This is a genomic window from Streptomyces sp. NPDC042002 (assembly GCF_055588305.1).
Genome location: NZ_JBVJCT010000021.1, coordinates 1 through 57,671 on the forward strand (window position 1 = coordinate 1; position 57,671 = coordinate 57,671).

19 protein-coding genes (1 of these 19 running past the window's edge) are annotated in these 57,671 nt (G+C 73.3%); 7 read left to right on the forward strand and 12 right to left on the reverse strand.

The window, feature by feature from the left end:
• Window positions 1–474 precede the first annotated feature (474 nt).
• The 3 genes from ACZ6KY_RS26930 to ACZ6KY_RS26940 all read right to left on the reverse strand — a co-directional run bounded on the left by ACZ6KY_RS26930 (window position 475) and on the right by ACZ6KY_RS26940 (window position 5,275).
• On the reverse strand, window positions 475–2,214 hold the full coding sequence (locus ACZ6KY_RS26930) for a subtype B tannase (RefSeq protein ID WP_469312863.1): 1,740 nt from the start codon (window positions 2,212–2,214) through the stop codon (window positions 475–477).
• Window positions 2,215–2,666: 452 nt separating this feature from the next.
• Window positions 2,667–3,656, reverse strand: coding sequence for an agmatinase (speB, locus tag ACZ6KY_RS26935; RefSeq protein ID WP_469312864.1), 990 nt, complete (start codon window positions 3,654–3,656; stop codon window positions 2,667–2,669).
• Between the two features lie 26 nt (window positions 3,657–3,682).
• The gene (locus ACZ6KY_RS26940; protein ID WP_469312865.1) at window positions 3,683–5,275 is read right to left on the reverse strand and encodes an acyl-CoA carboxylase subunit beta; all 1,593 of its coding nucleotides are present in this window, start codon (window positions 5,273–5,275) and stop codon (window positions 3,683–3,685) included.
• A 565-nt stretch (window positions 5,276–5,840) separates the two neighbouring features.
• On the opposite strand from ACZ6KY_RS26940, the gene ACZ6KY_RS26945 reads away from it, so the two are divergent.
• The 4 genes from ACZ6KY_RS26945 (at window position 5,841) to ACZ6KY_RS26960 (ending at window position 12,513) form a co-directional block, all read left to right on the forward strand.
• A complete protein-coding gene (locus ACZ6KY_RS26945) occupies window positions 5,841–8,993 on the forward strand; it encodes an AAA family ATPase (protein ID WP_469312866.1) in 3,153 nt (1,050 codons plus the stop codon).
• Window positions 8,974–9,945: a metallophosphoesterase family protein gene (locus ACZ6KY_RS26950; protein WP_469312867.1), complete on the forward strand. Its 972-nt coding sequence runs from the start codon at window positions 8,974–8,976 to the stop codon at window positions 9,943–9,945. The genes ACZ6KY_RS26945 and ACZ6KY_RS26950 overlap by 20 nt, the downstream gene beginning before the upstream one ends.
• Entirely contained in the window at window positions 9,942–10,676 is a 735-nt protein-coding gene (locus tag ACZ6KY_RS26955) for a 4'-phosphopantetheinyl transferase family protein (RefSeq protein ID WP_469312868.1), read from the forward strand. Before ACZ6KY_RS26950 ends, ACZ6KY_RS26955 begins: the two co-directional genes overlap by 4 nt.
• A 175-nt stretch (window positions 10,677–10,851) precedes the next feature.
• A complete protein-coding gene (locus tag ACZ6KY_RS26960) occupies window positions 10,852–12,513 on the forward strand; it encodes a flavin monoamine oxidase family protein (protein ID WP_469312869.1) in 1,662 nt (553 codons plus the stop codon).
• A gap of 97 nt (window positions 12,514–12,610) precedes the next feature.
• Here ACZ6KY_RS26960 and ACZ6KY_RS26965 read toward each other — a convergent pair whose 3' ends face one another.
• The 6 genes from ACZ6KY_RS26965 to rfbD form a co-directional block, all read right to left on the reverse strand.
• Window positions 12,611–14,035 (reverse strand): class I adenylate-forming enzyme family protein, encoded by a 1,425-nt coding sequence (locus ACZ6KY_RS26965; protein ID WP_469312870.1) that lies wholly within the window; start codon window positions 14,033–14,035, stop codon window positions 12,611–12,613.
• 282 nt (window positions 14,036–14,317) lie between these two features.
• Window positions 14,318–14,962: a thioesterase II family protein gene (locus ACZ6KY_RS26970; protein ID WP_469312871.1), complete on the reverse strand. Its 645-nt coding sequence runs from the start codon at window positions 14,960–14,962 to the stop codon at window positions 14,318–14,320.
• On the reverse strand, window positions 14,959–15,945 hold the full coding sequence (gene rfbB, locus ACZ6KY_RS26975) for a dTDP-glucose 4,6-dehydratase (RefSeq protein WP_469312872.1): 987 nt from the start codon (window positions 15,943–15,945) through the stop codon (window positions 14,959–14,961). The genes ACZ6KY_RS26970 and rfbB overlap by 4 nt, the downstream gene beginning before the upstream one ends.
• Complete coding sequence (locus ACZ6KY_RS26980; RefSeq protein WP_469312873.1) at window positions 15,942–17,009, reverse strand: glucose-1-phosphate thymidylyltransferase; 1,068 nt, start codon at window positions 17,007–17,009, stop codon at window positions 15,942–15,944. The genes rfbB and ACZ6KY_RS26980 overlap by 4 nt, the downstream gene beginning before the upstream one ends.
• Entirely contained in the window at window positions 17,006–17,620 is a 615-nt protein-coding gene (gene rfbC, locus ACZ6KY_RS26985) for a dTDP-4-dehydrorhamnose 3,5-epimerase (RefSeq protein ID WP_469312874.1), read from the reverse strand. Before rfbC ends, ACZ6KY_RS26980 begins: the two co-directional genes overlap by 4 nt.
• A complete protein-coding gene (gene rfbD / locus ACZ6KY_RS26990) occupies window positions 17,617–18,549 on the reverse strand; it encodes a dTDP-4-dehydrorhamnose reductase (protein ID WP_469312875.1) in 933 nt (310 codons plus the stop codon). Before rfbD ends, rfbC begins: the two co-directional genes overlap by 4 nt.
• A 381-nt stretch (window positions 18,550–18,930) precedes the next feature.
• Here rfbD and ACZ6KY_RS26995 point away from each other — a divergent pair, with 381 nt between their 5' ends.
• From ACZ6KY_RS26995 to ACZ6KY_RS27005, 3 genes are all read left to right on the forward strand, one after another.
• Complete coding sequence (locus ACZ6KY_RS26995; protein ID WP_469312876.1) at window positions 18,931–19,923, forward strand: ABC transporter ATP-binding protein; 993 nt, start codon at window positions 18,931–18,933, stop codon at window positions 19,921–19,923.
• A complete protein-coding gene (locus ACZ6KY_RS27000) occupies window positions 19,920–20,765 on the forward strand; it encodes an ABC transporter permease (RefSeq protein WP_469312877.1) in 846 nt (281 codons plus the stop codon). The genes ACZ6KY_RS26995 and ACZ6KY_RS27000 overlap by 4 nt, the downstream gene beginning before the upstream one ends.
• A 158-nt stretch (window positions 20,766–20,923) precedes the next feature.
• The gene (locus ACZ6KY_RS27005) at window positions 20,924–21,889 is read left to right on the forward strand and encodes an ACP S-malonyltransferase (RefSeq protein WP_469312878.1); all 966 of its coding nucleotides are present in this window, start codon (window positions 20,924–20,926) and stop codon (window positions 21,887–21,889) included.
• Window positions 21,890–22,092: 203 nt separating this feature from the next.
• Here ACZ6KY_RS27005 and ACZ6KY_RS27010 read toward each other — a convergent pair whose 3' ends face one another.
• The 3 genes from ACZ6KY_RS27010 to ACZ6KY_RS27020 all read right to left on the reverse strand — a co-directional run.
• Window positions 22,093–33,531 (reverse strand): type I polyketide synthase, encoded by an 11,439-nt coding sequence (locus ACZ6KY_RS27010; RefSeq protein ID WP_469312879.1) that lies wholly within the window; start codon window positions 33,529–33,531, stop codon window positions 22,093–22,095.
• A 100-nt stretch (window positions 33,532–33,631) separates the two neighbouring features.
• Window positions 33,632–55,990: an SDR family NAD(P)-dependent oxidoreductase gene (locus ACZ6KY_RS27015; RefSeq protein ID WP_469312880.1), complete on the reverse strand. Its 22,359-nt coding sequence runs from the start codon at window positions 55,988–55,990 to the stop codon at window positions 33,632–33,634.
• A gap of 63 nt (window positions 55,991–56,053) precedes the next feature.
• Window positions 56,054–57,671 carry the final stretch of a type I polyketide synthase gene (locus ACZ6KY_RS27020; RefSeq protein ID WP_469312881.1) on the reverse strand. It continues 7,916 nt past the right edge of the window, so only the last 1,618 of its 9,534 coding nucleotides appear in the window; the start codon falls outside the window, past its right edge — the gene reads right to left on this strand; it ends in the stop codon at window positions 56,054–56,056.

Here is a 57,671-nt window from a genome sequence, read left to right on the forward strand (position 1 = left end):
GGGCGGGAAAAAAAGAAAAGTGCAGCCGAAAGGATCGAGGACGGTTTCGAAACGAGCCACCCAACACCGGCCCCCACACGTGGGGGTACCGCCGGACGGGGTGCCCGCCCCCACCGTGGGGGGCGCGGCCAAGAGGTCCAGATCTGAAATTCGGACACCTGGCCTGTGGGTCAGCCACTGTCGGCGGTGATGGTGACGCGGACGTAGCACCGACTGCTGTGCGTCACGTCCGACGACGGGTGCACGTCGGCGTGGCTGGACTCGCTGGTGGCCTTGCTGGCGGCGAGAATGAGCCACTCAAGTCATTGCAAATTTCTTACTGAAGTCCGCAAATATCGGATGGAACATGGGGTGGCCCCTCGGCGCCTTGCCTGTGCCGAGATTCCCATCCGTGCGCGGCCGGCGGACTCTGAACCGCGGAGCCCGGGGCTCCTGCGCCCCGGCGCCGTGCGTCGGACCGCTGCCGCTGCCGGCCTATCCGTGGTGGCCGGGGGCAAGCGGGTTGCCGGCACCGCGGACTACGTCGGCGATCCAGGCCATGGCCTCGGGCACGTCGTAGTTGCCGGCGTGCGGCTTGTTCCAGGCGAGCTGGTAGTCGACGTTCTTGACCTGTTTGTCCGCTTCGAGGGCGCGGTCGAGGTTGACCGAGACGATGAACGACGTGTCGCGGTCGCGGGTGCCGGTGCGCACGTACCAGTTCGGCGCGGTGTCGGCGCCGGTGCCGACGAAGTCCATCGGATTGATCAGGTGGACCTGGTCGTCGACGGTGGTGCTCCTCCTGCTGGTGTACTGGTCCCAGGTGAGCCCGGTGTCGTCCGTGCCGCTTCCGTCACCGGCGACGTTGTTGTGATTCCAGCTGTACTCGGTGTAGTTCATGTACTTCTGGGTCGGTGGGCCGAAGAGGTTGGTCTCGGTGCCGCTGGTGGTGTTGCCGTTGACGCCCACGGCGTCGAAGGCGGGAGTCGTCTTGAGGACGGCCTGGGTGGCGACGAAGGCGAGGTACTTCGCCATGTCGACGGAGAGCACCTTGTCGGTGGCGTTGTCCGCGTCGATCCAGTCGTTGACGTACGACTTGGTGGTGGGCGGGCCTCCGGGACCACCGGACTGGATCTCGAACGTGCCGCCCAGAGGCGGAATCGTGTTGGCGGGATCCGCCTTCATGTAGGTCTCCGCTGAGCGGATGACCTCTTTCCTGATGGTGTCGAGCATGTTCGCGGCGGTGAGCCGGGAGCCGTCGGGGTTGCGCAGCCCGAGGCGCTGCTCGTACGCGGGAAACCGGGCCGCGATGGCGGCGGCGTCCGCCGGCGAGGGGTTCTCGCCCGTGGTGTCGCGGGTGGCGAGGATGTTGAACAGCCACTCATAGGCGGTGTCGGCGTTGCCGAGGTCGGTGATCGGGCAGTACGCGTTGACGGCGAAGACGTCGTCGCGCAGGGTGCTTTGCCCCTTCGCGTCGATGCCTGCGGCGCCGATCGCGGCAAGGTAGGGGTTGTACTCGGTGCTGTTGCCGGACGCGCCCAGGATCGAGGACAGTGCGCCGCCGCCGCTGGTGCCGTTCACGACGATCCGCTCGGCGCTGCCGGGCATCGTCGCGTCGTTGAGGCGCAGGTAGCGGACGGCAGCCTTGGCGTCGACCACCGCGGCAGGGGCTTTGCCGGGAGAGGTGCCGTCGGCGCCGATCAGTCCGCGGCTGCGGTCGGCGACGTCGGCGAAGACATAGCCGGCCTTCAGCGCGGCGCCGACGTTGGACGTCGCGCTGTCGTAGGCGGTGCCGTCGGTCACGCCGGCCTTGATGTAACTGGCCATCCAGCCGGCGTTGTTCACCGCGAAGTAGATCGGCGCCTGCTGGTCGCCGAAGGCACTTTCGGGGACGAACACGTTCATGCTCTGGTAGCCGCAGGCGGTGTTGGGGATCGTGGTGCTGCCGCCGCCGGGACCGCCGGGCTGCTGCGCCGCCGCGGCCACCGGGTTCGCGACGTAGCAGATCTCCTTGTACCAGCGCACGTTCATCGGCTGGCCGTCGACCGACACGGTGATCGTCGTGTAGGCGGTGGAGTCGAAGGCCAGCGCGACGTCCTGCGGGTCTGCGGCCTGGCCGCTTCCCCGCGAGTGGGCCGCCCCGGTGCCGGCCGCCGCGAAGGAGGCGGGCACCGGGGCGGCCGTGAGCACCAGGGAGCCCGTGATCGCCATGACTCTCAGGAAGTCTCTACGGATCACAGGGTGTCCTTCTCGCTTGCCCGTCGCTCGGGTCAGTCCATCGCGTCCGAAGGACGCAGAGAGCCGCTGCATAGGGGTCTCCCCTCGTTGAGCACCAAGTGCTCCGCCGATGCCTTGGGCCAAGGCCTGATGGACGCTACAAGATTGTTAACAATATACCTAGCGATCTATCAGACACTTTTGCTGACACTTGCCCCTGTGGACTACCGGACAGCTCCCGGTCGGCGGGCCGCGTACGGCGCGACCGCCGCCTGCCCAGCGGGTTCGGCGTTTCGGCCAGGAACTTGACGCAGTGACGGAAGGGGACGGCACCAGCTTGCTGTGAACCGCGGAATGGCAGCTCCCTGCCTGCGTTCTCGCAGGTCAATGACTGTTTCCAGGCTGAACAGGGGCTCTGACTCCGCGGCGCGCCACACACCCAGTGGCCCCGCACAGGGGGGCGCGCGGGGCGACTACTGCCCTGTCCCCCACCGCACCGGGGCCATCTGCTTCGACATGATGCTCACCAGTTCGTACGCCGCGTGGCTGGCGGCGACGGACGTGATGTCGGCGTGGTCGTAGGCGGGGGCGACCTCGACGAGATCGGCGGAGACCAGATTGCAGTCGCTGAGGCCCCGCAGGATCTCCAGCAGTTCACGGGAGGTCAGCCCGCCCGCCTCCAGGGTGCCCGTGCCGGGGGCGTGCGCGGGGTCGAGGACGTCGATGTCGATGGAGATGTAGAGCGGGCGGTTGCCGACGCGCTGACGCAGTTGGTCGACGACCTCGTCGACGCCGCGCCGCATCACGTCGGCGGAGGTGACGATGCCGAAGCCGAGCTTGGCGTCCTCGTCGAGGTCCTGCTTGCCGTAGATGGGGCCCCGGGTGCCGACGTGCGAGAGGGCGGAGGTGTCGACGATGCCCTCCTCGACGGCGCGCCGGAAGGGCGTGCCGTGGGTGAACGCCTGGCCGAAGTAGTCGTCCCAGGTGTCCAGGTGGGCGTCGAAGTGGAGGACGGCGACCGGGCCGTGCTTCTTGGCGACGGCGCGCAGCAGGGGCAGCGCGATGGTGTGGTCACCGCCCAGCGTCATCAACCGGGCGCCGGTGGAGAGGAGTTCGTCGGCGCCGGCCTCGATGGTCTCCACGGCCTCGTCGAGGTTGTAGGGGTTGGCGGTGATGTCGCCGGCGTCCGCGACCTGGCTGTAGTGGTAGGGGTAGACGTCCTGCGCGGGGTTGTACGGGCGCAGTGTGCGGGAGGCCTCGCGGATGGCGTTGCTGCCGAAGCGGGCACCGGGACGGTAGGTGACGCCCCCGTCGAAGGGCACCCCGACGACGGCGACCTCCGCCTTGTCCACCTGGTCGAGCCGGGGCACCCGCCCGAACGTCGCGAGGCCCGCGAAGTGGACGGTGCGGTCCGACTCCACCGGCGGCACCGGCGGGGTCACTCCATTGGGGTGGGCGGTCATGGTGGGATCGGTACCTTTCCGGTGGCTCACTGGGGCGGGTTGCCGTGCTTGCGGGACGGCAGGTCCGCGTGCTTGGTCCGGAGCATCGCGAGGGACTTGATCAGGACCTCGCGGGTCTCGGCGGGGTCGATGACGTCGTCGACCAGGCCGCGCTCCGCCGCGTAGTACGGGTGCATCAGCTCGGCCTTGTACTCCTTGACCATGCGCGCCCGCATGACCTCGGGGTCCTCCGCCTCGGCGATCTGACGGCGGAAGATCACGTTCGCCGCGCCCTCGGCGCCCATCACGGCGATCTCGTTCGTCGGCCAGGCGTAGGTGAGGTCCGCTCCGATGGACTGGCTGTCCATGACGATGTAGGCACCTCCGTACGCCTTGCGCAGGATGAGGGAGATCCGCGGCACCGTCGCGTTGCAGTACGCGTAGAGCAGCTTCGCGCCGTGCCGGATGATCCCGCCGTGCTCCTGGGCGACACCCGGCAAAAAGCCGGGGACGTCGAGGAGCGTCACCAGGGGGATGCTGAAGGCGTCGCACAACTGCACGAAGCGCGCGGCCTTTTCACTGGCTTCGATGTCCAGCACCCCTGCCAGGTACTGGGGTTGGTTGGCGACGATGCCGACGACCATGCCGTCGAGGCGGGCCAGCGCGCAGATGATGTTGCGGGCCCAGCGCTCGTGGATCTCCAGGTAGTCGCCGTCGTCGACGAGCTCCTCGATGACCTTGGTCATGTCGTACGGGCGGTTGCCGTCGGCCGGGACCAGGTCGAGCAGCACCTCGCTGCGCCGGTCGGCCGGGTCCGACGAGGCGGCCCGCGGCGGGTTCTCGCGGTTGTTCTGCGGGAGCATCGACAGGAGGTAGCGCACCTCCGCGATGCAGGTCTCCTCGTCGTCGTAGGCGAAGTGGCAGACGCCGGAGGTCTCCGCGTGGACGTCGGCGCCGCCCAGGCCGTTCTGCGTGATCTCCTCGCCCGTCACCGCCTTCACCACGTCCGGCCCGGTGATGAACATCTGCGAGGTCTCACGGACCATGAACACGAAGTCCGTGAGCGCCGGGCTGTAGGCCGCGCCGCCCGCACACGGGCCCAGCATCACGGAGATCTGCGGGATGACCCCGGAGGCCCTGGTGTTGCGCTGGAAGATGCCGCCGTAACCGGCGAGAGCGCTCACGCCCTCCTGGATACGGGCACCCGCGCCGTCGTTCAGCGACACCAGCGGCGCACCGGCCGCGATGGCCATGTCCATGATCTTGTGGATCTTCGTGGCGTGCGCCTCACCCAGCGCGCCCCCGAAGATCCGGAAGTCATGGGCGTACACGAAGACCGTCCGGCCCTCGACCGTCCCCCAGCCGGTGATCACACCGTCCGTGTACGGCTTCTTCGCCTCCAGACCGAAACCGGTCGCCCGGTGCCGACGCAGCTGCTCGACCTCCTGGAACGAACCCGCGTCCAGCAGCAGCTCGATCCGCTCCCGCGCGGTCAGCTTGCCCTTGGCGTGCTGCGCCTCGGTCGCCCTCCCGCTCGGACCGCGTACGGCGGCTTCACGAACAGCCCACAACTCGGCAACCCTGCCGTTGATTGTCGTGGCGCTCCCGTGTGCCGAAGCGCTCTCCCGGATCGTCGACATGCACCATCCCCAACCCGGCCCGGCGGTACGGGCGACTCTGCGTTCCCGTGGGCGCCAAATGCCCACGCAGGTAATTGAAGTGGCCCGGGCAATGGGCCCGACACCGCTGACCACCCCTACTCTCGGCGCGATCACCCCTAGAGGAAGAGGGGTCCAATAGCTGCTGGCCGTCGGCCAGTTCTCGGTGCCGCGGCCATTCCTTGAGGTTTACCTGAGGTTCAGGTCCCCTGTGGCACGCCTATCCGTCTGACCAGCAATGATCCCACCCCAGGGGTAACTGGTCCTCCATTCCCCGGTGTTACCCGGGAAACACGACGAGGCGCAGCCGTAATGGCACGGACGCAATCGGGGGCCGCGTCGTTGGTACAGTTCGAGAAACCCGCCGAACGAGGAGAACCGGAGTGTCGTGCGGCCTGGGACACGTGCGGTGAATTCCCGGTGCATACCAAACGAGTTGGCCTGATGCCTCTGTACCGTGCGGGGACGGGGAGAGCGGACGGGGGTGCGGCAGCGCGCCCCGCCGACGCCTTTTGACATACAACGGAAAGGCTTCGCGGCTGTGTTGGTGGAGCGGGACGAACAGATCGGAAGGCTCACCTCCTTCATATCGGGGGCGGCCTCCGGCACGGCTCCCGGCGTCGCTCGCGGAGCCGGGCGGATCGCGGTGATCAGCGGGCCCGTCGCCTCGGGCAAGACGGCACTGCTCCACCGCGCGCTGGAGACCGCCGCGGACACCGGCCCGCAGGTGCTCACCGCCGTACCCTCGCCCGCGGAGCAGGCCATCGCCTTCGGCGTGGTGGAACAACTGCTGTGCGACGCCCCGGCCGTCGACGGGCTGCCGCCGCTGCGCCGGCCCGTGGCGCCCACCGGTCCGGACGCGCCGAGGGACGTCCCCCTCGACGTCCTGGAGGCGTTCCACGCCAGACTGACGACCGTACGGTCCCGCGGGCAGGTACTGATCGCGGTGGACGACGTGCAGTACGCCGACCCGCAGTCCCTGCAATGCCTGGCGCACGCGCTGCTGAGGGCCCCCTCGACCGGCGCTCCGATCACCCTGATGGTTACCCACGACCCGTACGCCGACGGCCCGGCCCCGCGCGTGCTGTCACGGCTGCTGCACCAGTGGCACGGGGTGCACCTGCGGCTGGCGCCGCTGAGCGTGGACGGCGTGGCACGGCTGCTCGCGGCCCGGGAGACCGGGCACGGCACCAGGACGACCGGGACCGTACCGGGCGTACCGGCCGCAGAGGCCACCGGGCAGCGCGCCCCGGGGCGCCCGGCCCGCCGCACCGCCCGGCAGACCGCCGCCCTGGCCGGCACCCTGCACGCGGCGACCGGCGGCAACCCGCTGCTGGTCCTCGGCCTGATGGAGGACCGCCTTGGCCGGCCGGGCGGCGAAGACCCCTACCGCGTACCGGCTCCGGAAGCGGGCGACGGGTACGACGGGGCGGACCCGCTGGAGACGGACGGCGCCTTCGGGCCGCGCCCGCCGATGGACCTCGCCGAGCTGAGCGACCCGGCGGCCGACCCGCTGCTGCACCCGGACGGCACCGCCGCGCCCGCCCCGGTCGTCGCGGGCCAGGCCGACGAGCAGTTCCTGCGCAACGCGCTGAGCTGCGTGCACCGCACCGGCCCCGACGGGCTGCGGGTGGCCCAGGGCATCGCGCTGCTGGGCTCGGCGGGCTCGATGGCGCTGCTGGCCCGGCTGATGGAGGTCGAGGAGCGCACCGCGGCCCGCGTGGTGAGCGCCCTGGACCGCGCCGGGGTGCTCGCCGGCACCCGCTTCCGGCACGGCGGCGTGCGGGCCGCCGTGGTGGAGAGCCTGGCCGACGACGCGGTCACCCGGCTGCGGCTGCGCGCCGCCCGGCTGCTGTACGCGGACGGCGCCTCGCCCATGGTGGTCACCGCCCAGCTCCTCGCGCACGAGATGCCCGCGCCCGAGGAGGAGTGGGCGCCCCGGGTGCTGCGGGAGGCCGCGCGCACCGCGCTGGCCGCGCAGCGCGTCGCCCTGGCGGTGCGCTGCCTGCGGCTGGCGGAGGACTGCTGCGCGGACGAGGCCGAGCGGATGCAGCTCCGCGCGACGCTCGCCAAGTACATCTGGTGGGTCGAACCCTCGGCCTGGGCGCAGCAGTTGCGCTCGCTGCTCGGCGCGGTCCGCGACGGGCTGCTGCCGCCCGCCGACACCCTGCGGCTCGTGCGCGACCTGCTGTGGAACGGCTGGACCGACGACGCCTCGGGCGCGCTGTGCCAGGTGCTGGCGGAGGTGCCGGACGAACCGGACGAGCCACTCGCCGCCGAACTGCGCACTCTGTGGCTCCTGTTGGCCGGCACCTACCCGACCGTCCTGGAGCAGCTCGACGGGGCGCCGGTCGCCTCCGCCGACGCCGCCCTTGCCGGGGACCCGGTACCGACGCCGGCCAATCCCCGGCTGGAGGCGGCGCGGGTGCTGCACGCGGTGCTGGGCGCGGCCGGGGCGGGGGAGGCCGCCGACGAGGAGCTGGCCGACACCGCGGAGCGGCTGCTGGCCGCGACCCGGCTGACGGAGGAGACCCACCTGGGGATGCGCGGCTGTCTGCTGGCGCTGCTGTACGCGGACCGGCTGGGCACGGCCACCGTGTGGACGGACCGGCTGCTGGCGGAGGCGGCGGAGCGACGGGCGCCGGGCTGGACGGCGGTGCTGCGCGGGATGCGCGCGCACATGTCGCTGCGCCGGGGCTGCCTGGCGGAGGCCCGGCACATGGCGGAGCAGGCGCTGGAGCAACTGCCGCCGCACAGTTGGGGCGTGGGCGTGGGGATGCCGCTGGCCGCGCTGATCGAGGCGCGCACCGCGATGGGCGACCACGAGGCGGCGGCCGAGCTGGTGCGCCGGCCGGTGCCGGAGGCGATGCTGCGCACCCGCTACGGACTGCACTACCTCTACGCGCGTGGCCGGCACCGGCTGGCCACCGGCCGGCACCACGCGGCGCTGAACGACTTCGCCGCCTGCGGCGGGCTGATGCGGCGCTGGGACATGGACCGCTCGGCGCTGGTGCCGTGGCGGGTGGGCGTGGCCGAGGCGTGGCTGGCGCTGGGCAGCCGCGACGAGGCGGAACGGTTCGCCCGCGAGCAGCTCGCCGGGGACGCCGGTCCCCGGGTGCGCGGGCTGGCGCTGCGGGTGCTGGCCACCGCCCGCCCGGCCGCGGAGCGCCCGGCGCTGCTGGGCGAGGCGGTGTCGCTGCTTCAGGACAACGGCGACTGGTACGAACTGGCACGGGCGCTGAGCGACCTGGGTGCGGCGTACAAGCAGCTCGGTGACACGGCCCAGTTCAAGCTGCACACCCGGCGGGCCCGTCGGATCGCCAAGGGCTGCGCCGCGCAGGAGCTGTACCGCGCGCTCCAGCCGTGCCAGGACCGCGCGGACGGCGCGCAGCGGCAGACCGCTCCCGCGCTGTCCGCCGGCGACGCGCCGACGCGGCTCGCGGACCGCACCATGTCGCCCCGCCCGGACAGGGCCGCGGGCCGGCGGCACTCTGCGGCGCCGGCCTCGCTGACGGACGCCGAGCGCAGAGTGGCGGCGCTGGCCGCGCACGGATACACCAACCGGGAGATAAGCGCCAAGCTCTTCATCACCGTCAGCACCGTGGAGCAGCACCTCACCCGGGTCTACCGGAAAATCAACATAACCCACCGTCAGGACCTGCCGGTGAGTCTGGACACAGATGTCGCACACACCGCATGACCCGTACGCCGCGGCCCAGATCCCCGGCACCGAGAGGACTTCCGCCCCGCGACTGCTCGCGGTCAGCGACCTGCACATCGGGATGGCCGACAACCGGCCCATCACCGAGTCGCTGCGCCCGGCGCACGAGGACGACTGGCTGATCGTGGCGGGGGACGTCGGCGAGCTGACCGACGACATCGCCTGGGCGCTGCGGCTGCTGGCAGGACGCTTCGCCAAGGTGATCTGGACGCCGGGCAACCACGAACTGTGGACCGCGCGCGAGGACCCGGTGCAACTGCGCGGCGAGGCCCGCTACCGGTACCTGGTGCAACTGTGCCGGGACCTGGGCGTGAGCACACCGGAGGATCCGTGGCCGGTGTGGCGCGGCCCGGGCGGCCCGGTCGCGGTCGCCCCGCTGTTCCTGCTGTACGACTACACCTTCCGGGTGCCGGGCACGACGACCAAGGAGGAGTCGCTGGCCAGGGCGCACGAGGCGGGCGTGGTGTGCACCGACGAGTACCTGCTGCACCCGGACCCGCACCCGACCCGCGACGCCTGGTGCCGGGCCAGGGTGGCGGAGACCCGCGAGCGGCTGCTGGCGCACGACCCGGCGGTACCGCTGGTGCTGGTGAACCACTTCCCGCTGGTGCGCGAGCCCACGGACGTGCTGTGGCACCCGGAGTTCGCCCAGTGGTGCGGCACGGTGCTCACCGCCGACTGGCACCGCCGGTTCACCACCGCCGCGGTCGTCTACGGACATCTGCACATCCCCAGGACCACCTGGTACGACGGCGTGCGGTTCGAGGAGGTGTCGATCGGCTACCCGCGCGAGTGGCGCCGACGCGGCCACCCCAGGGGCCTGCTGCGGCAGATCCTGCCCGAGCCCGGCCGGCCGGAGGCCCGCGCCACGACCGGCGCGGAGAGCACCACCGGGACGGGTGCGCGCCGGGCGGAGGAGGCAGCGACGTGATCGAGGCACTGCTGCCGGACGCGGCCGTCGCGGTCGAGGCCTTCGGGCCGGACGGCTCGGCGACGCTGTACCCGGAGGAGGCGGAGCTGGTGGCCCGCACCACCGACCAGCGCCGCGAGGAGTTCACCACCGTACGGGCCTGCGCCCGCCGCGCGATGACGGCGCTCGGCCTGCCGCCCGCCCCGGTGCTGCCGGGCGTGCGCAACGTGCCCCGCTGGCCCGAGGGCGTGGTGGGCAGCCTGACGCACTGTGCCGGCTACCGGGCGGCGGTGCTGGCCCGCGACACCGACCTGGCGATGGTCGGCATCGACGCCGAGCCGGACCGGCCGCTGCCGGACGGGGTGCTGGAGTCGATCGCCCTGCCGCGCGAACTGGCCTGGGTGCGGGCGGGGGCGGGCGGGCGGCTGTGCCGGGACCGGCTGCTGTTCAGCGCCAAGGAGGCCGTATACAAGACCTGGTTCCCGGCGCTGGGCAGCGAGTTGGACTTCGACGACGCCGACATCGCCTTCCGCACCGAGCACGAGGACGCCCTCACCGGCGCCGCGCGCGGCGTCTTCGCGGCGCGCGTGCTGCGGCCCCGGCACGCCCCGGACGGCCGGCTGGTCGACCGCTTCGCGGGTCGCTGGCTGTCCGGGCGCGGCATCGTCGTGACGGCGATCACCGTGCCGGCCCGGCGGGCGACGGCCGTGGCTCCCGGTACCCCGGGTACGGGGCGCAACCAGGGTGGATAGGGGTTGTCGGGGTTTGCGGCCGGTCCTTAGCGTGAGGTGACCGGCACGACCGCGCCGGGCCGCTCGCGGCGACCGTCTCACGGGGCCCGGCCCGACTCCGCGCGTTCCGGCTCCGCCGGAACAGGTCTCCGGTTTCCCCGGAAACGATGTGGAATCGGCCCGAGAGGTATTCCAGATGACGTCAGCCAGCGCGCCTCCCACCACCATGCTCGTGCCGGACTTCCCCTTCTCCTACGACGACTGGCTGCGCCACCCGGCCGGGCTCGGCACGCTGCCGGCGCACCGGGCCGGCACCCCGGTGGCCGTGGTCGGCGGCGGGATGGCCGGGATGACCGCCGCGTACGAACTGATGCGGCTGGGGCTGCGCCCGGTGGTGTACGAGGCGGAGCAGGTGGGCGGCCGGATGCGGTCGCTGTCCTTCCCCGGGGCGCCCGGGTGCGTGGCGGAGATGGGGGCGATGCGTTTCCCGCTCTCCGCCCGCGCCCTGTTCCACTACGTGGACCTGCTGGGGCTGTCCACCCGCCCCTTCCCGAACCCGCTGGCCCCCACCACCCCCAGCACCCTGATCGACCTGGGCGGTGAGCGGCACAGCGCCCGCGTGGTGGAGCAACTCCCGGACGTCTTCCAGGAGGTGGCGGTCGCCTGGGAGAAGGCCCTGCAGGAGCGGGCCGAACTGGCCACCATGCGCGACGCGGTGCAGCGCCGCGACGTGGACCTCCTCAAGCAGATATGGAACCGTCTGGTCAGGGAGTTCGACGACCAGTCGTTCTACGGTTTCCTCGCGACGAGTTCGACGTTCCAGTCCTTCCGGCACCGCGAGATCTTCGGGCAGGTGGGCTTCGGCTCCGGCGGCTGGGACACCGACTTCCCCAACTCGCTGCTGGAGATCCTGCGGGTCGTCTACACCGAGGCCGACGACAACCAGGTCTCCATCGACGGCGGTTCACAGCGGGTGCCGCTGGGGCTCTGGGAGCACGCTCCGGAGGCGCTCGCGCACTGGCCGGCCGGCACGTCGCTGGCCTCGCTGCACGGCGGGCGCACCCGCCCGGCCGCGGCGGCCGTGGCGCGCGACGGTGACCGCTTCGTCGTCACCGACGCGGACGGCGACCGCGAGCGGTTCGCTGCGGTGGTCTACACCCCGCACGTGTGGACCCTGCTGAACCGGGTGGCGTGCGATCCGGCGCTGCTGACCCCGCCGCTGTGGACGGCGGTGGAGCGCACCCACTACATGGGCGCCTCCAAGCTGTTCGTGCTCACGGACCGTCCCTTCTGGCACGACCTCGACCCGCTCACCGGGCGGCCGGCGATGAGCATGACGCTCACCGACCGGATGCCGCGCGGGGTGTACCTCTTCGACGACGGCCCGGACCGGCCCGGTGTGATGTGCCTGTCGTACACCTGGAACGACGACTCGGCGAAGATCTCCACGCTGAGCACCGCGCGACGCCTGGAGGTACTGCTGGAGCGGCTGGCCGAGATCTACCCGGACGTGGACATCCGCTCCCACGTGGTGGGCGACCCCATCACCATCACCTGGGAGAACGAGCCGCACTTCATGGGCGCCTTCAAGTCGAACCTGCCCGGCCACTACCGCTACCAGCGCCGGCTGTTCACCCAGTTCGTGCAGCGCGACCTCGCCGCGCACCGGCGCGGATTCTTCCTGTGCGGCGACGACGTGTCGTGGACGGCCGGCTTCGCGGAGGGCGCGGTGACCACCGCGCTCAACGCGGTGTGGGCCGTCCTCGACCACCTCGGCGGCGCCACGCACCCCGACAACCCGGGCCCCGGTGACCTCTTCGACGCGCTGGCTCCTGTGGAACTGCCCTACGACGGCTGAGGGTCCGCACCGATGGCGCCCCCGTCCCGGCGAACCGGGACGGGGGCGGCGTCCGTTGTACGGAAGGTCTCGCCCCTGGAGCTTGGGCGGGCGCCAACTACGCTGCCGGGAAGCGCTGTTCCTCGGCGGCCATGCGGGCCAGGGCCTTCTTGTCGGGCTTGCCGTTGCGGTTGAGCGGGAACTGATCGAGCACCACGACCTTGTTGGGCTGCTCGAAGGCGGGCAGCACCGCGCACAGCCGCTCCCGCCAGTGGGCGGCGTCGCGCCGCTCGTCGTCCTCGACGAAGAACACCAGCCGGGAGCCGAGGAGTTCGTCGTCCACCGGCACGATGCGGGTGGAGCAGCCCTCGCCGGCCACCTTGCGCTCGATCAGCTCGGGGTAGAGCGTGTAGCCCAGGCGGTGCACGGCGAACTTGCGGCCCAGCACGTGGAGGTTGCCCTCCGCGTCGAGGTGGCCGAGGTCGCCGGTGGGCTGCCAGCCGGTCGGCGCGGGCACCACGGTGCCGTCGTCGGCGATCTGGCCCTCCAGCGCGTCGGGGGTGTCCACCTCGATCTCGCCGGGCCGCCCGGCGGGCAGTTCGCGGCCGTCCTCGTCGACGACGCGCAGCCGGATGCCGTCCATGGCCCTGCCGCAGGCGACCGGGTTCTCCAGGGTGGCGAAGGAGATGTTGCCCAGCTCGGTGGAGCCGTAACTGTCCAGCAGCGGCAGCCCGTACTCCTTGACGTAGCCCTCGACCAGCGGCGCGTCGAGCGGGGCCGCGCCGACGCAGAACATGCGCACCCCGGCCAGGTGCTCGCGCAGCCCGGCCTGTCTGGTGGCCATGCCCAGGATGCTGCGGTAGCTGGAGGGGGTGGCGTCGACGACGGTGGTGCCGGCGTCGCGGGCCATGCGCAGCGCCCGGTCCAGCCGGCGGTAGGGGGCGATCACCAGGGAGCAGCGGGTGAGGTGGGCGATGAGCACCATCGACAGCCCGTACTGGTGGGCGAAGGGCAGCAGCGGCAGCAGCACGTCGTCGGGCCGGTGGCCGACCTGGGCGGCGTTGCGCCGCAGGTTGGTGAGGAACTTGGCGCCGGACTTCACCACGCCCTTGGGGGAGCCGGTGGAGCCGGAGGTCCACATGATCAGCCCGTCGGGCAGCTCGCCCCAGGCGTCGAACGACAGCCCGGCGCCGGCGGGCACGCGGTCGGCCGCGTCCACCATCAGCTCGTACAGGTGGATGGGGTCGGCGTCCTGGTCGATGGGGGTCTCGTCGTCCACCAGGGTGACCTTGACGCCGGTGCGCAGGGCGATGCGGCGGGTCTCCTCCTTGTGCTCCTGCTGGTCGACGAGGACGATCGAGGCGCCGACGTGCATCAGCGCGTAGAGCACGCACACGTAGTTGGCCGAGTTGCCCGCCTTGAGCATGACCCGGTCGCCCAGGCCGACACCGCGGTCGCGGATCACATCGGCGACGCGCAGGGCGTCCTGCTCGAACTCGGCAACGGGCCGCACCGAGTCGGCTGCGAAGATCTTCGCGGTCATCGGTCGCACACTGTCCTTCCTCTGGACCGGACGGGACCGGAGGCGGCGCGCGGTGCGCCGTGCCTGGGCGGTCCGGCTGGTCCGGTGGGTGAATCGCGGAATCGCGGGCTTCACGAGAGACGGGGAGACCGGTCGGTCCCGCCCGGTTGACGCGGGTCTCCGCACGGCACGCTATGCAGTCGGGGTGCGGGCGGGTACCCCAGACCGGCCCCTGCCGCCCCCTGTCAACGCCACCTCGGGGGCCGGCCGGGGGTCGGCCGGAGTCCTCAACTCCCTTGCGCTTCAGTCCGGTTCGGAAGCGGGCAGCGAGATGAGCTGGTCGTGCACGAGGTTGACGACCTCGCGGCGGTGGGAGTCGAGGTAGCCGCGCGGCGCGGGGAACACCTCCAGGTCGAAGAGGCCGGCCGTGCACCGGCGCCACGCCCGCATCCCGGCGAGCGGGGCACGGTCGTCGTGGTGTCCGGCGAGCGCGACCACCCGGCAGGTGAGGGCCGGCGGGCCGATACTGCCGTGGTTGGCCGGTCCGGTGCACCCGGAGACGAAGAGGGTCAGCGGGGCGGCGTGTTCCTCCTGCTCCAGACGGCGGGCGACGGCGTAGGCGAGCTCGGCGCCGAGCCGGTGGCCGAAGAGGGCCAGCGGTCGGTCGGCCCAGCCGCGGATCGACTCGAAGATCTTGTCCACCAGTCCCGCGCGGTCGCCGCCTTCCTGTTCCTCCTCCGTGGTCCCCGCGGGGTACTGGATGATCAGCAACTCCACGGTGGGCAGCAGCAGTTCCGACATGGCGAGGTAGCAGACGGAGGAGTTGCGCCGGCTGGGGAAGCAGATCATGCGGTACGTGCTGGGGACCGCGGGCTGCCGGATCTGGATCAGGGTGACGGCGTCCGGGGTGCCCTCCCTGGTGGAGTGCTCGGTGCACTCGGGTCTCATGTGCCCCGGAGCTCCGCCTCGGGCGCGGTCAACGGCGGGCGGTGGGCTCTGTACCAGGCGACGGTCTCGGCGAGACCCTCGGTGAAGTCGTGGCGGGGCCGGTAGCCCAGCTCGTCACTGATCTTGGTCCAGTCCACCGAGTAGCGCCGGTCGTGGCCCTTGCGGTCGGTGACGCGCTCCACCCGCTCCCAGCCCGCGCCGCACGCCTCCAGCAGCAGCCCGGTCAGCTCCTTGTTGGTCAGCTCGGTGCCGCCGCCGATGTTGTACGTCTCCCCCGCCCGGCCGCCGGTGAGGACGGCGAACAGCCCTTGGCAGTGGTCGTCCACATGCAGCCAGTCGCGTACGTTCTCCCCGTCGCCGTACAGCGGGACGGTGCCACCGGCGAGCAGTCGGGTGACGAACAGCGGGATGATCTTCTCCGGGTACTGGTGAGGCCCGTAGTTGTTGGAGCAGCGGGTGACGCGCACGTCCAGGCCGTGGGTGCGGTGGTAGGACAGCGCGAGCAGGTCGCTCGCGGCCTTGGAGGCGGAGTACGGGGAGTTGGGGGCGAGCGGGTCGCTCTCCTTGGAGGAGCCGGTGGGCACCGAGCCGTACACCTCGTCGGTGGAGACGTGGACGAAGGGGCCGGTGCCGTGGCGCAGCGCGGCCTCCAGCAGGGTGTGGGTGCCGAGCACGTTGGTGCGCACGAACGCGTCGGCGTGGGCGATGGAGCGGTCCACGTGGGACTCGGCGGCCAGGTGTACGACGGCGTCGTGCTCGGCGACCAGCCGGTCCACCAGGGCCGCGTCGGTGATGTCGCCGTGCACGAAGGAGAAGCCGGGCTCGTCCTGGACGGCGGCCAGGCCGGCACGGTCGCCGGCGTAGGTGAGGGCGTCCAGGACGGTGACGCGGACGTCGTCGCCCAGCGGCTTTTCGGGGCCGAGGACGGTGCGCGTCAGGTGGGAGCCGATGAACCCGGCCGCTCCCGTGATGAGGATGTTCATGAGCGGATCTGCACCTTGCTGTGGTCGCCGAGGATCAGTCGGTGGGCCTGGGGCGTACGGGGCGCGGGGGTGACCTGCACATGTCGTCCTATCACGGAGGCGGCGATGCGGCGCACGCCCTCGATGACCGTGCCGGCCAGCACGATGGAGTACTCGACCTCGCTGTCCACCACCAGGCAGTCCTCCGCGACGGAGGTGAACGGACCGATGTACGAGCCCTCGACGCGGGTGCCTCGGCCGATGACGGCCGGGCCGACGATGCGGGACCGGGTGACGACCGCGCCCTCCTCCAGCACGACCCGGCCGACGACGTCGCTGTCCTCGTCGACGGTGCCGGCGCAGGCGGGGGTCAGTGAGTCGAGCACCGAGCGGTTGACCTCCAGCATGTCGGCGGCGTTGCCGGTGTCCTTCCAGTAGCCGTGGACGGTGGAGGAGGTGACGTCCCGGCCTTGGTCGAGCAGCCACTGGAGGGCGTCCGTGATCTCCAGCTCGCCGCGCGCGGAGGGCCGGATGGCGGTGACCGCGTCGTGCACGGCGGGGGTGAAGAAGTACACGCCGACGAGGGCCAGGTCGCTCTTGGGAAACGTCGGCTTCTCCTCCAGGCCGGTGACGAGGCCCTCGGCGTCGAGGGTGACGACGCCGAACGCGGAGGGGTCGGGGACCCGCGTGAGCATGATCTGCGCGGCGGGCCTGCGGGTGCGGAATTCCTCCAGTTGTTCGCTGATCCCGCCGAGCAGGAAGTTGTCGCCGAGGTACATCACGAAGTCGTCGTCGCCCAGCCAGTCGCGGGCCACGCGCACCGCGTGCGCCAGGCCGAGCGGCTGGTGCTGGGGGATGTAGGTGACGCTGATGCCGAAGCGGGAGCCGTCGCCGACGGCGGCGCGGATCTCCTCCGCGGTGTCGCCGACGATGATGCCCACGTCGGTGACCCCGGCCTCGGCGATCCCCTCCAGCACGTAGAAGAGGATGGGCTTGTTGGCGACCGGCACGAGCTGCTTGGCCGAGGTGTGGGTCAGGGGGCGCAGGCGGGTGCCGGAGCCTCCCGACAGGACGAGTGCCTTCACGGCGTCTCCTCGCTCAGGGGTGCGGCCGGCGAGGACGGATGACGTACGCGGTCCTCGTGGCGCGGCAGCAGACCGCGGGCCTCCGCCTCGGCGATGCCGGGCGCCCGGTCGTCCTTGGGGGAGAGCACCGGGGCGGTACCGGGCGCCCAGACGATGCCCAGCTCCGGGTCGAGCGGGTGGACGCCGTGCTCGCGGGCGGGGTCGTAGCCCGAGGTGGTCAGGTAGACGACGGTGGCGTCGTCGGTGAGGGCCTGGAAGGCGTGGCCGAGGCCTTCGGAGAGGAAGACCGAACGGCGGTCCCGGTCGTCCAGGAGCACGCCCTCCCACTGGCGGTAGGTGGGCGAGCCGACGCGCAGGTCCACGATCACGTCGAGGACGGCGCCCCGCACGCAGCTGACGTACTTGGCCTGCCCGGGCGGCACATCCGCGAAGTGCACGCCGCGTATCACGCCCCGGCGGGAGGTGGAGCAGTTGACCTGCGCCAGCTCCAGGCGGCGTCCGGTGGCCCTCTCGAACGTCTCGCTCCGGAAGGCTTCCAGGAACGTGCCGCGTTCGTCCTCGTGAAGGTGCGGCTCGTACAGCCACGCGCCCTCCAGCGACAGGGGTTTCACGTTTCCACAGCCTTTCGGGTCCGGGGGTCGGGCGCGGCGAGGTCCGCGTCCGCGAAGGCGTCGGCCAGCGCGGTGCGCCAGGGCCGCATCGGGGGCAGGCCGACCGCGGCCCACCGGTCGTGGCCCAGCACGCTCCAGGTGGGCCGCACGGCGGGCCGGTCCAGCCGGGAGCTGTCGACGGGACGCACCCGGCCGGGGTCGTGGCCGGTGGCCCGGAAGACCTCCCGGGCCAGTTCGTACCAGGTGGTGCCGCCTGCGCCGGTGGCGTGGAAGACACCGTGGGCACGGTCGGCGGGCAGAGTGCCCAGGGCGATCAGCCGGTCGGCCACGTCGGGCGCCCAACTGGGCTGCCCGTGCTGGTCGTCGACCACGTCGACGGCGCGTCCCGGCTCACGGGCCAGGCCGGCCATGGTGTGCGCGAAGCCGCCCCGCTCGCGCCCGTAGAGCCAGGCGGTGCGCACCACCGCGCCGGTACGCGGCAGGTGCCGCGCCACGGCGCGTTCGCCCACGAGCTTGGTGCGCCCGTAGGCGGTGCGCGGGGCGGGGTGGGCGTCCTCGGCGTAGGGGCGGCCACGGTCCGCCGGGGTGCCGGAGAAGACGTAGTCGGTGGAGACGTGCAGCAGTCTGCCGCCGGTGGCGGCGCAGGCGCGGGCCAGGTGGTCCGTGCCGGTGCCGTTGACGGCGAGGGCCGCGGCCTCCTCGGTCTCGGCGAGGTCGACGGCCGTCCAGGCGGCGCAGTTGACGACCACGTCGGCCCGGGCGCCGGCGACCGCGTCGGCGACGGCCGCCGGGTCGGTCAGGTCCAACTCGGCCCGCCCGCTCGTCATGGGGTCGGCGCCGCGGGCGGTGAGCTGGGCGACGACCTCGCCGCCGAGCATGCCGGTCGCGCCGATCACCATCCATCGCAACGCGGCCGGGTCCTCTCCCACCGCCGTGTCCGTCCGCCCCACCGACACTTCGTTTTGCAAAGAGTAATTCGGCGTGATCACGCAGCGATGCTAGGAGGCGTTTTCGAGCGATCGCAACAGTCGGTCACCGGTAGATTGACGAATAGGGGTGGTGAATTCCACCGACCGCATCCGGCCCCGATTCCCCCTCATTCCCCCTAGCCCGGCCGAACGACCCCTACGCACGGGGAAAGCCGGTCCGCGGCCCGGATCCGAGTGCTAGACAGGGGCAGCACCACTTCTGTGTCCCATTCAGTCGGCGCTCGACGTGCGGCCGGTGGCGCGACATTCTTGCGCGAGAGCCCGGACCCTCGTTTACGCGTCCCACGCGATTCGCAGGCGTAAATGAATTCTCAACCACCCATGGATTCTGCCGTCGTGGTCGACGGACTGGTCAAGAAGTACCGGGACCGCGACCGACCGGCGGTGGACGGCTTGAGCTTCTCCGTCCGCCGGGGAGAGATCTTCGGATTCCTCGGCCCCAACGGCGCCGGCAAGACCACCACGATCGGCGTCCTCACCACCCGCGTCGCCCCCACGGCGGGGCGCGCGTATGTGCAGGGCGTGGACGTGGTGGCCCAACCCGCCCGCGCCCGGCGGGCGTTCGCCGTCGTGCCGCAGCGCAACAACCTCGACCGCTCTCTGACACTCCGTCAGAACCTGCTGTTCCACGCCGGTTACCACGGCATGGGCCGGGCCGAGCGGCGCCGGCTCGCCGACGAGTGTCTGGACTGGGTGGGGCTGACCGAACGGCGCAACGCGCGCGGCGACGAGCTCTCCGGCGGCCAGGCCCAACGGGTGATGATCGCCCGGGCGTTGATGCACCGCCCCCAGGTCCTCTTCCTGGACGAGCCGGCCACCGGACTCGACCCGCAGGCGCGGCTGTTCATCCACGAGCGGGTCGCCGAGCTCAGCTCGCGGGGCGTCACCACCGTGCTGACCACCCACGACATGGACGAGGCCGCGAAGCTCTGCGACCGGGTCGGCATCGTGGACCGCGGCAAGCTGCTCGCCCTGGACACCCCCGAGGCCCTGATGAAGAGCCTGAGCGCCACCGCGGTCGGGCTCACCGTGCGACCCGCCCGCGCCGGCGACGAGGAGATCGTCCGGCTGCTGGGGAAACTGCCGGCGGTGGACCGGGTCGAAGTGGTGCGCCAGGAGGACCAGGAGCCGGCCGGCCAGGACGCCGGCGCCGTCGTACGGCTCCGCCTCTACAGCGACGCGCCGTCCGGCGCGGTGCTGCCGGGTGCCATCGCGGCCCTCACGGAAGCGAGTTGCGACATCAAGGACATCAGCATGGGCACTGCCTCACTGGAGGACGTCTTCATCGAACTGACCGGTCGGGAGCTGCGATGACGGCCACCACCGCCCCCGACCCGGTCCGGGACTTCCCCGCCGCCCTGCGACCGGCCCGCACCGACGTGCGCACCGCCGCCCGCACCTTCTTCTTCATCCTGTGGCGGGACGTCTTCGTCACCGGCCGTGAGCTGGGCCCCTTCCTCGCCCAGGTGCTCGTCGAGCCGTTCTTCATCCTGTTCGTCTTCGGCAAGGTGCTGGGCGAACTCGGTTACGTCAGCGGCTTCAACCAGGTCCTGCTGCCCGGCGTGGTGGCCCTCAACAGCTTCCTGGTCAGCCTGCAGAACACCGCCCTGCCGCTGGTCATCGACTTCTCCTGGACGAAGGAGATCGAGGACCGGCTGCTCGCGCCCATCCCCACCAGCCTGGTGGCCGTGGAGAAACTGGTCTTCGGCGCGCTGCGCGGCGTCATCGCCTCGCTGGTGATGATCCCGGTCGGATTCCTCGTCCTGGACGACGTCTCCTGGCCCATGGACAAGTTCGCCGCCACCCTCGGCGTGCTGCTGATGGGCGCGCTGGCCGGCAGCACCGTCGGCCTGACCATCGGCACGCTCGCCCCGCCCCGGCACATCAGCGTCATCTTCGCGGTGACCCTCACCCCGCTGATGTTCACCGGCTGCGCCCAGTTCCCCTGGCACGGGCTCGCCGGCATCCGCTGGTTCCAGGTGCTGTGCACGCTCAACCCCCTCACGTACGTCAGCGAGGGCATCCGCGCCCTGCTGCTGCCGCCGGGCGGCCCCGGGTCCATCCCGCTCTGGATCGACCTCACCGCCCTCGGCGGGGCCATCGTGATCTTCGGCCTCATCGGCATCAAGGGCTTCCACCGCAGGGCGCAGGACTGATCCTGCGGAGGCGCGGGAACTCCCCGCCGCTCCCCCTCATCCCTCGCCCCTCCCGGCCCCGTGTCCGGACCTGCGCCCGCCGGTCCGGAAGCGGGGCCGCGCCTGTCCCCGACGACTCTCCCTCGACGAACCACCCCTACCAGCAGAGGCGTTCCAGCATGATGACCCACACCGCCGCACCGGACCGGACCGGGACGGCGATCGTGTTCCCCGGCATGGGCCCCTCCGCCTTCGCGGAGGTCGGCAAGTTCCTCCTGCTCGACCCGTACGCCCGCGAACGGCTCGCCCAGGCCGACGAGGCCCTCGGCCACTCGGTCTTCGACCGCTTCCGCGACTCCGAGGAGGACTACTCCGTCCACTCGCAGATCGCCTTCCTGGTCAACTCCCTGGCGATGGCCGACCGGGCCGTCGCCGAACTCGGCCTCTCCCCCACCGTGATCACCGGCCCCAGTTTCGGCCAGAAGGCCGCGGCGGCCTGGTCCGGCGCGCTGTCCTTCGCCGACGTCGTCCGGCTCACGGCCGAACTGGCGTGCTGCGAGGAGGAGTTCTTCGCCACCTCCCACCCGGACGTGGTCACCCACTCCTTCGTGCGCACCCCGCAGGAGCAACTGGCGGAGATCCTCGCCGACTTCGACGCGCGCGGCACCTGGTACGACTTCTCCGGCCGACTCGACGAGGCCTTCCACATGGTGTCCGTGCGCGAGCGGGACCTCGACGCGTTCAAGGCGCGCATCAGCGCGGCCGGCGGGTACTCCATGTACTCGATGCGCCCGCCGGTGCACGCGGCCTCGTTCTCCGCGCTGCGGCGCAAAGCCGAGGAGGAGGTCTTCGCCCGGTACGAACTGGCCGACCCGGCCCTTCCCGTGGTCTCCGACCACGACGGAAGCGTGGTGCGGACGGCGGCGGAGCTGCGCTCGATGATGCTGGACACGTTCGACCGGCCGATCCACTGGCCCAGCGTCGTGGAGACCCTCACGGGGCTGGACGTGGGCACGGTGTGCGTGACCGGGCCGGACAACCTGTTCCACCGGCTCGACCTCACGCGCTCCTCGTTCACGGTGCGGACCGTGGGGCTGCCCAAGAAGCGGGAGAGGGAGCGGCCGGGGCGGCGCATCGCGTCCTGATCACACACCGGGGCCCGGGCCGAGCGGTTCTTCCGCCCGGCCCGGGCCTCAGTCGTACGCGGGCCCCGGCCCACGCTCCCGGCACCTCGCGTGGGGACGTGGGGGCCCGGGGTGCAGGGGCGGCGCCCCGCGGACGGCGCCCCGCGAAGGACGGAAAGGGCGGCACCGCCGGCGGGGTGCCGGTGGTGCCGCCCCTCGGGTCCTCAGCGGGAGGTGTCGAGCCAGGACTCGACCGCCCCTGCCGTCTTCCCCGCGTGCTCCTCCATCATCGTGAAGTGGTTCCCCGGTACATCGGCCGCCGTGTGGTCGAGATCCCAGTACGAGCGCCAGTCACCGTCCGAACCCCGACGCCAGTCGAAGAACGGCTCACCGGCCCGCAGGAGCAGCGTCGGCGTCTTGACCGCCGTCGGCTTCCACCCGCCGAAGAGCCGGAAGTACGCGCCCATGGCGAGCAACCGCTCGTCGTCGACCGGCACGTAGCTGTCCTGCCGCTCGTCCATGCCCGCGGACAGGCCCGGCTGGATGCCCACGATCGCGTCGTCGTCGTGCGAGTAGATGTCGATCAGCACCACGGCCTGCGGGAACACGCCCGCGTCCTCCAGCCGGGAGGTGACCGCGTGCGCCAGCATGCCGCCGGAGGAGTGGCCGAGCAGCACGAACGGCCTGCCGTCCGTGTGCCTCAGCACCGCCTCCGCCTGCGCCTCCACGACGGCGTCCGTACTCACCGGCAGCTGCTCGCCGTGCAGGAACCCGGGAGCGCTCAGCGCGTGCACGTCGCGGCGGCCCCGGAAGGCCGCGGCGAACCGCGCGTACTGGTGCGGGCCCGAGATCGACAGGATCGACGAGAAACAGATCAGCCCGGGCCGCTCCACGCCCTCCCCGCCGCGGGCCAGCCGCACCAGGGCGGGCGCACGGCGCAGGTCGGCCGCAGAGGAGAACGACGGCCGGAACCGCGACGCCTGCATCAACAGCTCCATGAACTGGCCGGACGCGCCCTGCGCGCCCGCCTCCTGGAGCATCGCGCCGAACACCCCGGACTCGTCCGCCGCACCCGCGTCGGCGGACCGCTCCGCCGGTGCGCCCGCGCCCAGTTCGGCGCGCAGCCGTGCCGCGGCCAGAACGGGTGTCGGATGGTCGAAGAGCAGCGTGGCGGGCAGTCGCAGCCCGGTCGCCGCGTTCAGCCGGTTGCGCAGCTCGACGGCGGTGAGTGAGTCCAGGCCCAGCTCCAGGAACTGCTGGTCGGCCCCGACCGCCTCGGGCGAGGGGTACGCGAGCACTGCCGCGACCTCCGCCCGCACCACGTCGAGCAGCATCCGCTCCTGTTCGGCCTCCGGCAGTCCGGCGAGGCCCGCGAGTCGCCGCGCGGCGGCCGAGGCCGTCGGGCCGGTCGTCCGCCCTGCCGCCGCACGGCGCGGTCCGCCCCGTACCAGCCCGGACAGCACCGGGGGCAGCGCCCCTGCCTCGGCCTGGGCGCGCAGCGGGGCCGTGTCCAGGCGCATCGCCACGAACACCCCGGCGTCCGGCCGTTCACGGTGCGCGGCCAGCGCGCAGGCGGTGTCGAAGAGCGCCAGTCCCTGCTCCGAGGTGAGCGGCGCGAGCCCGGCCCGCGCCATGCGCTGCACGTCCGCCTGCGACAACTCCCCGGTCAGTGCGCTGCGCTGCTCCCACAGACCCCAGGCCAGCGAGACGGCGGGCAGTCCCGCCGCGCGCCGGTGCTGGGCGAGTGCGTCCAAGTAGGCGTTGGCGGCGGCGTAGTTGGCCTGCCCGGGGTTGCCGAGGGTGCCGGCCGCCGAGGAGAACAGCACGAACGCCGAGAGGTCCAGCTCCCGGGTCAGCTCGTGCAGGTGCAGCGCCGCCTCGGCCTTGGGCCGCAGCACCTTCTCCAGGCGTTCCGGCGTCAACGACCCCACCATGCCGTCGTCCACCACGCCGGCCGTGTGCACGACCGCCGTCAGCGGGTGCGCGGCCGGCACGGACGCCAGCAGCGCGGCCAGCGCGTCCCGGTCGGCCGCGTCGCACGCCGCCACGGTCGCCTCGGCTCCCAACTCATGCAACTCCGCTACGAGTTCGGTCGCGCCCTCGGCGGCCGGACCGCGTCGGCTCGTCAACAGCAGGTGCCGTACACCGTGTTCGACGACGAGATGCCGGGCCAGCAGACCGCCCAGCGCACCGGTGCCACCGGTGACGAGGACCGTGCCTTCGGGATCGAGGGCGATCTGCGCGACCGTCTCCCGGTCGGCCGGTACGCGGGCCAGCCGGGCCGCACGCATCTCGCCTTCGCGGACCGCGAGTTGGGGTTCGCCCGTGGCCATGGCGGCGGCCAGGGCCTCGGCCGGATCGGTGGCGGCGGACACGTCCAGGTCCAGCAGCACGAACCGGCCCGGGTTCTCCGACTGCGCCGAGCGCAGCAGCCCCCACACGGCCGCGTGGGCCACGTCGGCCACGCCCTCGCCCGGTCGGGCCTCCACCGCGCCCCGGGTCACCACGACCAGCCGGGCCTCCTCCGGTACGTCACCGGCGAGCCAGTCGCGCACCAGCGCCAGCGCGTCGTGCGCGGCCGGTGTCGCGTCGCCGCCGTCCGACGGGGCGTACGACACCAGCACGGTGTCCGGCACCGGCTTGCCCGAGGCCACCACACCGGCCAGGGCACCCACGTCGGCGAACCCGTCGACGGTGTGCCCGGCGCCGCGCAGCGCGGCCTCCAGGCCCATCGGGTCGTCCCCGACCACCGCCCAGCGGCCGTTCCGCCCGGGCGCGGCGGACACGATCGGCCAGTCCAGCCGGAACAGCGACTCGTGGTGCGCGGGCGCGTGGGCGGCCCCGAGCCGGGCCGGGTCGAGCGCCCGCAGGAGCAGCGACTCCACCGCCAGCACCGGTGCGCCCTGCACGTCGTAGGCCGTCAAGGACACCGCCCCCGAACCGGCCGGAGCCAGCCGCACCCGCAGCGCGTCCGCGCCCACCGAGTGCAGGGCGACCCCGCTGAAGGAGAACGGCAGCCGGACGTGTCCGGCCGTGTCCTGCTCCGCGCCGAGCGGAACGATCCCGAGCGCCAGGCCGTGCAGGGCCGCGTCCAGCAGCGCCGGGTGCACCCCGAAGGCGTCCGCGCCGGAGCCCTCGGCCAGGGCCAGTTCCGCGTACAGCTCCTCGCCGTGGCGCCAGGCCGCCCGCAGGTTGCGGAAGCCCGGACCGTAGCCGAACCCACCGGCCGCGAACCGCTCGTACAGGTCGTCCGAGTCGAGCTCCTCGGCGCCCGCGGGCGGCCAGGCCTCCAGCCGGTCCGGCAGCGCCGCCGGTTCCGGCGAGGCCAGCGCGCCACCGGCGTGCCGGGTCCACGGGTCGGCCGCCTGCCCGTCGGCCTGCGCTTCGCCCTCGGGACGCGAGTGCACGTGCAGCGCCCGCCGGCCCGCCTCGTCCGGCCCGGTCACGGAGACCCGCAGCTGGCGGGCGCCCCGCTCGGGCAGCACCAGCGGCGCCTCCAGGGTCAGCTCCTCCAGTACGCCGGCGCCGACCCGCTGTCCCGCGTGCAGCGCCAGCTCCACGAAGGCCGTACCAGGCAGCAGGACCGTGCCCGCGACGGCGTGGTCCGCCAGCCACGGGTGCGCGGCCAGGGACAGTCGCGCGGTGAACACCGTGCCCGCCCCGTCCGGCAGTTCCACCGCCGCGCCGAGCAGGGGGTGCTCGGCGTCGCCGAGCCCGGCCGAGGTCATGTCGCCGACACCACCTTGCGGCACGTCGATCCAGTACCGCTCATGCTGGAAGGCGTACGTCGGCAGGTCCACGCGGTGCGCGCCGGAACCGGCGAAGTACGCGGCCCAGTCGACGCGCGTGCCGTGGGCGTGAGCCTGGGCGAGGGCGGTGACGGCGGTCTCGGCTTCGTCGCGGCCACCGCGCAGGGCGGGGGCGAGGGCAGCGGCGTCTGCGTTCTCGACGCAGTCCTGGGCCATGGCGGACAGGACGCCGTCCGGGCCGAGTTCGAGGTACGTGGTGACGTCCGCGGCCTCCAAGGTGCGGATGCCGTCGGCGAAACGGACCGCCTCACGAACGTGACGGACCCAGAACTCCGGCCGCGTCAACTGCTCCGAAGCGAGAGCACCACTCACATTCGAGATCACCGATATCTTCGGCAGTTCGTAGGTCAAGCCCTCCGCCACCTCGCGGAATTCGTCCAGCATCCCGTCCATGTGCGGCGAGTGGAACGCATGGCTCACGGTGAGCCGCTTCGACTTGCGGTCGCTGAACGATCCGGCGATCCTCTCGACCTCGTCCACGTCACCCGCGATGACCAGGGATTGCGGCCCGTTGATCGCCGCGATGCTTACGCGCTCGTTGAGCAGCGGCGTGACCTCGTCCTCCGTGGCCTGGAGCGCGATCATCACCCCGCCCTCCGGCAGCGCCTGCATCAGCCGACCCCGCGCGGACACCAGCGTGCAGGCATCATCGAGGCTCAGCACCCCAGCCACATGCGCCGCAGCGATCTCACCGATCGAATGCCCGGACACGAAGTCCGGCCGCACACCCCACGACTCGAACAACCGGAACAACGCAACCTCCACCGCGAACAACGCAGGCTGCGCGAACTCCGTACGACTCAACAACTCGGCATCCTCGCCGAACAGCACGTCCTTCAGCGGCAGTTCGAGGATCATCCGCTCCGCCACCGCGTCCAACGCCGCAGCGAACACCGGCTGCGAGGCGTACAGCTCCCGCCCCATGCCCAGTCGCTGACTCCCCTGTCCCGTGAAGAGGAAGGCGAGTTTGCCCCGGGAGTCCGCCTCCCCGCGCACCACCCCGGCGGCCGTGCCGTCGGACTCCAGCGCGTTCAGACCGCGTACCAGTTCGTCGCGGTCTCCGGCCACGACCACCGCGCGGTGGTCGAACACCGCACGGTGCATCGCCAGAGTGTGGGCCACGTCCAGGGTCCGCTCCCCCGGAGTCTGCTCCAGGTGCGCCCGCAGCCGGGCGGCCTGGGCGCGCAGCGCCTCCGGTGACCGTGCCGACAGCACGTACGGCAGCGGGTCCGTGGTGTCCCCGACCTGTTCCGGGGCGGACGCGGACGGGGGCCGCTCGATGATCGTGTGGGCGTTCGTACCACTGATGCCGAAGGAGGAGACGGCCGCGCGGCGGGGCCGGCCGGTCTCGGGCCAGGCGACCGCCTCGGTCACCAGGCGCACGGCGCCCGCCTCCCAGTCCACGTGCGGGCTGGGCTCGTCCACATGCAGGGTCCTGGGGACCACGCCGTGACGCATCGCCTGGACCATCTTGATGATGCCCGCGACACCGGCCGCGGCCTGCGTGTGCCCCATGTTCGACTTGATCGACCCCAGCAGCAACGGCCGCTCAGCAGACCGCTCCTGACCGTACGTCGCCAACAGCGCCTGCGCCTCGATCGGATCACCCAACGTCGTCCCCGTACCGTGCGCCTCCACCACATCCACCTCGGACACCGACAGCCCCGCACTCGCCAACGCCTGCCGGATCACCCGCTGTTGAGACGGACCGTTCGGCGCCGTCAGACCGTTCGACGCACCGTCCTGATTCACCGCCGAACCCCGCACCACCGCCAACACCGGATGCCCATTGCGCACCGCGTCCGACAACCGCTCGACGAGCAGCATGCCGACGCCCTCGCCCCAGGCCGTGCCGTCGGCCGCCGCCGCGAAGGGCTTGCACCGGCCGTCGGTCGCCAGGCCCCGCTGGCGGCTGAACGCCACGAACGTGCCGGGGGTGGCCATCACGGTGACACCGCCCGCGAGCGCCAGGTCGCACTCGCCACTGCGCAGCGCCTGGGCCGCGAGGTGCAGCGTGACGAGGGACGACGAGCAGGCCGTGTCGACGGTGACCGCCGGACCCTCAAGGCCGAAGGTGTACGACACCCGGCCCGAGGCGACGCTGCCGGAGCTGGAGGTGCCCATGTAGCCCTCCAGGCCGTCGGGCGCGCGGTGCAGCAGCGTGCCGTAGTCGTTGTACATGACGCCCGCGAAGACGCCCGTACGGCTGCCGCGCAGGGCGGCCGGGTCGATGCCCGCGCGCTCGAACGCCTCCCACGAGGTCTCCAGCAGCAACCGCTGCTGCGGGTCGGTGGCGAGGGCCTCGCGGGGGGAGATGCCGAAGAACGTCGGGTCGAAATGGTGGGCGTCGTGCAGGAAGCCGCCCGCCATGCTGTAGCTGGTGCCGGGGCGGTCGGGGTCCGGGTCGAAGAGGCCCTCGGCATCCCAGCCCCGGTCGTCGGGCATGTCCGAGATGGCGTCCCGGCCCTCGGCCACGAGTCGCCACAGGTCGTCGGGCGTCGTCACACCGCCCGGGAAGCGGCAGGCCATGGCGACGATGGCGATCGGCTCGTCGTCGTGGACCGCGACGGCGGTGGGCGTGGCCACCGCGTCGGCCACGCCGAGCAGTTCGCCGTACAGGAAGTCGGCCAGCACGACCGGGGTCGGGTAGTCGAAGACCAGCGTGGCGGGCAGCCGTACACCCGTCGCCGAGCCGATGCGGTTGCGCAGCTCGACAGCGGTCAGCGAGTCGAAGCCCAGCTCGCGGAAGGAGCGGTCCGTCTCCACCGCCTCCGCCCCGGCGAAGCCGAGCACGGCCGCGACCTGCGTACGGACCAGCTCCAGCACGGCGGCCGGACGCTCCGCCTCGTCCAACGCGGCAAGCGTGCGGGCGAGCTTGCCCTCGGGCGCCGCGCCGCCCCGGGCCGCGCGGCGCGCCGGGGTGCGCACCAGGTTGCCGAGCAGTGGCGGCACCATGCCACCGGCCGCCACCTGGGCGCGCAGTGCGGCCAGGTCGAGCCTCACCGGCACCAACAGCGCCTGCCCGGAAGCCGTCGCGGCGTCGAAGAGCGCCAGACCCTCCGCCGCCTCCAGCGCGGAGACCCCGCCCCGGCCCAGGCGCGAGACATCCCTGTCGTCGAGCACGTCGGCCATCCCGGAGGCCTCAGCCCACAGACCCCAGGCCAACGACGTCGCCGCCAGCCCCCGCGCCCTTCGGTACTGAGCCAGAGCGTCCAGGAACACATTGCCCGCCGCGTAGTTCGCCTGACCCGCACCACCGAACACACCGGCGGCCGAGGAGAACACCACGAACAGGTCGAGATTCCCGGTCAGTTCGTGCAGGTACCAGGCCGCATCCACCTTCGGACGCAACACCCTCGACACCCGCTCGGCGGTCAACGAACCGATCACGCCGTCATCCAGAACACCCGCCGTGTGAACCACACCCGAAACCGGATGCTCGGCGAGCAGTGCCGCCAGCGCCGCACGATCAGCCACATCACACGCGGCCCATACCACCTCCGCACCCAACCCGGCCAACTCAGCCGTCAGTTCAACCGCACCAGGAGCCTCCCCACCCCGACGCGAGACCAACAACAGCTTCCGCACACCACGTTCCGACACCAGATGCCGGGCGAACAGACCACCCAGCGCACCACTCGCACCCGTCACCAGGACCGTCCCGGACGACGTCACGGGCTCCGCGTCGCCAACGGCCGCCCGCGCCAGTCGCGGCACCAACAGCGCACCCTTACGCACCGCGACCTCCGGCTCGCCAGAGGCGAGCACGCGCGGCAGGACGTCGGTCGGCTCGGCATCGGCGTCGAGGTCGACCAGGCCGAAGCGGCCCGGGTTCTCCGACTGCGCCGAGCGCACCAGACCCCACACACCGGCGTGGACCAGGTCGGTCACGTCCTCACCCGGCACCGCCGCGACGGCACCCCGGGTCAGGAAGACCAGCCGGGAGCCGGCGAACCGCTCGTCCGACAGCCACTCCTGCACCAGGGCCAGGGCCCGGGCGGTGGCGGAGTGGACCGCGTCCGGCAGGTCGTCACCGGTCGCCGACTCGTCGCACGGCACCACCAGCACCGAGGGCGCCTCGGCCTCGGTGGTCGTCAGGCCGGAGAGGGCCTGCGGGCCGGTGCCGAGCATCGCCCAGTCGTCGACCGCCGGTCCACCGGCGGCCGGCTCCGACCACTCCACCCGGTACAGGGCATCTGCCCGACCACCGACCGGGCCGGCGAGCTGATCGGGCGAGAAAGCGCGCAGGGTGAGCCCCGCCACGGAGGCGACGGGCGCGCCGTCGGCGTCCGCGATCTCCAGCGCGACCGTGTCGCGGCCGGCCGGGGCGAGCCGTACGCGGAGGGTGTCGGCGCCCACGGCGTGCACCGCGACGCCGTTCCAGGCGAAGGGCAGTCGGCCCTGGCCGGTGTCCTCGACGAGGGAGCCGAGACCGATGGCGTGCAGCACCGAGTCGAGCAGCGCGGGGTGCACGGTGAAGTGTCCGGCACCCGGCTCGGTGCCGTCCGGCAGGGCGACCTCGGCGAACACCTGGTCGCCCTTGCGCCAGGCGGCCCGCAGCCCCTGGAAGGCAGGCCCGTAGCCGAAGCCCGACGCGGCCAGGCCCTCGTACAGTCCGTCGGTCCCGATCCGCTCGGCCCCCGCCGGCGGCCAGGCCGCCAGGTCGAAGGCCGGGGCCGGAGCGCCCTCCGCCAGGACGCCGGTGGCATTGCGCACCCACGGCTCGTCGTCGGCCGCGTGGTCCGGGCGGGAGTGGAAGGCGACGGCGCGACGGCCCGCTTCGTCGGGCGCGGCCACGGCGATCTGGAGTTCGACGCCCCCGTGCTCGGGCAGCACCAGCGGGGCCGCGAGCGTGAGTTCGTCCACCAGGTCGCAGCCGACCTGGTCGCCGGCCCGCAGCGCCAGCTCCACGAAGGCCGTGCCGGGCAGGAGCACCGCGCCCATGACGGCGTGGTCCGCCAGCCAGGGGTGCGTCTCCAGCGACAGCCGGCCCGTGAGGAGCAGCCCCTCGGCGTCGGCCAGTGCCACGGAGGCCCCGAGCAGCGGGTGGTCCGCCGCGCGCAGCCCGACCGTGGTCACGTCGCCGCCGGCGGTCCCGGCGTCCAGCCAGTAGTGCTCGCGTTGGAAGGCGTACGTCGGCAGGTCCACGCGCTCGGCACCCGTACCGGCGAAGTACGCGGCCCAGTCAGCGGCGAGGCCGCGTATGTGCGCCTGGCCGAGGGCGGCGATGACGGTCTCGGTCTCGGGGCGGCCGGAGCGGAGGGCGGGGACGAGGAGCGCGCCGTCCCTCTCGACGGAGTTCTGGGCCATGGCGGAGAGGACTCCGTCGGGGCCGAGTTCGAGGTACGTGGTGACGCCCGCGGCTTCCAGGGCGCGGATGCCGTCGGCGAAGCGGACCGCCTCGCGGACATGGCGGACCCAGAACTCGGGCCGCGTCAACTGCTCCGAAGCGAGAGCACCGCTCACATTCGAGATCACCGATATCTTCGGCAGCTCGTAGGTCAGGCTCTCGGCCACCTTACGGAAGGTGTCGAGCATGCCGTCCATGTGCGGCGAGTGGAACGCGTGACTGACCGTGAGGCGCTTGGACCTGCGATCGGCGAACGACCCGGCGATCCTCTCAGCCTCCTCCGCGTCACCCGCGATGACGACGGACTGCGGCCCGTTGATCGCGGCGATGCTCACGCGCTCCGACAGCAACGGCGTGACCTCGTCCTCGGTGGCCTGGAGCGCGATCATCACCCCGCCCTCGGGCAGCGCCTGCATCAACCGGCCACGCGCGGACACCAGCTTGCAGGCGTCCTCAAGGCTCAGCACCCCGGCCACATGCGCAGCAGCGATCTCACCGATCGAATGCCCGGACACGAAGTCCGGCCGCACACCCCACGACTCGAACAGCCGGAACAACGCCACCTCCACCGCGAACAACGCAGGCTGCGCGAACTCCGTACGATTCAACAACTCGGCATCCTCGCCGAACAGCACCTCCTTCAGCGGCAGTTCGAGGATCATCCGCTCCGCCACCGCGTCCAACGCCGCCGCGAACACCGGGTACGCCCCGTACAACTCACGCCCCATACCCAGCCGCTGACTCCCCTGCCCCGTAAACACGAAGGCGAGCTTGCCTCGGGAGCCGGCCTCCCCGCGCACCACGCGCGTGGTGGTGGTGCCGGAGGCGAGCGCGGTCAGGTCGCCCGCCGCACTCGCGGGGTCCGCCGCGAGGACCACCGCGCGGTGGTCCAGGGCGGCGCGGCCGGTGGCCAGCGAGAAGCCGATGTCCACCGGGCGGTCGTCCGGGTGCGCCCGCAGGTGCGCCAGCAGACGCTCGACCTGCGCGTGCAGGGCCTCTTCGGTGCGGCCCGAGACGGGCCACGGCACCACCGGCGGCACGGACACGACCGGCACGACGGCCTCGGCGTCCGTACCGTCCGCGCCCTCGCCGTCGTCCGTCCCTGAACCACCCCCCGGGGTCTCGGGGGCCTGCTCGATGATGGTGTGCACGTTGGTGCCGCTGATGCCGAAGGAGGACACGGCGGCGCGGCGCGGGCGGCCGGTCTCCGGCCAGGCGACGGCCTCGGTGAGCAGGGAGACCGCGCCGGCCGACCAGTCCACGTTCCGCGAGGGCGTGTCGACGTGCAGGGTCTTCGGCAGCACGCCATGACGGATGGCCATCACCATCTTGATGATGCCCGCGACACCGGCCGCGGCCTGGGTGTGGCCCACGTTCGACTTGAGCGAGCCCAGCCACAGCGGCTGCTCGGCGGTGTGCTCCCTGCCGTACGTGGCGAGCAGCGCCTGCGCCTCGATCGGGTCGCCCAGCGTCGTCCCCGTACCGTGCGCCTCGACCACGTCGATCTCGGCGGCGGTGAGCCGGGCGTCGGCGAGGGCCTGCCGGATCACGCGCTGCTGAGAGGGGCCGTTGGGGGCGGTCAGACCGTTGGAGGCGCCGTCCTGGTTGACGGCGGACCCCCGGACCACGGCGAGCACGGGGTGGCCGTTCTTCCGCGCGTCCGACAGTTTCTCCACGAGGAGCATGCCCGCGCCCTCGCCCCAGCCGGTGCCGTCCGCCGCGTCGGCGAAGGACTTGCACCGGCCGTCGAAGGACAGGCCGCGCTGACGGCTGAACTCGGTGAAGGTGCCCGGTGTGGGCATCACGGTGACGCCGCCCGCGAGGGCGAGTGTGCACTCGCCCTCGCGCAGCGCCTGGACGGCGAGGTGCAGGGTCACGAGGGAGGAGGAGCACGCGGTGTCGACGGTGAGCGCCGGGCCCTCCAGACCGAAGGTGTACGAGACCCGGCCGGAGGCGATGCTGCTGGACGCGCCGGTGCCGAGGTAACCCTCGACCTCCTCGGGGAGGGCCCGCAGCCGGGAGGCGTAGTCGTGGTACATGACGCCCGTGAACACGCCCGTACGGCTGCCGCGCAGCGTGGTCGGGTCGATGCCGGCGCGCTCGAACGCCTCCCACGACGTCTCCAGCAGCAACCGCTGCTGCGGGTCCATCGCGAGGGCCTCGCGCGGTGAGATGCCGAAGAACGCGGGGTCGAACCAGTTGGCGTCGTGCAGGAAACCGCCCTCCCGCACGTAGCTCGTGCCACGCCCGTCGGGGTCGTCGTCGAAGAGGCGCCCGGTGTCCCAGCCCCGGTCGGTGGGGAAGGGCGAGATGGCGTCGGTGCCCTCGGACACCAGCCGCCACAGGTCCTCGGCGGATGCCACGCCCCCCGGGTAGCGGCAGCTCATGCCGACGATCGCGATCGGCTCCTGCTCCTCGGACTCCACCTCCTGAAGACGGCGGCGCGTCTCGTGGAGGTCGGCCGTGACCCGCTTCAGGAAGTACCGGAGTTTTTCCTCATTCATGCGTGCATCCCTCGTACAGAAGCCAGAAGAACAGAGCCCTCGCGATGGTGGGGCGAAGCTGCGGGCGGTCGCCTCGGGAGATCCCGAACCCCTCGTCGTGTCAGGAGATCCCGAACTCCTTGCCGATGAAGTCGAAGAGGTCGTCGTCGGTGGCCGCCTCCAGCGTCACGGGCACGTCGTCGCCTGCCTCCTCGACCAGTCCGTCGGCTTCGTTCCAAGCGGCCAGCAGGACCTGGAGCCGCTCGGTGATGCGGCCGCGGCCCGCCTCGTCCGGGGTGGCCGCGACGAGCGCCTTCTCCAGCCGGTCCAGCTCGGCGAGCAGCGGGGGGACCGCCGCGGCGCCGTCCTGCCAGATCTCTTCGCGCAGGAACTCCACGAGCGCGGCCGGGGTCGGGTAGTCGAAGACCAGCGTGGCGGGCAGCCGTACGCCGGTCTCCGAGGCGAGCAGGTTGCGCAGCTCGACGGCGGTGAGCGAGTCGAAGCCCAGCTCGCGGAAGGAGCGGTCCGTCTCCACCGCCGCAGGACCGGCGTACCCGAGCACGGCGGCCACGTGGGTGCAGGCCAGTTCCAGCAGGGCCTCGTCCCGGGCGGCCGGGGACAGTCCGGCCAGACGCTCACGCAGCGCGTGCCCGCCGTCGGCGGCGGCCCCAGCCGTCTGCGCGGCGCGCCGGACCGGGGTCCGGACCAGGCCGCTGAGCAGCGGCGGCACCATGCCACCGGCCGCCACCTGGGCCCGCAGCGCGGCCAGGTCGAGCTTCACCGGCACCAGCAGTGCCTGCCCGGAAGCCGTCGTGGCGTCGAAGAGCGCCAGGCCCTCCGCCGCCTCCAGCGCGGAGACCCCGCCCCGGCCCAGCCGCTCCCGGTCGACCTCACCGAGGTCACCGGTCATCGCGGACTCCGAGGCCCACAGGCCCCAGGCCAGCGAGGTCGCCGCCAGTCCCCGCGCCCTTCGGTGCTGGGCCAGAGCGTCCAGGAAGACATTGCCCGCCGCGTAGTTGGCCTGCCCCGCACCACCGAACACACCGGCGGCCGAGGAGAACACCACGAACAGATCCAGATTCCCGGTCAGTTCGTGCAGGTGCCAAGCCGCGTCCACCTTCGGACGCAGCACCTTCGACACCCGCTCGGCGGTCAACGAACCGATCACGCCGTCATCCAGGACGCCCGCCGTGTGGACCACACCCGAAACCGGGTGTTCGGCGAGCAGTGCCGCCAGCGCCGCACGATCAGCCACATCACACGCGGCCCATACGACCTCCGCACCCAACTCCGCCAACTCAGCCGTCAGTTCAACCGCACCAGGAGCCTCCGCACCCCGACGCGAGACCAACAACAGCTTCCGCACACCACGTTCCGACACCAGATGCCGGGCGAACAGACCACCCAGCGCACCACTCGCACCCGTCACCAGAACCATCCCGGACGACGTCACGGGCTCCGCGTCAGCAACGGCCGCCCGCACCAGCTTCGGCACCCGTACGGTGCCAGCGCGGATCGCGAACTCCTGCTCGCCCTCGGCCAGTACGGCCGGGATGGCACGGAAGGAGGCATCGGTGCCGTCGGTGTCGGCCAGGACCAGGCGGCCCGGGTTCTCGGACTGCGCCGAGCGCACCAGACCCCGCACACCGGCGTGGACCAGGTCTGTCACGTCCTCACCCGGCACCGCCGCGACGGCACCCCGGGTCAGGAAGACCAGCCGGGAGCCGGCGAACCGCTCGTCCGACAGCCACTCCTGCACCAGGGCCAGGGCCCGGGCGGTGGCGGAGTGGACCGCGTCCGGGACGTCGGCGACCTCTTCCACGACCAGCGGCACGCAGACCAACTCCGGTGCAGAAGAGCCGGATTCGGCGACCGCCGCCAGGTCGGCCCGCACCTCGTGGCGTATGCCCACGGCCTTGAGGCCGGTGTGCTCCGCGCCGTCCGCCGCGAGCAGGGCCCAGGGGCGCTGCCCGGTGGTGGGGACGGGAGCGAGGGGCAACTCGGTCCAGTCGACCGCGTAGAGCGAGTCCTGTCGGCCGCCGCGCGCGGCACCTATCTGCTCGGACGACACCGTCCGCAGGACCAGCGAGCCCACGGAGGCCACCGGGGCGCCGGTGGTGTCGGCGAGTTGCAGCGACACCGCGTCGCGACCGGCCGGGGCCAGCCGCACCCGTACCGCCGAGGCGCCCGTCGCGTGCAGGGCCACGTCGCTCCAGGCGAACGGCAGTCGGCCGCCTTCGGAGCCGTCGACCAGGCCACCGAGGCCCGCCGCGTGCAGCGTGGCGTCCAGCAGGGCCGGGTGCACTCGATACGCGTCGGCCGTCGACGTGGTCTCCTCGTCCAGCGCCACCTCGGCGAGGACCGCGTCGCCGTCCAGCCAGGCCGCGCGCAGACCCTGGAAGGCCGGTCCGTACGCGAAGCCCGCGTCGGCCATGCCCTCGTACAGCCCGTCCACCTCGATCGGCTCGGCGCCGGCCGGGGGCCAGGCGGAGAGGTCGAAGGAAGCGGCCGGCGCGGCGACGGCGAGCACACCGGCGGCGTGCCGCGTCCACGGCTCGTCGGCCTGGGCGTCCTCGTCGCGGGAGTACAGCGACAGTTGGCGACGGCCGGAGCCGTCGGCGTCGCCGACCGAGAGCCGAAGCTGGACGCCGCCGCGTTCGGGCAGCACCAGCGGGGCCTCCAGGGTCAGTTCCTCCAGCGCCCCGCAGCCGACCTGCTCGCCGGCGCGCAGCGCCAGCTCCACGAAGGCCGTGCCGGGCAGCAGCACCGCGCCCATGACGGCATGGTCCGCGAGCCAGGGCTGGGTTGCCACAGAAAGGCGCCCGGTGAACACGAACCCGTCGGAGTCCGGGAGTTCGACCGCCGCGCCCAGCAGCGGATGGTCCGTCGCGCCGAGCCCGAAGTCCGTCGCGTCGCCCGAACCGGGCTGCACAGCAGCCGAGTTGAGCCAGTACCAGTCACGCTGGAAGGCGTACGTCGGCAGTTCGACCTGGCGCGCCCGGATGGGCTCGAAGTACACCGCCCAGTCGACGCGCGCGCCGTTGGCGTGGGCGTGCGCCAGGGCTGCGGTCACGGTCTCCGTCTCGGGCCGCCCGGAACGGAGCGCGGGGGCGAAGGTGCCGCCCTCGACGCGGTCCTGGGCCATGGCGGAGAGGATCCCGTCGGGGCCGAGTTCGAGGTACGTCGTCACCCCGGCGGCTTCGAGGGTGCGGATGCCGTCGCTGAAACGGACCGCCTCACGGACGTGGCGGACCCAGAAGTCGGGGTCGGCCATGTCGTCCGTCACCAACGTGCCGGTCAAGTTCGACACGACCGCGATACGCGGGGACTCGTAGGTCAAGCCCTCGACGACCTTGCGGAAGTCGGCGAGCATCCCGTCCATGTGCGGCGAATGGAACGCGTGACTGACCGACAGCCGCTTCGACTTGCGACCGCTGAACGATCCGGCGATCCGCTCCGCCTCGTCCGCGTCGCCCGCGATCACCACGGACCGGGGCCCGTTGATCGCGGCGATGCTCACCCGCTCGTTCAGGAGCGGCGCGACCTCGGCCTCGGTCGCCTCCAGCGCGATCATCACCCCACCCTCCGGCAAGGCCTGCATCAACCGGCCACGCGCCGACACCAGCCTGCACGCGTCATCCAGAGACAACACCCCCGCCACATGCGCCGCCGCGATCTCACCGACCGAATGCCCGGCAACAAAGCCCGGCCGCACACCCCACGACTCGAACAACCGGAACAACGCCACCTCAACCGCGAACAACGCCGGCTGAGCGAACTCCGTACGGTTCAGCGTCTGCGCGTCGTCCCCGAACACCACGTCCTTCAGCGGCAGTTCGAGGATCATCCGCCCCGCGACCGCGTCCAACGCCGCAGCGAACACCGGCTGGGACGCGTACAACTCACGCCCCATACCCAGCCGCTGACTCCCCTGCCCCGTGAACAGGAAGGCGAGCCTGCCCGTGCCGCCGGTGCCGCGTACGACGCCGCTCGCCGGCTCGGCCAACTCGACGGCCGCCAGGCCGCGTACCAGTTCGTCGCGGTCACCGGCCACGACCACCGCTCGGTGGTCGAACGTCGCGCGGTGCGCCGCCAGCGAGTAGGCGATGTCGGCGGCAGACTGCTCCGGCAGCTCCTCCAGATGCGTCCGCAGCCGGGCGGCCTGGGCACACAGCGCCTCCGGCGACCTCGCCGACAGCACGTACGGCAACTGGTCCGCGGTGGCCTCGGGAACGCGAGCCGCAGTGGGCTCCGCCGGGGGCTCCTCGATGATCGTGTGGGCGTTGGTGCCACTGATACCGAAGGAGGAGACGCCCGCGCGACGGGGCCGGCCCGTCTCCGGCCACGCCACCGACTCGGTGAGCAGCGAGACGGCGCCGGTCTCCCAGTCCACGTGCGGCGTCGGCTCGTCCACATGCAGCGTCCTCGGCAGTACCCCGTGCCGCATGGCCATGAGCATCTTGATGATGCCCGCGACACCGGCCGCGGCCTGCGTGTGACCCATGTTCGACTTGATCGAGCCGAGCCACAGCGGCTCCTCCGCTTCGCGGTCCCGGCCGTAGGTGGCCAGCAGGGCCTGCGCCTCGATCGGGTCGCCCAGCGTGGTGCCGGTGCCGTGCGCCTCGACCGCGTCGACCTCGGAGGCGGTCAGGCCGGCGTTCGCCAACGCGGCGCGGATGACCCGCTGTTGGGACGGGCCGTTGGGCGCGGTGAGGCCGTTGGACGCACCGTCCTGGTTGATCGCCGAGCCGCGCACCACCGCGAGGACGGGGTGGCCGTTGCGGCGGGCGTCGGACAGCCGCTCCACCAGGAGCATGCCCGCGCCTTCGGCCCAACTGGTGCCGTCGGCCGCCGCCGCGAAGGACTTGATGCGCCCGTCGGCCGCCAGGCCCCGCTGCCGGCTGAACTCGGTGAAGGTGCCGGGGGTGGACATGACCGTCACACCGCCGGCCAGCGCCATCTCGCACTCGCCGTTCCGCAGCGCCTGGATCGCCCAGTGCAGTGCCACCAGGGACGAGGAGCACGCCGTGTCGACCGTGACGGCCGGGCCCTCCAGACCGAAGGCGTACGAGACGCGGCCGGAGGCGATGCTGCCGGAGTTGCCGGTGCCGAGATAACCCTCGACCCCGTCCGGGACGGCCGTGATCCGGGTCGCGTAGTCGTGGTACATGATGCCCGCGAAGACGCCCGTGCGGCTGCCGCGCACCGAGGCCGGGTCGATTCCCGCGCGTTCGAACGCCTCCCAGGTGGTCTCCAGCAACAGCCGCTGCTGCGGGTCCATCGCGAGCGCCTCGCGCGGCGAGATCCCGAAGAACGCCGGATCGAAGCGGCCGGCGTCGTGCAGGAAGCCGCCGGATCGGGTGTAGCTGGTGCCCTTGCCGTCCGGGTCCGGGTCGTACAGCGCGTCCAGGTCCCAGCCGCGGCCCTGCGGGAACTCGGAGATGGCGTCCACGCCGCCCAGCACCAGACGCCACAGGTCCTCGGGCGACTCCACGCCGCCCGGGTAGCGGCAGGCCATGCCGACGATCGCGATCGGGTCGTCGGTGAGCGGCCGTGCGGCGCGCGCCGGAGCACTCTCGACCTCTACGGTTTCCAGGCCCAGCACGTCGGCGAGCAGGTACGCGGCGAGGGCGTTCGGTGTCGGGTGGTCGAAGACCAGCGTGGCCGGGAGGCGTTCGCCGGTCGCCGCGCCGAGCCGGTTGCGCAGCTCGACGGAGGTCAGCGAGTCGAAGCCCAGCTCCTTGAAGGCCCGGTCGGCCGGCACCTCGTCGTTGGAGGCGTGGCCGAGCACGCCCGCCACCTCCGTGCGGACCAGCTCCAGCAGCGCGGTGTCCCGTGCCTCGGCGTCCAGCCCGGCCAGTCGGGTGCGCAGCACGGACCCGTCGGCCGCACCGCCCGCTCCGGCGGCCCGCCGCGGCGCGCGGACCAGTCCGCGCAACAGGTCGGGCAGCATTCCGGTACGGGCCTGGGCACGCAGCGCCCCCAGGTCCAGCGGCAGCGGGACGAGCAGCGCGTCGCCCGTGCGGCCGGCCGCGTCGAACAGGGCGAGGCCGGTCCGGGCGTCGAGCGAGCCGATGCCGCTGCGGTTGACCCGGTCGCGGTCGGCGGCCGACAGGTCGCCCCCCATGCCGTCCACTCCGGTCCACAGTCCCCAGGCCAGCGAGGTCGCCGCCAGACCCCGCGCCCTGCGGTACTGAGCCAGAGCGTCCAGGAACACATTGCCCGCCGCGTAGTTCGCCTGACCCGCACCACCGAACACACCGGCGGCCGAGGAGAACACCACGAACAGGTCGAGATTCCCGGTCAGTTCGTGCAGGTGCCAAGCCGCATCCACCTTCGGACGCAGCACCTTCGACACCCGCTCGGCGGTCAACGAACCGATCACGCCGTCATCCAGGACGCCCGCCGTGTGGACCACACCCGAAACCGGGTGTTCGGCGAGCAGTGCCGCCAGTGCCGCACGATCGGCCACATCACACGCGGCCCATACGACCTCCGCACCCAACCCGGCCAACTCAGCCGTCAGTTCAGCCGCACCAGGAGCCTCCGCGCCTCGACGCGAGACCAACAACAGCTTCCGCACACCACGTTCGGACACCAGATGCCGGGCGAACAGACCACCCAGCGCACCACTCGCACCCGTCACCAGGACCGTGCCGGACGGCTCGACGGTCGGCACGGTTCGTTCGGTGGCGCGCGCCAGGCGCGGCACGAGGAGGGCGCCGTCGCGCACGGCGAGCTGCGGCTCGCCGGTGGCCAGTGCCTGCCCCAGCAGGTCGGGGGTGTCCGCGTCGATCAGGCCGAAGCGGCCGGGGTTCTCGGACTGGGCCGAGCGGACCAGGCCACACATCGGGGCGTGGACCAGGTCGGGCACGTCCTCGCCCGGCACCGCGGCGACGGCGCCCCGGGTCAGGAAGACCAGGCGCGAGTCGGCGAACCGTTCGTCGGACACCCACTCCTGGACCAGGTCCAGCGTCCACTCGGCGATCTCGTGGACCGCGCCCGGCACGTCACCGACGAGCGGACCGCCGCAGGGGACCACCAGCGCCGGGGGCATTTCGGCGCCCTCGACCACGGCCGCGCCCAGCGCCGCCAGGTCCGCGAACGCCTGCGAGCCCGCGCCGAGCATCACCCAGTCGTCCAGGGCGCCGTCCGCGGGCAGCCGCGTCCACTCCACCCGGAACAGGGCGTCCCGAGTGACGTCCTCGGCGCCGGCCGGCTGGTCGCGGTCGACGGCGCGCAGCGCCAGCCCGGCGACCGAGGCGACCGGCTCGCCGGTGGCGTCGGCGACGGTCAGCGCGACCTCACCGCCGCGACCGGTGGTGAGGCGCACCCGTAGCTCGGCGGCGCCCACGGCGTGCAGGGACACACCCGACCAGGCGAACGGGAGACGGCCCTCGCCGTCCCCTCCGCCCAGGGCCAGGGCGTGCAGCGCCGCGTCAAGGAGCGCGGGGTGCAGGCCGAAGCGGGGTGCCTCGTCCCGCGCCGCGTCGGGGAGCGCCACCTCGGCGAACACCTCGTCGCCCTTGCGCCAGACGGCCCGTAGGCCCTGGAAGACCGGGCCGTACCCGAAGCCGGACGCGGCCAGGCCCTCGTACAGCCCGTCGACCTCGACGCGCTCGGCGCCGGCCGGCGGCCACTCGGCCAGGCCCTGCGGGGGCTGTCCGGTGCCGGTGGTGAGCGTGCTGGTGGTGAGCGCGCCGGTGGCGTGCCGGGTCCACGGCCGCTCGGTGTCGGCGCCCTCGGTCCGCGAGTGGAACGCGACGGCGCGCCTGCCCCGCGCGTCGGCCGCGCCGAGCGAGAGGCGCAGCTGTACGCCGCCCTGCTCGGGCAGGACGAGCGGGACCTCCAGCGTCAGGTCCTCCACCAGGTCGCAGCCGACCTGGTCGCCGGCGCTCAGCGCCAGCTCCACGAAGGCCGTGCCGGGCAGCAGCACCGCGCCCGCGACGACGTGATCCGCCAGCCAGGGATGCGTGGTCAGGGACAGCCGGGCGGTGAACACGTGACCGTCGGAGTCCGGCAGTTCGACCGCCGCACCCAGCAGCGGGTGGTCCGTCGTCCCGAGACCGGCCGAGGCGACATCGCCCTGGGAGCGCCCCGCGTCCAGCCAGTACGCCGAACGCTGGAAGGGGTACGTGGGCAGGTCCACGTGGCGGCCGTCGGCACCCGCGAAGAGGGGCGACCAGTCGAGGGTCGCGCCGTTGACGTGCGCGAGGGCGAGGGCGGTGACGGCGGTCTCGGCCTCGTCGCGGCCCGCACGCAGGGCGGGGGCGAGGGCGGCGTCGCCCTCGATGCAGTCCTGTGCCATGGCGGAGAGGACTCCGTCGGGGCCGAGCTCGACGAACGTGGTGACGCCCGCGGCCTCCAGAGCCCGGATGCCGTCGGCGAAGCGGACCGCCTCACGGACGTGACGGACCCAGAACTCGGGCTGCGTCAACTGCTCCGAAACGAGAGCACCGCTCACATTCGAGATCACCGATATCTTCGGCAGCCTGTACGCCAGGGACTCCGCCACGGCACGGAAGTCGTCCAGCATCCCGTCCATGTGCGGCGAGTGGAACGCGTGACTGACCATGAGCCGCTTGGACCTGCGGTCGCCGAACGATCCGGCGATCCTCTCAGCCTCGTCGGCATCACCCGCGATGACAACGGACTGCGGCCCGTTGATCGCCGCGATGCTCACCCGCTCGCCCAGGAGCGGCGCGACCTCCGCCTCGGTGGCCTGAAGGGCGATCATCACCCCGCCCTCGGGCAGCGCCTGCATCAGTCGACCCCGCGCGGACACCAGCTTGCAGGCGTCCTCCAACGACAGCACCCCGGCCACATGCGCCGCAGCGATCTCACCGATCGAATGCCCGGACACGAACTCCGGCCGCACACCCCACGACTCGAACAACCGGAACAACGCCACCTCTACGGCGAACAACGCAGGCTGCGCGAACTCCGTACGATTCAACAACTCGGCATCCTCGCCGAACAGCACTTCCTTCAGCGGCAGTTCGAGGATCATCCGCTCCGCCACCGCGTCCAGCGCCGCAGCGAACACCGGGTACGCCCCATACAACTCCCGCCCCATACCCAGCCGCTGACTCCCCTGCCCCGTAAACAGGAAGGCGAGCCTGCCGCCAGCAGCGGAACCGCTGACGACACCGGGGACGACGCGCCCCTCGACGAGGGCGGCGAGGCCGGTCCGGTAGCCGTCGGCGTCGCGCGCCACGACCGCGGCACGGTGGTCGAAGAGTGCGCGGGTGGTGACGAGCGCGTGGCCGGTGTCGGCGAGGGGCGGCGCCGGGTGGGCGTCGAGGTGGGCGAGCAGCTGGGCGGCCCGGGCGCGCAGGGCCTCGGGAGTGCGGGCCGAGAGGGACCAGGGCAGCGCGGCGGGCGCGGCCCCCTCACGTCCCTCGACCGTGGGCGCGGTCCCCGACCGCACCTCGGACGCGGGAGCGGGGACGGGTTCCGGCCGCCGCTCCTTGGCGGCCGTGGTCTCCGGCGCCAGCTCGATGATGGCGTGGGCGTTGGTGCCACTCATGCCGAAGGAGGAGACGCCCGCGCGGCGCGGGCGGCCGGTCTCGGGCCAGGCGCGCTGCTCGGTGAGGAGTTCGACGGCGCCGGCGGACCAGTCGACGTGCGGGGACGGCTCGTCCACGTGCAGCGTCCTGGGCAGGATGCCGTGGCGCATCGCCTGGACCATCTTGATGATGCCCGCGACACCGGCCGCGGCCTGGGTATGGCCGAAGTTGGACTTGATGGAACCGAGCCACAGCGGCCGGTCGTCGGGCCGGTCCTGGCCGTACGTGGCGAGCAGCGCCTGCGCCTCGATCGGGTCACCGAGCCGCGTGCCCGTGCCGTGCGCCTCGACCGCGTCGACGTCGGCGGTGGTCAGGCCCGCGTTGGCGAGGGCCTGACGGATGACGCGCTGCTGCGAGGGACCGTTCGGGGCGGTCAGACCGTTGGAGGCACCGTCCTGGTTGACGGCGGTGCCCCGGACCACGGCGAGCACCTTGTGGCCGTTGCGGCGGGCGTCGGACAGCCGCTCGACGAGCAGCATGCCCACACCCTCGCCCCAGGCGGTGCCGTCGGCGGCCGCCGCGAAGGGCTTGCAGCGGCCGTCGGCGGCCAGGCCGCGCTGCCGGCTGAACTCGGTGAAGACGTCCGGGGTGGTGATGATCGTGACGCCACCGGCCAGGGCGAGCGTGCACTCGCCGTTGCGCAGCGCCTGGGCGGCCAGGTGCAGTGCGACCAGCGAGGAGGAGCAGGCGGTGTCGACGGTGACGGCCGGGCCCTCGAAGCCGAAGGTGTAGGAGACACGGCCGGAGGCGATGCTGCTGGAGCCGCCGGTGCCGAGGTAGCCCTCGACGCCCTCGGGGACGGTGTTCAGCCGGGAGACGTAGTCGTTGTGCATCTGGCCGACGAACACGCCGACCTGTCCGCCGCGCAGCCCCGTCGGGTCGATGCCGGCGCGCTCGAACGTCTCCCAGGACGTCTCGAGCAGCAGGCGCTGCTGCGGGTCCATGGCGAGGGCCTCGCGCGGGTTGATCCCGAAGAAGGCGGGGTCGAAGCGGTGGGCGTCGTAGAAGAAGCCGCCCTCCCTGGCGTACGAGGTGCCGGGGCTGTCCGGGTCGGGGTCGTAGAGTGCCGCGGTGTCCCAGCCGCGGTCCTCGGGCAGCCGGTCGATGCCGTCGCGTCCCTCGGCGAGCAGCTCCCACAGGTCCTCGGGGTCGCGTACGTCGCCGGGGAAGCGGCAGGCCATGGCGACGATGGCGATGGGGTCGTCGGCGTCGGCGGTCGTGGTGGCGGCCCTGGGGACGGCCGCCGCGGCCGCGGAGCCGAGGAGTTCGTCCAGGAGGTAGCCGGCGAGGGCGTTGGGCGTGGGGTAGTCGAAGACGAGCGTGGCGGGCAGCCGGATGCCGGCGGTGGCGCCGAGGCGGTTGCGGAACTCCACGGCGGTCAGCGAGTCGAAGCCCAGGTCCTTGAAGGCGCGGGCGGGTTCGACGGCGTCGGGCGTGGCGTGGCCGAGGACGGCGGCGACCTGGCCGCGTACGAGGTCGAGCAGGAGCGGGGTGCGCTCGTCCTCGGGGAGCCGGACGAGTCGCTCCACGAGCGGAGTGCCGGTCGCGTCGGCGGCGGCCTCCGCGACGCGCCGGGCGGGGGCCCGGACCAGGCCGCGCAGCAGGGCGGGGACCATGCTCGCGTCGGCGTGGCGCAGCGAGGCCGCGTCGAGTCGCATGGGCACCAGGAAGGCGTCGCCGGTGGTGTGCGCGGTGTCGAGCAGGGCGAGGCCCTCCTCGGAGGACAGGCCGAGCACGCCGGAGCGCGTCATGCGGTCCTTGTCGGCGGTGTCGAGCTCGCCTGTCATGCCGCTGGCCTCGGCCCACAGGCCCCACGCGAGTGACGTGCCGGCGAGGCCGTGGGCCTGCCGGTGCCGGGCGAGGGCGTCGAGGAAGCCGTTGGCGGCGGCGTAGTTGGCCTGGCCCGCGCCGCCGAAGGTGCCGGCGGCGGAGGAGAAGAGCACGAAGTCGGCCAGGTCCAGGTGGCGGGTCAGTTCGTGCAGGTGCAGGGCGGCGTCGGCCTTGGGCCGGAGCACGGTGTCAAGACGCTCGGGTGTGAGGGCCCCCACGACGCCGTCGTCGAGGACGCCGGCGGTGTGCACGACCGCGGTGAGCGGGTGGGCGTCGGGCAGCTCGGCCAGGAGCGCGGCGACCGCGGCGCGGTCGGCGACGTCGCAGGCGGCGACGGTGACGGAGGCACCCAACTCCTCCAGTTCGGAGACGAGTTCACGTGCCCCTGCCGCTTCGGGGCCGCGCCGGCTGGTGAGGACCAGGTGGCGGGCGCCGCGGGCGGTGACGGCGTGCCGGGCGACGAGCGCGCCCAGGGTGCCGGTGCCGCCGGTGATCAGGACGGTGCCCTCGGGGTCCCAGGCGGCCGGCAGGGTCAGCACGATCTTGCCGACGTGGCGGGCCTGGCTGAGGTGGCGGAAGGCTTCGGGGGCCTGCCGCAGGTCCCAGGCGGAGACCGGGATCGGGCGCAGCGCGCCGGAGCGGAAGAGGGCGAGGAGCTCGGTGAGCATCTCCTGGATGCGGTCGAGCCCGGCCTCGGTGAGGTCGAACGCCTGGTACGTGACGCCGGGGTGGGCGGCTGCGACGTCCCGCGGGTCGCGCACGTCGGTCTTGCCCATCTCCACGAACCGGCCGCCGCGCGGCAGCAGGCGCAGCGAGGCGTCCACGAACTCCCGGGCGAGGGAGTCCAGTACGACGTCCACGCCGCGGCCGTCGGTGGCGTCGCGGAAGGTGCCCTCGAAGTCGAGGGTGCGCGAGGAGGCGATCCGGTCGTCGGCGAGGCCGAGGCCGCGCAGGGTGTCCCACTTGCCGGGGCTCGCGGTCGCGAAGACGTCGGCGCCCCAGTGGCGGGCGAGCTGGACGGCGGCCATGCCGACGCCGCCGGCGGCGGCGTGCACGAGCAGGGACTCGCCGGACCGCAGCCCGGCCAGGTCGTGCAGGGCGTAGTAGGCCGTCATGAAGACGATCGGGACGGCGGCGGCCTCGGTGAAGGTCCAGCCCTCGGGCATCGGAGCGATCATGCGGCGGTCGACCACGGTGAGCGGTCCGAACGCGCCGGGGAGCATGCCCATGACGCGGTCGCCGGGGACGAGGTCGGTGACGCCGGGGCCGGTCTCCAGGACCACGCCCGCGCCCTCGCTGCCCATCAGGCCGGGGTCGCCCGGGTACATGCCCAGGGCGTTGAGCACGTCGCGGAAGTTGAGACCCGCAGCCCGTACGGCGACCCTGACCTGGCCGGGCTCCAGGGGTGCCTCGACGGCCGGGTCGGCTACGAGGGTGAGGTTGTCGAGGGTGCCCTTGTCCTCGATGTCCATGCGCCAGGCGAGGCTGTCCGCGGGCGGGGTGAGCCGGGTGCCGGCGGGCACCCGGGCCAGACGCGGGGCGTGTACGGTGCCGCGGCGCAGCGCGAGTTGGGGTTCGCCGGTGGCGAGGGCCGCGTCGAGGGCGTCGGCGGAGGCCGTGTCGTCGTCGAGGTCGACCAGGACGAACCGGTCGGGGTTCTCCGACTGGGCGGTGCGCACCAGGCCCCACAGCGGGGCGTGGGCCAGGTCGGCCACGTCCCAGTCGCTTCGGGTGGCGACGGCGCCATGGGTGACGAACACCAGGCGGGCGGCGGCGAAACGGTCGTCGGCGAGCCACGCCTGGACGAGGGCGAGGGCTTGGTGGGTGGCGCGGTGGACGCCCTCGGCGAGGACGTCGGCGTGACCCCGGGGCTGCCGGTCGAGGTGGACCAGCACATGGCCCGGCGCCTCGGGGCCGACGGCGGCGTACAGCGCGTCCAGGTCGACGGTCCCCGCGTCGGGGACGTCGAGCACGGGGTGCGCCGACCGCTCGGCCGGTGCGTCCTCGGCCGGGGTGGCGACGGGCACGGTGGCCCAGTCGAGGCGGTACAGCGACTCGTGGTGTGCGGTGCGGGCGCCGCCGAGCTGGTCGGCGGAGACCGGGCGCAGCATGAGGCCGGTGACGGTGGCGACGGGCGCGCCGGTGGGGTCGGCGAGCTGGAGGGAGAGGGTGTTCTCCCCGTCGGGCGTCAGGCGTACCCGCAGGGTGGTGGCGCCGACGGCGTGCAGGGCGACGCCGCGCCAGGAGAAGGGCAGTCGGCCCTGCCGGGTGCCGCCGTCGGGGGCGGGCTGGACGAAGGTGGCGTGCAGGGCGGCGTCGAGCAGCGCGGGGTGCAGGCCGAAGCGGGCGGCCTCGGCGCGGGTCTGCTCGGGCAGGGCGACCTCGGCGTAGACGTCCTCGCCGTGGAGCCAGGCGGCGCGCAGTCCCTGGAAGACCGGGCCGTAGGCGAAGCCGCCCTGGGCGAGGTGCTCGTAGAGTCCGTCGACGCCGACGGCTTCGGCGCCGGGCGGGGGCCAGGCGGCGAGGTCGAAGGCGGGCGCGGGGGCGCCGGGCGCGAGGATGCCGCCAGCGTGCCGGGTCCAGGGCTCGTCGGCGGGTGCCTCGGGGTCGCTTGAGTACAGGTCGAGGGTGCGCCGGCCGCGCTCGTCGGCGGCGCCGACGACGATCTGGATGCGTACGGCGGCACGCTCGGCGATGACCAGCGGCGCTTCGAGGGTGAGTTCCTCCAGCAGGTCGCAGCCGGCCTGGTCGCCGGCGCGCAGTGCCAGCTCGACGAAGGCGGTGCCGGGCAGCAGCACGGTGCCCATGACGGCGTGGTCGGCGAGCCAGGGATGGCTGTCCAGGGAGAGCCGGCCGGTGAAGAGGTACCCGTCGCCGTCGGCGAGGGCGACGGCGGCGCCGAGCAGCGGGTGGTGGGCGGCGCCCAGACCGGCGGACTCGACGTCGCCGATGTGTCCTGCGGGGGCCTCCAGCCAGAACCGTTCACGCTGGAAGGCGTAGGTGGGCAGGGCGGCCCTGCGGGCGCCGGTGCCGGTGAAGTACGCGTCCCAGTCGACGGGCACGCCGCGGGTGTGCAAGGTGGCGAGGGCGGTGGTCAGGGTCTCGCGCTCGGCCCGGTCGCGGCGCAGCGCGGCGACGAGGACGGCCTCGGAGTCGGCGAGCACCTCGCGGCCCAGGCCCGTGAGCACGCCCTGCGGGCCGAGTTCGAGGTACGTGGTGACGCCCGCGGCTTCGAGGGCGCGGACGCCGTCGGCGAAGCGGACCGCCTCGCGGACGTGCCGGACCCAGAAGTCGGGCTGCGTCAACTGCTCCGAGGCGAGAGCACCGCTCACGTTCGAGATCACCGGTATGCGCGGGAGCTCGTACGTCAGCCCCCGCGCCACGGCGCGGAAGTCGTCGAGCATGGCGTCCATCAGCGGTGAGTGGAAGGCGTGGCTGACGGTGAGGCGTTTGGTGCGCCGGCCGCGCCGCTCGAACTCGGCGGCGATCTTCAGGGCGAGGGTCTCCTCGCCGGAGACGACGACGCTGTCGGCGGTGTTGACGGCGGCGACGCCGACGCGGTCCTCGTGACCGGCGAGCAGCGGCAGCACCTCCTCCTCGGTGGCGGCGAGCGAGATCATCGCGCCGCCCTCGGGGAGTGCCTGCATGAGCCGGCCGCGCGCGGCGACGAGGGTCGCGGCGTCGGCGAGGTCCAGGACGCCCGCGACGTGCGCGGCGGTGATCTCGCCGATGGAGTGGCCGGTGACGAAGTCGGGCCGAACGCCCCAGGACTCCATCAGCCGGAACAGCGCGGTCTCCAGCGCGAACAGGGCGGGCTGGGTGTATTCCGTACGGTCGAGGAGGGCGGCGAGGTCGCCGTCGGTGGCGAACAGCACGTCGGCCAGGGGCTGTTCGAGGTGCGGGGCGAACGCGGCGCATACGGCGTCGAGGGCGCGGGCGAACTCCGGTTGGGCGGCGTACAGTTCGCGGCCGGCACCGAGGCGCTGGCTGCCCTGCCCGCTGAAGAGCACCGCGAGGCGACCGTCGCCCGGCGGGTGCTGTACCAGCCCGCCGTTCGGTCGTTCCTCGGCCAAGTCACCCAGGGCGGTGATGAGTTCGGCACGGTCGCCGACGACGACGGCGGCGCGCCGGTCGAGGGCGCTGCGGGTGGTGGCCAGGGACAGGGCGAGGTCGGCCGGGGCCGTGCCGGCGTGCTCCGGCCGGGCCAGGTGCCCGGCGAGCGCGGCGGCCTGGGCGCGCAGCGCGGCCGGGGTGCGCCCGGAGAGCACGTACGGCAGCGGTGTGCCCGCGGGGAGGATGCCCTCGGGGGCGGGAGCGGGCTCGTCGGCGGGCGGCTGCTCGATGATGACATGCGCGTTGGTGCCGCTGACGCCGAAGGAGGAGATGCCGGCGCGGCGCGGGCGGCCGGTCTCGGGCCAGGTCGCGGCCTCGGTCAGCAGCGAGACGGCGCCGGCCTGCCAGTCGACGTGCCGGGAGGGTTCGGCGATGTGCAGGGACGGCGGCAGGACGCCGTGGCGCATGGCCTCGACCATCTTGATGATGCCCGCGGCGCCGGCGGCGGCCTGGGTGTGGCCGAGGTTGGACTTGACGGAGCCCAGCAGCAGCGGACGCCCGGCGGGCCGGTCCTGGCCGTAGGTGGCGAGCAGCGCCTGCGCCTCGATGGGGTCGCCGAGGGTGGTGCCGGTGCCGTGCGCCTCGACGGCGTCGACGTCTGCGGTGGTCAGGCCCGCGTCGGCGAGGGCCTGGCGGATGACGCGCTGCTGTGACGGACCGTTCGGGGCGGTGAGGCCGTTGGAGGCGCCGTCCTGGTTGACGGCGGTGCCGCGCACCACGGCCAGGACCGGGTGCCCGTTGCGGCGGGCGTCGGAGAGGCGCTCGACGAGGATCATGCCGGCGCCCTCGGCCCAGCCGGTGCCGTCGGCGTCGTCGGAGAAGGACTTGCAGCGGCCGTCGGTGGACAGCCCGCGCTGCCGGCTGAAGTCGATGAAGGTGTCGGGGGTGGACATCACGGTCACACCGCCTGCCAGCGCCATGTCGCACTCGCGGTTGCGCAGCGCCTGCGCGGCCAGGTGCAGAGCGACCAGCGAGGAGGAGCAGGCGGTGTCGACGGTGACGGCCGGCCCCTCCAGGCCGAAGGTGTAGGAGACGCGGCCGGAGGCGACGCTGCCGGCGGTGCCGGTGCCCAGGTAGCCCTCCAGGCCCTCGGGCACGGCGGGCAGCCGGGTCAGGTAGTCGTGGTACATCACGCCGGCGAAGACGCCGGTGCGGCTGCCGCGCATCGACGAGGGGGCGATGCCGGCGCGTTCGAAGGTCTCCCAGGACGTTTCCAGCAGCAGGCGCTGGTGGGGGTCCATGGCGAGGGCCTCGCGCGGGTTGATGCCGAACAGGTCGGCGTCGAAGTCGGCGGCGTCGTGCAGGAAGCCGCCCTCGCGGGTGGAGGAGGTGCCGGCCCGCTCGGGGTCGTCGCTGTAGAGGGCGCCGAGGTTCCAGCCGCGGTCGGTGGGGAAGGGCGTGACGGCGTCGCCGGAGTCGGCCACCAGGCGCCACAGTCCCTCGGGGCTGGTGACCCCGCCGGGGTAGCGGCAGGCCATGGCGACGATGGCGATGGGCTCGTCGCCGAGCGCGCCGGCGACGGCGGCCGCCGGCGCGGTGTCGGCGGCGTCGCCGAGGAGTTCGGTGCGCAGGAACGCGGCGAGCGCGGTCGGCGTCGGGTAGTCGAAGACGAGGGTGGCGGGCAGCCGGACGCCGGTGGCGGAGCCGAGGCGGTTGCGCAGTTCGACGGCGGTCAGCGAGTCGAAGCCGAGCTCCTTGAAGGCGCGGGCCGGGTCGACGGCCTCCGGACCGGGGTAGCCCAGGACGGCCGCGACCTGGACGCGCACGGTGTCCAGCAGCAGCCGGTCCCGGTCGGCGGGCGCCAGGGGCAGCAGCCGGTCGGCGAGGCCCCCGGCCGGTGCGTCGCCGGGGGTGCGGGCGGCACGCCGGGCGGGGGTGCGGACCAGACCGCGCAGCAGCGCCGGGACCGCGTCGAAGTCGGCGTGGCGCAGTGAGGCCAGGTCCAGGTGCATGGGCACGGCGGTCGGGTCGCCCACGGCGCGGGCGGTGTCCATCAGCGCCAGGCCCTGCTCGGAGGAGAGCGCGGCCACACCGGCGCGGTTGATGCGCTCCAGGTCGGCGTCGGCGAGTTCGCCGGTCATACCGCTGCGCTCGGCCCACAGGCCCCAGGCGAGGGAGGTGGCGGGCAGTCCCGCGGCGTGCCGGTGCTGGGCGAGGGCGTCGAGGAAGACGTTGGCGGCGGCGTAGTTGGCCTGGCCGGGCCCGCCGAGGGTGCCGGCGGCGGCGGAGAACAGCACGAACGCCGCGAGGTCCAGCTCGCGGGTCAGCTCGTGCAGGTGCACGGCGGCGTCCGCCTTGGGCCGCAGTACGGTGTCGATCCGCTCGGGGGTGAGGGATTCGAGGATGCCGTCGTCCAGGACGCCCGCGGTGTGCACGACCGCGGTCAGCGGGTGCTCGGCGGGGACGGCGTCCAGCAGCGCGGCGAGCGCGGCGCGGTCGGCGGTGTCGCAGGCGGTGAGGGTGACGCGGGCACCGGCCCGCTCCAGTTCGGCGACGAGGCCGGCGGCGCCGGGGGCGTCGGGGCCGCGCCGGCTGGTCAGCAGCAGGTGGCGTACGCCGTGCTCGGTGACCAGGTGGCGGGCGACGAGCGCGCCGAGGGTGCCGGTGGCGCCGGTGACCAGGGCGGTGCCCTCGGGGTCGAGGGCCGGGGCCTGCTGGTCGGGGAGGACGGCGACGCGGGACAGGCGCGGTACCAGGGTGCGCCCCTCGCGCAGCGCCAGTTGGGGCTCGTCGGTGGCGAGGGCGGCGGGCAGGGCGCGCAGGGACTCGGCGCGCCCGTCCAGGTCGACCAGGCGGAAGCGGTCAGGGTGCTCGGACTGGGCGGAGCGCAGCAGGCCCCACAGCGGGGCGTGGGCCGGGTCGGCCAGGTCGGAGCCGGCCGCGGTGGCGACCGCGCCGCGGGTGACGAACACCAGGCGGGCGGCGGTGAAACGGTCGTCGGCGAGCCACGCCTGCGCCAGCTCCAGCGCGCGGTGCAGGGCCTCGCGCACGGCGTCCGGCAGGGCGGCGTCCACACCGGCCGGGCCCTCGGGCGCGGCGAAGAAGGGGACGAGGACGGCCTCGGGGACGGGACCGCCGGTCGCGAGGGCCGCGCCGAGGGCGGCCAGGTCGGTGTGGGCGGCGGCGGTGGGCAGGGTGCCGGCCAGCTCGCCGTCGGCGCCGCCGAGCAGCGCCCACTGGCCCGCGGCGACGGTGGTCGCGGCGGGCACGGGCGCGGCGCTCCACTCGACGCGGAAGAGCGCCTCGTGGAAGGCGCTGCGGGCGGCGTGCACCTGGTCGGGCGAGACGGGGCGCAGCAGCAGGGCGTCGACGGCGGCGACGGGCGTGCCGGTCTCGTCGGCGAGGCTCACCGCGACGGTGTCGGTGCCGGCCGGGGTGAGCCGGACCCGCAGGGCGCGGGCGCCGACGGCGTGCAGGGCGACGCCGCTCCAGGAGAAGGGCAGCCGGCCGTGCTCGGTCTCGGTGAGCAGCGAGCCCATGCCGACGGCGTGCAGGGCGGCGTCCAGCAGCGCCGGGTGCAGCCCGAACAGGGCGGCCTCGGCGTGCGCCTGCTGGGGCAGCCGGACCTCGGCGAAGACCTCTCCGCCGCGCTCCCAGGCTGCGGTCAGACCCTGGAAGACGGGTCCGTAGGCGAAGCCGTTGGCCGTGAGGTAGTCGTACAGGCCCGTGACGTCGACCTCGGTGGCGCCCTGCGGCGGCCAGCTGGTCAGCTCCGGGTCGGCGACGGCGGTACGGGCCGTGGGGGTGAGCCGGCCGGTGGCGTGCCGGGTCCAGGCGCCCTCGCCCCAGCTGTCGTCGGCGGCGTCCTCCGGCCGCGAGTGCAGGGTCAGCACACGGTCGCCGTGCTCGTCGGGCGCGCCGACTGCGAGCTGGATCTGCACCCCGCCGTGCGGGGGCAGCACCAGCGGCGCCTCCAGGGTGAGCTCGTCGAGCACGGCGCAGCCGACGTGGCTGCCGGCCTGGAGGGCGAGCTCGACGAAGGCGGTACCGGGCAGCAGCACGGTGTCCATCACCGTGTGGTCGCCGATCCAGGGGTGGGTGGCCAGCGAGAGCCGGCCGGTGAAGAGGTGACCGTCGCCGTCGGCGAGCGCGATGGCCGCGCCCAGCAGCGGGTGGTCGGCGGAGCCGATGCCGACGGCGGTGACGTCGCCGGCCCAGCCGGTGGGCTGCTCGGGCCAGTACAGCTCGCGCTGGAAGGCGTACGTGGGCAGTTCCACGCGCCGCCCGCCGCGCCCGGTGAAGACGGCGCGCCAGTCGACACGGGTGCCGTGGGCGTGGGCGCGGGCGACGGCGGAGGCCAGGGCGGCCGGCTCGGGGCGGTCGGCGCGCAGCGCGGGCGCGAAGACGGCGTCGGGCTCGGTGACGCTCTCCTGGGCGAGGGCGGTGAGCACCCCGCCGGGGCCCACCTCGACGAAGGTGGTGACGCCGTGGTCGGCCAGGCGCCGCACGCCGTCGTGGAAGCGGACGGTCTCGCGCACGTGGCGCACCCAGTAGTCGGCGGAGCCGATCTCCTCGGCGGTGACGGAGGCGCCGGTCAGGTTGGACACCAGCGGCACGACGGGAGCCGCGTACGTGACGGTCTCGGCGACCTCGCGGAAGGCGTCGAGCATGCCGTCCATCAGGGGCGAGTGGAAGGCGTGGCTGACGGTGAGGCGCTTGGTGCGCCTGCCGCGTTCGCGCAGGGCGTCCGCGACGGCCACGGCGGCGTCCGCGTCGCCGGAGACGACCACGGAGCGCGGGCCGTTGACGGCGGCGATGCCGAGGAGGCCGGGGTGATCGGCGAGGAGCGGGGCGACCTCGTCCCAGGTCGCCTCGACGGCGATCATGGCGCCGCCCTGGGGCAGCGCCTGCATGAGCCGGCCGCGCGCGGCGACCAGCCGGGCCGCGTCGGCGAGGGTGAGCACGCCCGCCACGTGGGCGGCGGCCAGCTCGCCGACGGAGTGGCCGACGAGGAAGTCGGGGGTCAGGCCCCACTGTTCGAGCTGGCGGTACAGGGCGACCTCGACGGCGAACAGCGCCGCCTGGGTGTACGCGGTGCGGTCGACCAGGGCGGCCACGTCGCTGCCTTCGGCCGCGAACAGCACGTCGTACAGCGGGCGTTCGAGGTGCGGGTCGAGGGCGTCGCGCACCTCGTCCAGGGCGCGGGCGAAGCCGGGGTGGGTGGCGTACAGCTCGCGGCCCATGCCGGCGCGCTGGCTGCCCTGTCCGGGGAAGAGGAACGCGGTCTTGCCCTCGGTGGTGGCGCCGACGACGGTGTCCGCGCCGGGCTCGCCGGCCGCCAGCGCGGCCAGGTCGGCCAGGAGCGCCTCGCGGTCGGCGGAGAACAGCACGGCCCGGCGGTCGAGCGAGGACCGGCTGGTGGCCAGCGAGAGCCCGAGGTCGGTCAGGCCGGCGGGGTCGGCGGCGAGCGAGGGGTGCTCGCGCAGGTGGGCGGCGAGCCGCTCGGCCTGGGCGCGCAGGGCCGTGTCCGTCTGGCCCGACACCAGCAGGGGCACCGGGCCGGTGGCACCGGCGACGGCCTCGCCGCCACCGGACGTTTCGCCGGCCGCGCCATTGGCCGGCTCCGGCTCCGGCTCCGCCGGCTCGGGGGCCTGCTCGACGATGGTGTGGGCGTTGGTTCCGCTGACGCCGAAGGACGAGATGCCCGCGCGGCGCGGCTGGCCGGTCTCCGGCCAGGCCACGGCTTCGGTGAGCAGTCGCACGTCGCCCGCGGACCAGTCCACGTTCTCCGACGGGCGGTCGATGTGCAGCGACTCGGGCAGCACCCCGTGCCGGATGGCCTGCACCATCTTGATGATGCCCGCGACACCGGCGGCGGCCTGGGTGTGCCCGAGGTTGGACTTCACGGAACCCAGCCACAGGGGACGGCCCTCGGGCCGGTTCTGCCCGTACGTGGCGAGGATGGCCTGCGCCTCGATGGGGTCGCCGAGGGTGGTGCCGGTGCCGTGCGCCTCCACCACGTCCACCTGCGCCGGGGTGAGACCGGCGTTGGTCAGGGCCTGGCGGATGACGCGCTGCTGGGACGGGCCGTTGGGCGCGGTCAGGCCGTTGGAGGCGCCGTCCTGGTTGATGGCCGAACCGCGCACGATCGCCAGCACCGGGTGACCGTTGCGGCGGGCGTCGGACAGCCGCTCCACGAGCAGCATGCCCACGCCCTCGCCCCAGCCGGTGCCGTCGGCGCCGTCCGCGAACGGCTTGCAGCGGCCGTCGGGCGCCAGCCCGCGCTGCCGGCTGAACTGCACGAAGGCGCGCGGGCTGGACATGACGGTGACACCGCCGGCGAGCGCCATGGTGCACTCGCCGTTGCGCAGCGCCTGCACCGCCAGGTGCAGCGCCACCAGCGACGCCGAGCACGCCGTGTCGACCGTGACCGCGGGCCCTTCCAGGCCGAAGGTGTACGACAGTCGGCCCGAGACGACGCTGGCGGCGTTGCCGGTCAGGAGGTAGCCCTCCACGCCCTTGGGGACCTCGCGCAGCAGCTCGGGGTAGTCCTGGCCGTTGGTGCCGATGAAGACACCCGCCTTGCTGCCGCGCAGGGTGGCCGGGTCGATCCCGGCCCGTTCGAAGGTCTCCCAGGTGCTCTCAAGGAGCAGGCGCTGCTGCGGGTCCATGCCGAGGGTCTCGCGGGGGGAGATCCCGAAGAACGCGGCGTCGAACTCGCCGACCCCGTCCAGGAATCCGCCCTCACGGGTGTACGACGTCCCCTGCTGATCGGGGTCGGCGTCGTACAGCGACTCGATGTCCCAACCGCGGTCGGTGGGGAAGTCGGTGATCGCGTCCCGTCCCTCGGACACCATGGTCCACAGGTCCTCCGGCGACTGGACGCCGCCGGGGAACCTGCACGCCATGCCGACGATCGCGATCGGCTCCGGCTCCTTGGCCTCGACCTCGCGCAGGCGCTGCCGCGTCTGATGCAGATCGGCGGTCACCCGCTTCAGATAACCGAGGATCTTGTCCTGCTCTGCCATTGGAACCTCACCCATACGTCTCGTCACAAGCCCTTGCACCTGCTACTGGCTGCTGTCGCGGTGTTAAATGCCGAGCTCTTTCTCGATGAAGTCGAAGAGCTCGTCGGGCGTGGCCTCCTGGAGTTTCTCGGTGACGGCCTCGCCACGGGTTTCGCTGTGCGGTTCACCCCATTTCGCCAGCAGGGCCTGCAGTCGCAGCGCGATGTCGTCGCGTGTGCCGGTGTCCGGGTCGAGCACGGAGAGCGCGGATTCGAGCTTCTCCAGCTCCGCGATGCCGGGAGCTGCCCCGGTGCCGCCGTCCTGCGTGATCTCGGCGCGCAGGAACGCGGCCAGGATGTCGGGGGTCGGGTGGTCGAAGACCAGGGTCGCCGGGAGCTTGAGTCCGGTGGCCGCGCCCAGCCGGTTGCGCAGCTCCAGCGCGATCAGCGAGTCGAAGCCCAGCTCCTTGAAGGCGCGCCCGGCGCCGACCTCGTCGGTGGTGGTGTGGCCCAGCGCGGTGGCCGCGTGCGAGCGCACCAACTCGACGACGGTGAGCGTCTGTTCGGCCGGGCTCATCACCGCGAGCCGCTGCCGCAGCCGCTCGGCCGGCGACTGCTCGCCGGCCGGCGCGCCGGTGGCCTGGGCCGTCTCGGCGAGCCGGCGCACCTCGGGCAGGCCGGAGATGAACGGGCTGGGCCGTACGGCGGTGTAGCCGGGGGCGAACCGCTCCCATTGGATGTCGGCGACCGCCACGGCCACCTCCGCGTGGTCCAGGGCCTGTTGCAGGGCGCGGATCGCGGCGGCGGGCGGCATCGCGGGCACCCCGCCCCGGTCCAGCCGCTCCCCGATCGCGCCGCCCGCGGCGAGCCCGGTGTCGCCCCAGCGGCCCCAGGCCACGGAGGTCGCGGCCAGCCCCTGGGCGTGCCGGTGCTCGGCGAGTGCGTCCAAGTAGGCGTTGGCGGCGGCGTAGTTGCCCTGTCCGGCGTCACCGAGGGTGCCGGCCACACCGGAGAAGAGCACGAACGCCGACAGGTCCAGCTCACGGGTCAGCTCGTGCAGGTGCGCGGCGGCGTCCGCCTTGGGGGCGAGCACGGTCGCGAACCGTTCGGGGGTCAGCGCGTCGATCACGCCGTCGTCCAGCACACCGGCGGTGTGCACCACGGCGGTCAGCGGGTGCTCGGCGGGGATCCCCGCGATGAGCGCGGCCAGCGCCTCGCGGTCGGCCACGTCGCAGGCCGCGACCGTGACCGTGGTGCCCAACGCCTCGATCTCGTCCCGCAGTTCGGCGGCGTCCGGCGCGTCGATACCGCGCCGGCTGGTCAGCACCAGATGCTCGGCGCCGTTGCCGACGAGCCAGCGGGCGACGTGCGCGCCCAGGGCTCCCGTGCCGCCGGTGACGAGCGTGGTGCCCCGCGGCTTCCAGCGGCGCACCACCGGCGTCTCGGCGAGCCGCGCCCGCTCCAGCCTGCGCACGTACGCGGCGTTGGAGCGCAGCGCCACCTGGTCCTCGACGCCGTCGCCGTCGCCGTCCAGGATGCCCGGGAGGCGGCCGAGGGCACGCTCGTCGGCCTGCTGCGGCAGGTCGATCAGACCGCCCCAGCGGTCCGGGTACTCCAGCGCGACCGTGCGTCCGAAGCCCCACACCAGCGCCCCGGCCGGGTCGGCGAGCGCCTCGCCGGACGCGGTGGCGACGGCGCCCCGG

What these genes read in the sequence shown, in the direction of transcription:
- ACZ6KY_RS27010 (WP_469312879.1), bottom strand. Translation starts at nt 33,531, where the DNA reads ATGAATGAGGAAAAACTCCGGTACTTCCTGAAGCGGGTCACGGCCGAC.
- ACZ6KY_RS26940 (WP_469312865.1), bottom strand. Translation starts at nt 5,275, where the DNA reads ATGTCGACGATCCGGGAGAGCGCTTCGGCACACGGGAGCGCCACGACA.
- ACZ6KY_RS26965 (WP_469312870.1), bottom strand. Translation starts at nt 14,035, where the DNA reads ATGACCGCGAAGATCTTCGCAGCCGACTCGGTGCGGCCCGTTGCCGAG.
- ACZ6KY_RS27015 (WP_469312880.1), bottom strand. Translation starts at nt 55,990, where the DNA reads ATGGCAGAGCAGGACAAGATCCTCGGTTATCTGAAGCGGGTGACCGCC.
- ACZ6KY_RS26995 (WP_469312876.1), top strand. Translation starts at nt 18,931, where the DNA reads ATGGATTCTGCCGTCGTGGTCGACGGACTGGTCAAGAAGTACCGGGAC.
- ACZ6KY_RS27000 (WP_469312877.1), top strand. Translation starts at nt 19,920, where the DNA reads ATGACGGCCACCACCGCCCCCGACCCGGTCCGGGACTTCCCCGCCGCC.
- ACZ6KY_RS26970 (WP_469312871.1), bottom strand. Translation starts at nt 14,962, where the DNA reads ATGAGACCCGAGTGCACCGAGCACTCCACCAGGGAGGGCACCCCGGAC.
- ACZ6KY_RS27005 (WP_469312878.1), top strand. Translation starts at nt 20,924, where the DNA reads ATGATGACCCACACCGCCGCACCGGACCGGACCGGGACGGCGATCGTG.
- ACZ6KY_RS26950 (WP_469312867.1), top strand. Translation starts at nt 8,974, where the DNA reads ATGTCGCACACACCGCATGACCCGTACGCCGCGGCCCAGATCCCCGGC.
- ACZ6KY_RS26960 (WP_469312869.1), top strand. Translation starts at nt 10,852, where the DNA reads ATGACGTCAGCCAGCGCGCCTCCCACCACCATGCTCGTGCCGGACTTC.
- speB (WP_469312864.1), bottom strand. Translation starts at nt 3,656, where the DNA reads ATGACCGCCCACCCCAATGGAGTGACCCCGCCGGTGCCGCCGGTGGAG.
- rfbB (WP_469312872.1), bottom strand. Translation starts at nt 15,945, where the DNA reads ATGAACATCCTCATCACGGGAGCGGCCGGGTTCATCGGCTCCCACCTG.